Genomic DNA, 57,671 nt, shown 5'->3' with positions numbered 1-57,671 from the left:
CGACCCTTCGTCGATGGCGTCGGAGCTTGTTTCGTCGCCGAGGGGCAGATTGCCCAACGCCTCGAGAAGATCCTCGTCGACCTCCCGGTTGAAAAGCCGTGCAAGCAGACCGTAGGTAGCCCCGCGGTCTTCAAGGGCTTCGATTGGGTTCGTGTGCATGATGGTCCTTCCTCGGACTTTCGGGCGATGCGGTGTTGGCGCGAAGCCCCGAGTCGCGCAGGGCGCCGCTCGGGGCTCGGTCGTGTGCGGGTTAAACCTTCTCTATTTCGCAGAGCGCATCCTTGAACGTCGGAAACCCTGAGATCGGATCGAATACGCGGTCGATGAGCAGGCAAGAATTCGCCTGTTCCCATCCGTGGAGGATCTCGACGTTACCGGGATGCATCATGTTGGTGATGGCAACCTTGAACCGGACTTCTCCGAACTGGTTGTAGATTCGCACCGTATCGCCCTCCTCGAGGCCCCGCGCTTCGGCATCCTCGTGGCTCATGTTGACGATGGGTTCGGGCATGAATTGGCTGAGCCACGGCGTATGGCGGTACTTACTGTGCACGTACCACGGCACGCGGTTTCCGGTGGTGAGGATCAGAGGATACTGCTCCAGCAGTTCGGGTGTGGAAACCGGGCTGATGTGCGGTTCTTCGTAGACGGGCAGGCCCTCGAAGCCGAGCTGTTCGAGCAGGCCCGACTTGAACTCCGCCTTGCCCGACGGGGTGGAAAAACCGTTTTTCTCGTACTGCTTCGGCGACCATTCGCCCGCCATCGGCAGCTCGTAGACGCCGGGCAGCGCATTTTGGATATCGTCGACCGTCGCACCCGACCCGCCGGCGTCGAGGTAGGCCTGCATGGCCGCTTTGAGGTCGCCGTGGAAGCATTCCTCCTCAAACCCGAGCGCGCAGCCCAGATCGAGCAGGAACTGCCAATCCTCGCGCGCTTCGCCTGCGGGTTGCATGGCGGCTTGGCTCCCTATGATGCCGTTGGGCTGCGACTGGAAGGGGGCGACTCTCTCCCAGCAGACGGCGGCGGGAAGCACCATATCCATGTAGTCGTGCGTCCAGGGGTTGAGGTGCATGTCGACGGCAACGGCGAAGTCGAGCGTCGAGACGGCTTCTTGGACGAGCTGCGTTTGAGGGAAGTTCATGAGGTTGGTTCCCAGAAACACGCCGGCGTGGATGATGCCGTCGTTGATGTATTCCAGAAGCCCGTTGTTCTGGTAGTACGTCGACATGGCCGACCAGACCGGCCAGCGGTCGACGCCTGCGCGCTGATCGAGCAGCGGGCCGGAGAGGTCGGTGAGACGGAATTCGGCATCGGCCGTGCCGGTTACGCCCGGAGTGAGCTTGCGGCAGCCTTCGCGATCCCAATACCCCATGAGCGCGAGGAGCAGCGTGATTGCGCGGGTGCTCTGCACGCCGTTGGAATGATGCGTGGTCGAATGGGGACTCACCCACATGGTACCCTGCCCGGCTTCTGCCCACATGCGGGCGGCTTCCCGGATCTGATCGGCGGAAACCCAGGTGATCTCCTCGGCCTTCTCGGGGGTGAACTCCGCGACGTATTCTTTGTATTCGTCGAAGCCTTCGGTCCAGTTCTCGACGAACTCGTGGTCGTAGAGATCCTCCTCGATGATCACGTTCGCCATGGCGAGCGCGAGCGCCCCGTCCGAGCCGGGTCGGGGCTGCAGGTAGAGGTCGGCGAGCTGTACGGCGGTCGGGGTCATGCGGGTGTCGATGACGATGTACTTGCAGCCTGCCTTCTTCGCATCGAGCATGCCCTTGTAGGCGGTCGGCTGCGGGTAGAGCGACCAGGCGATGTTGGAACCCCATTGCAGGTGCACTTTGGTTTCGGGGCTCGGCATCGTGGTTACCGTCGCGCCGTAGCAGAGGATGCCCGACATGGCCAAGGCGAAAGCGCATTGCGCGCCGCCCCACGATACGTTGGGCGTGCCGAAGAGCGCCGCGACGCGCTGGAATAGGGGCAGGTGCTCCTTGGGATCGCCCGAATGGAAGGTTACCGACGGCGCCCCGTAGGTTTCTTTGGCCTTGTTGAATTCCGCCGCGATGGTCTCGAGCGCTTCGTCCCAGCCGATGCGCTCCCATTGGGGATCCTCTCCGATGCCCTTTGCGGGATTGGTCCTTTTGAGGGGATAGAGCAGGCGGTTCGGATCGTACAGATACTGTAGGCTCGTGAGGCCTTTGAGGCACGGCTTGGGCTTGGAATGCTGCTCGTTGCCCTCGACGCGTACGAGCTTGCCGTCTTGTACGGTGCCCTTCAGCCCGCAGAACACCGATTGGTTGCACATCGGGCAGGAGGTGTACACGTAGGTCTCGTCGCCGTCGCCCTCGGACGCAAGGGCCTTCTCGGGCGATACGGCTTCGAGTCCGCCCGCCATGACGGCGGCTGCCCCTAGGGCGGTTGCGCCGATGAAGGAGCGGCGCGATAGCGTACCGAGCGTGGAGTTGACTTTCGTTGCCATGTTATTCGCCGTCCTTTCCGGAAGCGCTCATCGGTGCCTTCTTCTTTCCATGGCTGTTGCCTGCGGCAAAGCCGATGCCGGCTGCCGCTGCGGCCACTGCGACGCCCGCAGCGCCCACCACGGCGATGTTGACGCCCTGCTGTTCGCCCTGCGGCTGTGCGGACGGTTCCTCGAGCATGATGGAAGGCACGTTCGAGACGTTGGTCATGAGCACCTCGCGAAGGCTGATGTCGCGGTCGCCCTTAACATAATACACGGATGTGCCGCGAGGCGCCTCGGCGCCGTTCTCCTCGATATAGGCGTTGATCTCGCTTTGCGGATCGTCGAGGTCGCCGAAGATGCGCGCCGCGTTAGGGCAGGCGCCGACGCAGTGGGGCATGAGGCCCTCGTCGACGCGTTCGGCGCAGAAGATGCATTTCTCGGCTGTGTCGGCATGGGGCGTTCCGTAGGACTCGTAGGGCGCGGGCTCTTCGGCACCGAAGTACCAATCGCTGCGGAAGCTGATGGTGCGCGCATCGTACGGGCAGACCATCAGGCATGCGCCGCAGGCCAGACAGGTGTCGTAGTCGACGGTTACAATGCCGTCTTCGCGCTGCGCGCTCGCGCCCGTTGGACATACGTGCACGCAGGGTGCGTTTTCGCAGTGCATGCAGGCGTGGGGAAGGGCGAAGCGATCGCCTTCGGGCCAGGTGCCCGTTTCGATCGTGTCGACCTTGCTCCAGGCTACGCCCGGCCTTTGGTTGTTGTTCATTTGACAGGTTATGACGCAGGTTTGGCATCCGGAACACCGCGTCATGTCGATTACCATGCCGTATCTCGACATAGTATCCCCCTTTCACTGAGCGGAAGGTTCTCATCGTCTTTTCATACGCCGCCTCGATCTACGGGATGGGTCGAGGCGCAACCGAATATCGAGTGCGAAGCGAACATCCCTTTCGCCCACCCCTAATATTCTATATTTATATTATTATAGAACTATAGAATAATCAAGACGAAATACGAAAGATTATGCAGCGTGCGATTCGGGTGATTCGGGTGAAAACGAAAACGCCCGCCAAGGAACGGCGGGCGTTGGATGCGAACGCGGTGTGCGTCTGGCGCATTATGGCGACGCGATCGGGGCGTTATCGATAGCAGGTGGCGGTCATCTTGGCGACGCATCTTCCGAGGTCGTCCTCGACGGTTACGGTGTAGAAGCCGAGCGAGCGACCCGATCTGTCGGCTGTGCAGGTGGCGATAAGCCGAGAGCCTTTCGCCGCCGAGATGAACTCGATGGAATTGCTGACCGAGACGGTGGGCGCTTCGCCGACGTTCGAGGCGATAGCCAGTGCGAAATCGGCGAGGGTGAAGATCGCGCCGCCCATGACGTTGCCCATGGCGTTGCGGTGGACCGTTTCGATCGGGCAGGCGCAGACGGCGTAGCCCTTGCGCGCTTCGACGATCTCGGCCTTGCATGCCTGCGTGGCGAACCGATCGTCGGCGAAGAACGCGCGCACCTCTTCGAGCGACGCGCCGTCGGGTACCATGGGTGCTTGTTCGGACATCGACTCGCTCACCGATCCTTACGAGGAAGCTTCGACGGGGGTGAGCGTCACGGCGTACGCTTCGACCCACTGTCCATCTTCCACGGTTATGGTGTGGCTTCCGCCTTTGGCGGCGTAGTATTCGTCGGTGATGCTGTCGTCGTCCCACTCGAGGTCTTTCATGATGTAGGCGGCCGCTTCCGCCGAGGCGTTGAGCGCCGCGTCCTGCTCGTAGGTTACGGTGTACGTGCCGGCGGGGATGTCGGTGCCCACCAGGTACAGGCCGCTCGAGTACGGGGCGGTCGGCGCGAACGTCGCATCGGCGACGGCCATCATGTGCTGGTCGGCTGCGGGAGAGAAGACGATGATGTCGCCCTTCTCGAGGTCGGCGTAGTAGTTGCCGAAGTACACGATCGATTCGTTCATTTCGTAGCTGTCGACCGCATCGTCGTTGGGCTCGTACAGGCCGTAGCGCCCCTCTGCGGTCGGATCGCCTTCGATGAAGTAGCGCCCGGGCTCGATATCGACACCCACCTCGTAGATGCCGTTCGAGATCATGCCGTTCTCTATCGTGTTGTCGTAGAGGTCCTTGTTTTCCATGATCTCGGAGTAGCTGTACGTGAACAGCGAGGAATAATCGTCGGGGTCGTATCCGTATTCGTCGCCGTAGTTGTAATTGTAATCATAGATGTCATCGTAGGGGTAGTTGTAGCTGTAGCTGTTCGATCTGCCCGAGTCGGCCATATAGGCCGTGCAGGCTACGCAGCCCACGCATCCGCCGAGTCCGAGCAGGCCGATGAGGATGCAGCCGACGAGCACCCACGGCCAGACCTTCCGCTTCGGCGGTTCCTGCCCCGAAACGCCATAGGGCTGGTATGGGGGCTGCGGGGGTTGCGGCGGTTGGTAGCCGGCTGACCCCCCGTAAGGGGGCTGCTGCGGCGGTTGGTACGGCTGGCCGTAGGGTTGGCCGTAGGGCGGTTGGCTGGGGGATTGGCCGTACGGCTGCTGGGCGTTCTGCTGCCCGTACGGTTGTTGCTGGTAGCCGTACGGGTTTTGCGCCGGGACTCCGTACTGCTGGGTCGGAGGCTGCGGTATGTGCTGCGTATAGCCCTGGGGCATGGCCTGTCCGACCGGAGCCGTTTGCTCTTGTGCGGCTACGGGTTGCTGGGGCGTAGCCTGTCCTTGGAACGTATCGTTTGCCGCCTGGGGCTCGGGCGGCATCGGCGGCGTGCCGTACGGGGAAGGCGGTGCGGCCGGAGGCGTCTGCTGCGCCCCGTCCGCAGTATCGCAATCCTGGGCAGCGATAGGCTCGGGGATCGGTGCTTGGGCGGGTTCTGCATTCGGGTTGGTCGGATCGGCGGGAATGCCGGTGCTTTCGGGCTCGGCGTTGTTGCCGTCGAGGTTCTGGTCGCTCATCGTATCTCCTTGCGTGTTCTGCATGGGCGGATCGAGTGCTTTTTTGACTGCCAAGCATGATATCACAGCACATTGCTGGACTTCCGACCGGCGAACAAGGCTGCTCATAAAGCGCATCGTCGACACAGGCATTAAGGAGATCTTAAGTCGGACGGCGGGCAAGCTCGTCGACATGCTGCGAGCGGGATTTCGCGTAGGGGGCATCGGTCCGCCTGCGTACGTGCGCCAATATGCCCGCGCGCGTACGCAGGCATGTTGGCGCACGGAGGATCGCCGGGCTTTGGGGTTCGGGGCTTACCCGAGGTTGACGGTTGCGAGCTTGTCGATGAGCTTGCGATAGATGCGCTCGGCTATCCACGGTTCGGTCGAAAGGCCGATCGCGTTGTCCAGCTCGACCCATTTCACGCCGCTGTTCTCGTCCGGCTTGATGCGCAGCGGTTCGTCGGGCGACGCGATTGCCAGGTACGTGACGTTCAAATGCAGGTGGGAGCTCACGTATTCTCCGCGCTTGACATGTCCGTCGACGGTGAGGACTTCAAGCGAGTAGATGCCGCAATCGGCGAGTCGCGCATTCGCTACACCCGTTTCCTCTTCGAGTTCGCGCAAGGCGACCGCCGCAAGGTCGTGTTCGCCGTCGGCGTGTCCGCCGATCCACGACCAGGAATCGTAGATGTTGTGATGGACCATGAGCGTTCGGGTCTTGCGGTGATCGATCGTCCATATCGAGCAAGCCATATGGGCAAGCGATGAACGGTCGAAGCAATCGGGATCCGAGGCAAGCTGCGCGAGGATGACCCGCTTGTCCGCTTCCTCCTGCTCATTGAACGGCTGATAGCCAAGGATGTCGTTATAAAGGGGTAGGACGCATGCGGCGATAGATGCTTGCGATCGCTTGAAGTGCCCCATGGAAACCCGGTCCTTTCCGTCCCTTTTACCGATGCTGCATTGCGGTAAGTATACGCTTTTCCCCGTCTGACGGAACCCTGTCCGGCATGCTGCGCAACCGATCGGAAGGTGCTTGCATGCGGCTGCCCGCACGGTCAAATGAGATGATTCTATCAAGATGCCCTCTTGCGGGATCGGATGTATTCTCGCATAAGATATACTGGTAATGCGATCAGGTACAGTGCCGATCGCCAGTGGGTTTTACTCTTGGGCGTTTTTCGCTCGGGCGCGCCGCCCGAGTTCATCTGTCCGCACGGTCGTGCGGTTTTGAAAGCCTTAAGTCAGGACAACCGTGCATCGATCCGGGAACCGGACGATTGCGTACGCTCGCACCTTGTGCGGGCGACGGTGGTGCGCGCGATTCCGAGGCGCGTTTGCCCGCTGATAAACCGTAGGGAAAGAGAGGATCAACGCAACCTATGAACCAAACGCAGCAGATACGCTACATGGATTGCATCACCGGGAAAGCGGGCGCCCCGCACGATAAGACGGGCAAGACGGTTTTTCAGATCATGATGGTTTTCTTCATGGTCACCGTTATGGTCACGTTCAATTGGAACCTTCACACCGACGACCATTCGCCCTTGCACTTCGCGCTCTCCCTGTACGAATACCCCGTCATTTTCATTCTTGCGCTCGCCGTGCGCTTGTTCGTTGCAAACCCGATCATCGGGCCCCTTATCGACAACGTGGTGGCGAAACGCCTCGAAGGAACCGTGCGATCGGTTGCCGTAACGCTTGTGAACGTGCTGTTCATGGGTTCGATTATGGGGCTGTTCGGACTGACGGTGACGGGCGGTTTGTCGAGCATCACCTGGGATCATTACGCTTCGCTGTACCCGGCTACATGGATCGCCGCATTCCTGTTCAACTTCTTTATCGTCGGGCCTCTGGTGAAGATGCTCTACAGCGGCTTCGTCGCTCCGGCGATGGAAGCGTACCGAAGCACGGCGAAGGAGAAGCGCGTTTCCGCAGCGCTGCGCGCGCTGGTGGGCAAGAAGGCGCTCGTTGACGGCAGCCAGGGAGAATCGATCTAAGGCGGCGCGCTCCTTTCGGCCGTCGCATCTCGACCTGTTCGCTCATGAAGCTCCGCAATCATCGACGCGGCCCCGAAACGATCGGGGCCGCGTTCGCTTTTTCTCTGCAAGAGACGGTTTGCCGTCCGTCGTGGCGGCCGGGCTATTCTTCCGCGGCGTCTTGGGCGCTCGCATCCGTGTGCTCGGCGGCAACGATAAGCACTTCGGCCGTGGCCTCGATCATGTCGATGGCGCCTTCGGGGCATGCTTCGACGCAGATACCGCAGCCGATGCAATAGCGTGCGTCCATGGCGAGGATCCCCGTTTCGGGATCGGGGAATCGCGCTCCGGTCGGACATGCCTTCGTGCATTCGAGCGCATTGGTGCACCGCTCGCAATCGGTTTCCGAGAGGTACACGGGAACGCGCGGTGCGATCGCGGGCTTGCGGTCGATCGCTTCGAGCAGCAGCTGCCGTTTGGGCGTCATGGTCTTCTTCGTGAGGCCCATGGGGACGAAGTCGTTGAACACGTCGTCTTCGGCAAGATTGAGCCGTGCGATGGCTCGCGCCCGCTCGCGGCGTTCGTAGAACTGCTGGAGCACCTCGGAGTTGCGCAGGCGGCGCTTGCCCGAGGCTATGTCGCCCACGTCGCCCACCAGATTGGTGAATGCGGCGCGGCGGTCGACGCCTGTCGGGTTTGCGAGGTTTTTCAGGAGCTGTTCCTTTTCGGGGATCTCCTTGGAGAACAGGACCTTCTCGCCCGTCCACGCCTCCGCCGATTCGATGGCGTGGGTGTAGAGCATCTCGGCCATTTCACCTGCCCGCTCGCAATCGGCGCAGTAGCTTAAGTCGCAGGCGACCTTGACCTTGATGTTCTCGGCAAGAACGAGCGTCCAGATTTCGGGGGAGAGGCACGCCAGACACGGCAGCACAACCACATTGGCGGCGGGTTCGAGGCCCGGGAAGATGTTCTCCTTGCAGGTGAGATACACGTCCTCGCCGCGCAGGGCGATCCGGCGGATGCGGGCGTGCAGGTCGATCATCGTGATGCGCGTCGAGGAGAGCGCATCGCAGATGCCGAAGCAGATGCCGCAGCGCGTGCAGAGCGACTCGTCGATCGTGGGCAGCTCCTCCTCGGAAAACCCGATGGCCCCTTTGGGGCACGCTATCTCGCAACGGTTGCATGCCGCGCCCTTGTGGCGGACGCAGTAGTCGCGTACGACGATCACTTTGCTCGGCGCTTTGCGCGGTTCTTCGCCTGTCTCCTCGCGTTCGAGCTCTTCGGCCATGGCCGCATCGAACGTTTCGTCGGACATCGCGCCGGATGCGTCTGCCCCCGCTGCGGCTTCGAGGGTTTCGTCGCGTTCGCTAGCCACCGAACACCTCCGCGATCGTCTTGTCGATGCGGGCGAGCACGTCTTCGCGATCCAGAAGCTCGATGCTTTCGAACAGCGGCGGCGATACCATGTTGCCGCACACGGCTACGCGCAAGGGCTGGAAGACGAGCTTCGCCTTCATGTCGAGGGTTTCGGTGAGCGCGCGGCACGCCTCCTGCAAAGGCTCGCATTCCCAGGGGATGCTCTCGTCGGCAAGGACGGCCCGGCAGCCGCGCAGCGCTTCCTCGGCGCGGGCGCCTTCTTTGGCAAGCACCTTGGAGACGCTTTTCTCGTCGAGCTGCACGTCGGCGCCCCAGAACATGTAGGCGAGCTTCTCCTGCGTTTCGTCGAGCCGCACGAGGCGTTCGGCCACGAGCGGGTAGAGCGCGAGATACCACTCGGGGCGGGCCTCGATGTCTTCAAGCGTGGCACCGGCCCTGAACAGCCACGGCAGCGACGCCTTGAACCACTCGTTGGGGCTCATCTCGCGGATGTACACGCCGTTCATCCAATCGAGCTTGGTCTCGTCGAACACCGCGTCCTTCTTGGTAACGCGGTCGAGCGAGAACTCGCGGGTGAGCACCTCGCGGGGGATGATGGTGGTTTCGCCGTCGAGCGACCAGCCCAAAAGCGCGAGGAAGTTCACGAGCGCATCGGGCAGGTAGCCGCGCTCGCAGTACTCTTCGACCGAGGTCGCCCCGTGGCGCTTCGAGAGCTTCTTGCCGTCGGGCCCAAGGATCATGGAGAGGTGCGCGAACACCGGGGTCTCAAAGCCGAGCGCCTCGTAGATGAGGATCTGGCGCGGGGTGTTGGACAGGTGGTCGTCGCCGCGGATGACGTGGCTGATCTGCATGTTGGCATCGTCGCATACGACGGCGAAGTTGTAGGTGGGAGTGCCGTCGGTGCGCACGAGGATCATGTCGTCCATGACGTCGGCGGGAAAGCTCATGGGTCCGTACACCGCGTCGGTGAACTCGATGGTGCCGCGATCGTCGGGAACCCTCAGACGCCACACGTGAGGCTCTCCCGCCTCGATGCGGCGCGCGGCCTCGGCTGGGTCGAGGTTGCGGCAGGTGCGGTCGTAGCCCGCGTAGCCGCCCTCGGTCTTCTCGGCGGCCTCGCGCTTGGCGTCGAGCTCTTCTTTGGTGCAGAAGCACGGGTAGGCGCTGCCGTTCGCCTTGAGCCGCTCCAGGGCCTCGGCGTAGGTGTCGGTGCGCTGCATCTGGAAGTAGGGGCCCAGGGCGCCGCCCGTTTCGGGGCCTTCGTCCCAGTCGAGTCCGAGCCACTTCATGGCGCGAAGGATGATCTGGGTGTTCTCCTCGGTGGAGCGTTCGGGGTCGGTGTCTTCGATGCGCAGGACGAACGTGCCTCCCGTCGCACGTGCAAACGCCCAGTTGTAGATTGCGGTCCGCGCACCGCCGATGTGCAGCATGCCGGTCGGGGAGGGCGCGAAGCGAACGCGTACGGGTCGGTTCGAAGGGGATTCGGTCATCGGGGGTCGTTTCCTTTTCTTCTGGGTTCTGTCTTCAGGGCTCTGCAGGTGAGTCGGTTCTCATCTTGGTTTCGCCTATTTTACTGCAAGAACGCCCTCCGAACCACAGCGCCCGCTCGTCTTCGCTTTTTCGGCACGCGTTAAGCGGCGGGAAGCGAGCGGGCGTGGCGGGATGCGCTTGGCAGTATGCGCCAGGGCATGCGTCAGGGCGTGCCCTGGCGTCCGCTCGTCTCTGCCCCTTTGCTTATCCGGGTTTTGATTTCGGCCACCTCGGGTTTCGTCGCCGAGGATTTCGATCCGCAGGTTTTTCTTCGATGTGTTGCGCTTGGCGATCGCTGGCGGAATGGTTGGCTTTCGTGCGCATCGAAACCGCCTGATCGTGGCTTTGCAGTCGTCAACGCATCATTGTGGTTCCTGCTGCGGGGCGCGAATCCTACTGCCGAGTGTGCAAAAATGCAGCATTTCGACGTTTTTCCTGCGACTTGGTTCATGCGAGGTGCTAGAATCTCCCGTACGCAGAGCCAGTGCAAGCGCCCTTCGCCATGCGAGGCGGCCCGTTGTGGAAGCGATGCCCTCGTTTTCTGTACCACGCTTGCAAGATCCTCTCAAGCCCAAGGGCGGGAGGAGGCTCTATGCCTGTTTCGGATTCTCATGCGGCGACGCCCGCTTCACCTTCGTGCACGACAACGGATCAGCGGGTTTATTTTGGGGGCAGAACGGCTCTGCAGATAATGAGGATGGCGAATCCTCGTGACCTTGCTCCGGCGATCGGCGCGGCACGCGCTCTGCCCGATCGGCCGCCGCGTAAACGTCAGATAGAAGATACGATCAGGTACGCGGAATCGGCCTATCCGGGCCTTTCCATAGAAAGGCCCGCGCATGTTTTGGTCGGCAGCTCATCGAGATGCGGGTCGTCGATCGCATGCAGTCAGCACGTGTGCTCATCGCGCCTTGCGGGCACGTCGTTTTACCGTTTCGGCAGCGGTGCCTACATCAGCACCCCAGCCCTTGCCTTTGTGCACGAGGCTCTGTGGGGAGACGGCATGATTTCCTTTCTCGAGCTTGGATACGAACTATGCGGGACATACGAGAGCCAGCGAACGGGGGTCGCGACGCGCTATCAGGTGGAGCCCCTCGTGTCGCTTCGCGCGCTGCACACCTACGTGTCCATGAACCCATCCGTAAAGGGAGCGAAGAAAGCAGGGCGCGCGATCCGCTATCTTGCCGATGGCTCGGCTTCGCCGCGTGAAACGAAGCAGGCCCTTGTTCTGGGCCTTCCCATGATGTACGGAGGTTATGGCCTGGGCATCCCCCGTATGAACTACGAAGTGCGCGCGAACGCAGCGGCGCGGGCGATATCGGGCAAGTCGAGTTTTCGCTGCGACCTGTGTTGGCCCGAGTGCAAGCTCGATGTGGAATACCAGAGCAAGGAATGCCATGAGGGGGAGGCCCGCAGGATTTCGGACTCGAGAAGAACGAATGCGCTGATGGCCATGGGTTGGACGGTGGTCTGCATCACCAACGACGAACTGGACAGCTTTGCTGCAACGGAGGCGATAGCGCAGACGATCCGCAGGCACCTCGGAAAGCGATCGGAGGTTTACGTTTCGGATTATCACGCAAGGAAGCTGAGGCTCAGACGGCAGTTGGGTCTTCCCGTCGACCGTTGGTGAAGTCTCGAGGGCTCCCGTTACGGGTTTTTCTTCTTTATGTTGCATTGGCCGCCCTGAATAGCTCTTCCAATCACCGTCTTCTTTTTCACCATCAGGGAAAACGTTATGCGTGACGCATGGAAGCAGAATCGGGTCGGAGGTTTTGCTTCCCAAACGCAGCACAACGAAGAAAAACCCGTAAAACGGAGCCGCTTATGCTCGGAAACGCGATCTCGGTTGAAGGTGCGCCCTGGAAGGTGCGCCCTGGGAGGTACGTTGCCGGAAGGTACGCTGCCGGAAGCTCCCGGCCCCGGAGGTTCGCTGCCGAAATCGCCCCCGGTCCCAGAATCGCCACTGGAAATGCGGCGGCGATAGGGGAGACGCGCCCGGAAGCGCCGGACTTGGAGGAATCCGGCGCTTCCGGGGCGGGACGGCTAAGTGTCGCTGCTACGATGCGAAGTTGGCGGCGTTTTCGCCGGCGATGCGGCCGAACGTGTAGATGTCGGCCATCGAGGTGGAGCCGAGGCGGTTCGTGCCCATCTTGTGGCCTGCGACCTCGCCCGCAGCGTAGAGCCCGGGGATCGGCTCGCCCGCCTCGTCGAGCACTTCGGCGTCGACGTTGATGTGCAGGCCGCCCATGGTGTAATGGACCGCCGGCTTGCACGTGAATATATAGTAGGGGCCCTCCTCGATCGGCACGAGGTCGGCACGGAAGTTGAAGTCCTCGTCCTTGCCTTCTTTGCAGAACCCGTTCCAACGCTCGATGGTCTTCTTGAGCTCTTCGGCGTCGATCCCGAACGGCTCGCACGCTTCCTCGATGGTGTCGGCGGTGGCGATCAGGTTGCGTGCCGTCAGGTTCTCGTACTCGTGGATATGGGTCTGGACGACGCCCGTCTCGTCGGCGGCGTCCTGCGTGAACAGCTCGTAGGCGACGCCGCCCGTTTGGGCCACGATGGCCTTCGAGATGACGTCGCGGCGGTCGAGCTCCTCGACGAAGCGGTCTCCCTCTTTGTTGAACATGATCGTGCGGCCCTCGAGGCGCAGGTCGTCGATGTAGATGAGCGCGCCCGTTTCGACATCGCACACGGGGTAGGTCTGGATGTATTCCATGTCGATGAGCTCGGCTCCGATCGCCGACGCCATATCGAGACCTTCGCCCATCGCGCCGACGCAGTCGGTCGAGCCGATTTCCTTGCCCATGTCGGCGTTGTACTGCGTGCGCTTCTCGACATTCGATCCGAATCCGCCCGTGGTGAGCACGACCGCCTTCGCTTTGAACTCGTACGGCTCGCCCGTGACGGTGCTTTCCGCCTTGACGCCAGCGACCGCGCCGTCCGAACCCTTGACGAGCTCGGTTGCCTTCATGTAGTCGACGAGCGTGATGTTGTCGAGCTTCTTGCAGCGCTCGGTCAGGGCCGTCGTCATGGCGTTTCCGATGTGCCCCTTGGGGATGATGCTGCGCCGCACGGAATGCCCGCCGAAGAACAGAAGGTTGTTCTCCCAGGAGACGCCGCCCTCGTAGGTGAGCCACTGCGTTGCGTCGAGCACGCCGTGGGCTATCACGTTTACGAGATCGGGGTCGCCGATGTAGTCGCCGCCTTTGAGCATGTCTTCGGCGAGAAGCTCGGGTGAGTCCTCGATGCCCTCGCGTTCCTGGATCCAGTGGTTCGGGGCGGCCATCTCGCCGCCGGAAAGGGCGGTCGAGCCTCCGCGCACGCCGAGCTTCTCCAGGAAGATGACTTTCTTATCGAGGCGTGCGGCGGTGATGGCGGCAGCGAACCCCGCTCCGCCCGATCCGACGACGATCACGTCGGCTTCCGTCGGCAGGTCGTCGGGCACTGCGGGCGTTGCATGGCCGTTCTTCTTGAAGTCGCTCGCCTTGGCTCCCGACGCGTCGATGGCATCGCTGACCGCCTGCATGAACGCCATGCTCGTGAGCGAAGCACCCGAAACGGCATCCACGTCGAGCGTTTGGTTCTCCACGATGAGGTTCGAGAGCGTTTCCATGGCGACGTCGCCGATGCCGAGCGTCTCGTTGGACGAGAGTACGGTGATGCGGTCGATCGCGCCGTCCTTCATAACGACTTCGATGTCGAAGTTCCCGTGCTTTCCCATGCCGCTGCCGACGTAGGCTCCGTTAGCGGCGGACGAGGATGCCGCCGACCCTTCCGAAGAAGGGGAGCAGCCCGCGAGAGCGAGCCCGCCGCAAGCTGCTGCCAGTGCCGAGCCGGTGAGAAAAGAACGTCGTGATAGTGCTTTCATGTGATTCCTCCTTTGTCTGGGTGCCTGCGCCGCATCTGCCTGGATCGGCGCGGGCTGGTGAAGCGGGCGGCCTCATCGCCTTCGATGCTTCCCTTGCCGCCGATCGCAACCTTATGCTCGGCGTCGGCAGTCGTCCATTGGCCCTGGGGGTTAAATGCATAACCCCCTTGTAACCCCTTGATAACAAGAAGCGTTTCGCTATGATTGAGGCTCGTGCGAGGCATGGGAGGACGGATGCGCAGGGTGATTGCTTCGGAGCAGAATCGGTCGGGAGAAAGCGGGGCGGGGTTTTCGGGCGAGGGCGTCGGCTCGGGAAGGGGAGACGCGCCGCACGACGACTCGCGCGAGCGCGAAGGCGGGCTGCTGTCTCAGTGGCGCACTATGCTCAAGATCGTCGGATCGATCCCGTTCGCCTTTCTCGGCGTGGGCATCTACCGGGCATGGCTCGCGACGTTTTTCAGATACGAGGCGTTTCCCACGATCGGCTTCGCGGATTACGCCGTGTTCGAAGGAGCCATCGCCGTGGTGTCCTTCGCCTTGGCGTTTTCCTCGCGGCGCGTGGTGCCTCTCTGGTCGAACCGTACCGCCTCGATCGCGACGGCCGTGTCGCTTGTGGGAGGCTCGGCTCTCATCGTGCTCGATTGCTTCGCGCTCCAGACCGGTGCGGTCAAACTCGCTGGCTTGGCGCTCGCGGGAGGCGGGCTCGGCTCGCTCATCCTCATGTGGGCGGAGTTCTACGGCTCGCTCAATCCGATGCGCGTGGCGCTCTACCATGCGCTCGCCATCATGGTGGGGTGTGCAATCAAATGGGTGTTCATGGGGCTGTCGGCGCCGTACCTCGCCTTTTTCGCCATCGTGCTGCCGCTCGTCTCGCTCGCGCAGGTCCGCTCGAGCATGAAAAGGCTGCCCGAAAGGGATTTGCCGCACAAATACGACAAGGCCGAAGGAGGCGCTGCGTTTCCCTGGAAACCCGTTCTGCTCATGTCGGCCTGCACGTTCGCCTGCGGCTTCGGCACGCTTCCCATGCAGACGCTCGGTCCGGGCAATACGCTCGGGGTTCTTCTGGTTACGGCACTTGTCGTGATCGGCGTGCTTTCGGAGTCGAAGTGGTTCAACTTCGATACGATCTACCAGCTTGCGTTTCCCTTGTCCATCATCGCGTTTCTGTTCGTGGCGCCTTCGGTAGGCGCGAACTCCGTGGTGATGGCCGCCTGCTACGATGCGGGCTACACCATGCTTTCGATGTTCATGATGCTCGTGCTGAGCAACATCACCTACCGGTTCGGCATCAGCGCCGTTTGGATCAACGGGATAGAGCGGGGGATACGCTATCTCGTCGAGATAGCCGGGTGGGCGCTGTCGGCCACGCTGCCCCTGCTTGCATCCTCGTCGGTGGTCTCGGGGATATACACGGGCATCGCGCTTGTGATGATCGTGGTGTTCGTGGTGGTGTTCTTCACGGAGCGGGGCCTTTCGGCCAAGTGGGGCGTGAGTCTGCACGGGGGCGGCTGTGTCGACGGCGCCATGTCGTCGAGCCGTCTTGCCATGCGAGTTTCGGACGTCTCGAAAGAACACAATCTGACGCCTCGCGAAGAGGAGGTGCTTCAGCTGTTGGCAAGGCGGGAATCGCCCTCGCAGATCGAGAAGAACCTCTACGTCGCCCACGGTACGCTCAAAGCCCACATCAGCCACATCTATCGCAAGCTCGGCGTCCACAGCCGCGAAGAGCTGTTCGAGATGCTCGAAGAGGATTCCCCTTCTCGCGAGGACGACGGGGGCGTTTCTGCGGTGCTGCCGCGCGGTTAGGCCTTCGCGCTTCGCCTGCCTTTGACCGCCATGCCGACGGCTATCGCCACCGCGCTTGCAACGAGCGTGGCGGCGAGCCAAACCGCTCCCATGCCGATCCAGAAATCGGGCGGATACATGCAGATGAGAAGAGAATCGGCTGAAAACGTCCAGGTGCCGTTCGCGAAGAAGAGCGAGTGGAACGCGGCGAAGAACCCGTTGAAGTCGACGATCACCCATGCGGCAAGCAGGGCGAATGCGACCACGACGACGATTGGCGCGGCGACGAGCGTGAGTCCCGCGCGCCGTCTTCCGCCGACGAACCCGAGTGCGGTCAAGCTGGCGAGCGCTACAATGGCACATCCGACGAGAACGGGTACCGCCGTCGAGATGACGGCGTACACGTCGTCGAGATGCGAGAGCGCGTCTGCGGGCAGGGTATAGCGCTCGGAAGCGCCTGCGAGCGCTATCGAGGGGTCGTCGGAGTCGGCGAGCACATCGGGCGCTTCGAGCTCGGCAGCGGCCATGATCTGCTTGAGCACGTCTTCGCGCGGGATGCCGTCGACCGTGTAATCGCGTGTGGCGACCGCCAGATCGATGAGCGTGCCCTTCGAGTACGGCGAGACGTCGCTTGCGCTCGTTGCCTGCGAGAGCATCGCGGTCGTGGGGCGTGCGCAGCAGGCGGCGAGCCCTACGGCGACGAGCGTGACGGCGAGTGTGACGGCGGCGACGACGGATAGGACGGCGGCAAGGGCTCCGCCTCGACGCGGCGATTTCGATGATGCCATCCGAGCTTACCGGCCTTCCGTGTCAGACGGGTCGTTTTCGGCGGTTTTTTCGGCATCGACCCAGATGGTCGCCGCCGTAATGCCCGCCATGTCCTTCGAGATGGTGGGGCGCGGCCCCAGGCGCGAGAACACGCCCTGGAACGTGCCGTTGTACAGATAGAGACCCGAGAGGTTGTTGTACGGCGCGCTACTCGTTCGCTCGCGCACCTGCTCGTCGGTCATTTCGGCGATGTGCGTGTCGGGCGGCAGCGTCGCGGTCTTGTACGGTGTGATGTAGCGCTGCACGAGGAAGGGCTCTCCTGCGGCGCCGTTGGCGAACCGGTCGATGAGGCGGTTCCATTCTTCCTCGTCGACGTAGGCGCCCGCATATACGTCGTCGGCGCCGTAGTGGTCGGTGGGCTTGATGATCCACTCGTTTTTATTGGCGCGAATTTGGTCGAGATTGGCATGTTCGTCGTCGAGAAACGACGTTGTCGGAATCGTCTGCTCGATGAAGTCGATCTCGTCGGCGTCGAGCATCTCGACGGTTTTGGGATGGAACAGCGCCTCGAATATCTGCTTGTCGTGTACGATGTGGCCGGCGAAGCTGCCGATGAGGGCAACCTTTTCGGCGCGAACGGCTTCGATGAGGCCTTGGGATTCGTCCCAATGCTCGATGACGTCGTTGGTGACGCTGCGCCGCCAGATGGCGTCGACGCGTTTTCCATCCGAGCCCACGAGGGCACTCCCGTCGAAAGAGAGTTCGCGCACATCGTAGATGCTGCATTCGACGCCGCGCGCCTCGAAGAGGCCTGCAAACACTTTGAACTCGTCGATGACGGCGTTTTCAAGGTAGTCGCAGATGGCTACATGCGGGTTGTCGACGCGGTGCTCGTAGGTTGCGTATATGGCGAGGAATTCGTCTACCCACGATTCGAACAGCTCGCAGGGTTTGACGGCATGGTTCTGCGAAAAGCGCTTGAAGCTCTCCGAGCCGAGCAGGGAGTTCGTGATCTCGCGATTCTCGTTCATGCCCGACGAGCCGTCGGCGTTGAACTCGCAAAAGCCGATACGGTAATCGTCCTCGTCGAGGAACACGTCGACGCGGGCGAACGGGAGCAGTGCATCGTAGCCGCGCGGGAGCAAGATGAGCTCTTCGAGACGCGGGTCGAATGAGAAGATCGTGCGGTATTCGGGGTCGTCGAGGTAGCGCTGCATGACTTTGACGAGGATGCGGTGCGCGGTTTCGGCCGTCTGCTTGAACACGTCGTAGGTTCTCGCGTTGAAGAGCCTCGGCACAAACGAGCAGGCGACGACTTCGTGGTGCACGATGGCCGTGGACGACTCCATGTAGGAGTATGCGGCGCGACGGCTTTCCACATCGCCCTCGAGTCCGTCGAGGATATCGAAGTATTCGCTGGTGTAGTCTGCATTGGTGGACATGGGCAGATCCTTCGTATGCGGGTGGTTTCTTTTCCGAAAAGTGTACCATGCCCGATCGCGCCCCATGGGGTTTCGCGCACGACAATCACAGTTCGGTTGCTCGAATGTTTATTGCGTCCGCTTGGCTTTCGCGGGCTTTCCCGAGCCTTGCGTCCCCTGTGCTTTTGGGTTACCATCGATTGGCTTGCGGCCGAGTCCGCGAGCACTTCGTACGTACCCGTTTTATCAAGAGCCGGGGAAGAGAGTTGGCTCGAAGATCCCGGCACCAACCTGGCGCATGAGCCAAGGTGGTCCTGCCGACACCGATAGGAGAGGAATTCATGGCAAACCAGCAATCATCGTATTTGTTCACATCCGAATCCGTAACCGAGGGTCATCCCGACAAGGTATGCGATCAGATATCGGACGCGATCCTCGACGCGATCCTCGAGAAGGAGATCGAGCTTGCCGATGCGGGTTACGTGGCTCCGGGCGGCATGCCCGCCGATCCGGCGGGTGTGCGCTGCGCGTGCGAAACGCTTGCGACGACAGGGCTCGTCATGGTGACCGGAGAGATCCGCACCCAGGCCTACATCGACATCCCCTCGATCGTGCGCGGCGTCATCGCCGACATCGGCTACAATCGTGCGAAGTTCGGCTTCGACAGCGAGACCTGCGGAATCATGAACGCCATCCACGAGCAGTCGCCCGACATCGCGCTCGGAGTCGATACGTCGTGGGAGGCGCAGAGGGGCGTTGCGGGCGACGAGTACGACAAGGTGGGCGCGGGCGATCAGGGCATGGTGTTCGGCTACGCCTGCAACGAGACCAAGACGCTCATGCCGCTGCCGATCTATCTGGCCCACCGCCTCGCCGAGGAACTTGCCCGCGTGCGCAAAGAGGGCGTGATGCCGTATCTGCGCCCCGATGGGAAAACGCAGGTGAGCGTGCGCTACATCGACAACAGGCCCACCCAGGTGGAGAAGATCGTCGTGTCGACCCAGCATGCCGAAGACGTCGAGCACGAGGCTTTGCGCCGAGAGCTTATCGACAACGTCATCATGCCGGTTTGCGAGCGCGAGGGCGTAACGCTTGCCGAGGATGTGGAGATACACGTGAACCCCACCGGTCGTTTCGTTATCGGCGGCCCCATGGGCGATGCGGGTCTCACCGGACGCAAGATAATCGTCGACACCTACGGCGGCATGGGCCGCCACGGCGGCGGCGCGTTTTCGGGCAAGGATTGCACGAAAGTCGACCGCTCTGCCGCCTATGCCGCCCGGTGGGTGGCTAAAAACGTCGTGGCCGCCGGTCTTGCCGACCGATGCGAGATCCAGATCGCCTACGCCATCGGCATGGCGAAGCCCGTCTCGGTCATGGTCGAGACGTTCGGCACGAACCACGTTTCCGAGGATGCGATCGTCGAGGCCGTCGGCAAGGTGTTCGACCTGCGGCCCGGCGCCATCGTCGACGCGCTCGACCTGCGCAGGCCGATCTATCGCAAGACCGCCGCATACGGGCATTTCGGCCGCGAGATTCCCGAGTTCACGTGGGAGCGGACCGATCGCGCAGCCGAGCTTAAGGATGCTTGCGGGGTCTCGTGAGGCTCGCGCAGATCATACTCGACATTCCGACGCAGTCACTCGATTCGGCCTATACCTATGCAGTGCCCGACGAGCTTGTCGACGCCGAGGTGGGCTGCGCGGTGCTTGTGCCCTTCGGCAACCGCCAAGCTATAGGCTACATCGTCGGCCTCGAGGAGGTCGACGAGGCCGATCCGTCGGCGTTTGCCGCCCTCGGGCTCGATCCCGATCGGATCCGCGCGGTCCAGCGGGTGCTCTCCCGTTCGTATTTCGACGAGCTGGGTGCCGCGTGCGCCCAGCATATGAGCGAGGAGTACATCGCGCCGCTCTGCTCGTGCGTGCGCCTGTTCACGCCGCCGGGCGGCGTGCCGCGTATGGTGCGCTCCGGAAAGTACTGGCGGCTCGAGGAGCCGCAGATCGGCCCGGTCGACGATNTTGGAAGGATGGTATTCATCGATGAGAAGGCTTGCGGCCGTTGCTTTGGCGGCGATCCTTGCCGTTGCCGCGCTTCCCTGTTCGGCGTTTGCCGCGGGGGAGGCTGCGATATCCGATGCGAGCGCGTACGGCTCCCGATCGTCGAGCTCCGATGCGGCATCCGGCGCCGATACCACGCGGGACTCGTCCGCCCGAGCCGATCTTCCCGACGTCGACATGCACGCCGATTCGGGCCGCACGCTCAAAGTTGCGTTCCCTCAGGCCAGGGGAATCAGCGAGACCGACCAGAACGGCATCCACACGGGAAGCTTCTACGATTGGCTCGTCGAGATATCGAAGTATACGGGTTGGAACTACGAGTTCGTAACCGGTGATATCGAAGAACTGCTGCCCGGCATGCTGGCGGGAGAATACGACCTGATGGGAGGTATGTTCTATCGGGAAGAGCTCGCCGAGGACATCATCTACCCCGATTACATCATGGGCTCGAACTACTCGGTGCTGCTGTACAAGAAGACCAACACCGACATCAAGAGCTTCGATCTGAACACCCTGAACGGCAAGACCGTCGGCGTGCTCGGCAAGGCGTCCGACAAGATCGACCGCCTTACGAACTTCTTGGAGTTCAATAGCATCGAATGCGGTATCCGCTACTACGACGACGAGGAATCCTACCTGCGCTGCCTCGATAACGGCGAGGCGGATATCATGCTGAGCAGCGATATCGAGATGCGCGACGATTGCGATGTGGCCGCCCGCTTCAAGGCGGAACCCTGCTACATCGTGGCGGCGGGCGACGAGCCGGAGATCGCATCCGAGCTGAACCAGGCGATGACCAACATCTATTCCGCCGATCCGAGCTTCGCCGACGAGCTCTACGACAAGTACTTCTCCGATGTCCACGTGAACTCGATCAGCTTCACCGAAGAGGACCGCGCCTTCGTGGAGCAGGCGCCGACCATCCGCGTTGCCGTGGTGGGCGATCTGTACCCGGTGTACTACGAACGCAACGGGGCGTACCGCGGCATCGTCAAGGGCGTGTTCGACCTCATCGGCGAGCGCACGGGCCTCGCCTTCGAATACGTGAAGGCCGAGAACTACCAGGCGGCGCTCGATATGGTACTCGCGGGCGAGGCCGACGTCATGGGCGGCTTCATGGACGACGAGTACTACGCAAACGACATGGGGCTCGCGCTCACCAAGACCTATACGACGCTCGATGTGGTCGTGCTGCGCAACAAGTCGTCGGAATACCCTTCGGACGGCCTCGTGCTCGCGTTGCCGCAGGGCAGGGATAAGCCCGCGGGGATCAAGGCGGCCCGCGTCGAATACTATCCGTCCTACGAGCTGTGCCTCGAAGCCCTCAACAAGGGCAAAGTCGATCTCACCTGCCTTCCGGCGTCGTATGCGGAAGGCCTCTACACCGATCACTACTACGCCAACATCACGCCGGTCGCCGTCGACCATATCGAATCGAACTTCTCGATCGCGTTTCCGCAGCCGGTCGATTCGGAGCTGTATTCCGTCGTGAACAAGGCTGTCAACAGCTTTTCTGCCGAAGAGGTCGAGACGGTGCTCTCGAAGAACGTCATCTCGCTGACCAACCGCCAGGTGTCCATCCAGTCGGTGCTCTACGACAATCCCGTGGCAACGCTTGCGGCCGCGCTCGTCGTTCTGCTGCTCATCGTGGGGGTGATCCTGCTCATCGCGCGTTCGAAGATACGCACGCGCATCCTTGCGCTCAAGCTTGAGAAGGCCGAGGAAACGGGTCGTGCGAAGTCGGATTTCCTCTCGCGCATGTCGCATGAGATCAGGACTCCCATGAACGCGATCATCGGCCTTTCGACCATCGCCTCGCAGTCGGGGGAGGCCACGCCGGGCATCAAATCGAGCCTCGAGAAGATCAACACCTCGGCGCAGTTTCTGCTCGCGCTCGTCAACGACATCCTCGACATGTCGAAGATCGACAACAACAAGATGCAGCTCGAATGCGCGCCGTTCGCCGTGCGGGCCCTCGCCGAGCAGATGCAGAGCATGGTGGGCATCCAGGCCGAGGAGAAGGGCCTTGCCATGGTGACCGAGTGCGTTGCCGAGGACGGGTGCGTGGTAGGCGATCACATCCGTCTGCAGCAGGTGCTTGCGAACCTCCTCTCGAACGCGTTCAAATTCACCGACCCCGGCGGCACGGTCACCTTGTCCATCAGAGAAGTCGCGCGCGACAGCAAGACGGCGCGCATCCGCTTCGGCGTGCGCGATACGGGCATCGGCATCGCACCCGAGGACGTCGAGCGCGTATTCGAGTCGTTCGAGCAGGCCGCCGAGAACCGCACGAACGTGCAGGGAACGGGCCTCGGGCTCGCCATCAGCAGCAACCTCGTGAGGATGATGGGCGGCACGCTCAAAGTGGATAGCGCGGTGGGCAAGGGATCGGAGTTCTACTTCTCGATCGAGTTGCCCATTTCGGACGAGTGCGCGACCTGTGCGGGGGAGGAAGACGATTACGCGAGCGTGTCGCTCGAGGGATCGAAGCTCCTGCTCGCCGAAGACAACGATTTGAACGCCGAGATAGCCATTGCGCTGCTCGAGATGGAGGGCATCGAGGTCGAGCGCGCCGCCGACGGGCGCGAGGCCGTTGATCTGTTCGAGGCGAGCGGCATAGGCGGATTCGACTTCGTGCTCATGGACGTGAAAATGCCCGTCATGGACGGCCTTTCCGCTGCGCGGGCGATCCGCGGCCTCGAGAGGGCCGATGCGAAAACGATCCCCATCATCGCCATCACCGCCAACACCTTCCAGGAGGATCGTGACAGCGCCAAGGAGGCCGGCATGGACGGGTTCGTGCCCAAGCCCTTCGACGCCGAGCAGCTCTACGACGTGCTGCGCGAATTCAAGGGGCGGGCAAGCGGCGGCGAAAGCCGTACTGCGCTGGTTTAGGCCGCTCGGTCGGTTCTGGCTGGATCCGGGTGCCGTCGGCGTGTCTCGGAAGCGCAGAGCGTTTTGGACGATCGAACACCGCGCTGTTGACTCGCATATTATAATGTGAACCGAAGCGGGGATATCCTCTGGGATGCCTCGCAATTCCTCTTTTGCCGCGCTTTGGGTCTTGCCGGGCGATTGCGTGCGGAGGTACATGGCGGTGCGTACGACACGGGGGCGCTATGCAGATCGAATACATGAGGGAGTTTTTGGCCGTTGCCGACGAGGGCAGCGTTTCGGCTGCCGCTTCGAAGCTGCACATCGCGCAACCGGTACTGAGCAAGCACATTCGCGCCATGGAGGAAGCCTTGCACGTGCAGCTGTTCCTCCGCTCTCCCAAGGGGCTCACCATGACGCCCCGGGGAAAGCAGGCCTACCATACCTTTCGGGAAATCGTCGGCAAGTACGACGACATCCTGTGCTTGTTCCAGTCCGAGAACAACGTGCTGTGCGGGCAGCTGCGCATGGGCATCCTCACCATGGGGTTCGACAGCTACATCGCGCCGGTTGCGGAGCGGTTCAACCAACGCTACCCCAACATCGCGCTGTCATACGCGACCGAGAACCCCCTCGCCATCATAGAGGGCGTTATCGACGGCTCGCTCGACATCGGCTTTTTGGGACAGACCCGCTTCGACGACCGGGGGCAGATCGCCTATCGCTGCATCGGACAAGACGAGCTTCACGCCGTCGTGCCCAAGGGCGGTGCGATCGCAGAGCGGGGCTACATAACCCCCGCGGACGCTGCGGAGGCGACGCTTGTGTGCCTGAAGACCAAAGAGACGACCGATGTGCTGAACGATCTGGTCGTATCGGCGGGGTTCCGGCCGAGGCGCATAGTCGAGGTCGACGAGGTTGAGGTCTCTTCCTCGTCGGTTGTCTCGCTGAACGGCTTCTTCGTCATCCCCGATTTCATGTGCAGCGTGTTCAAGGCATCACGAAACGTCGATATCGTCGAGTTCGACACGCCGCTGTACCTTCCGGTGTACTTCGCCTATCGCAAGACCGTCAGAAACCAGTTCGTTTCGCTGTTCCTCGATAGCATACCGTTCGATGAGGAGCAGCGTCGTCTCGACGGTGCGGGCTGCGCTGACGAGTAGCAAAACGGCTCTCGCGTACCGAAACGTGTGTTTTTGATCGAAGTGTCGCAAGTTTTGGCGCTCGGAGGGCGATTGTCGGTTCCGGCGACGGCGCGGACGGCGTCGGGCAGAGCAACGCGAAGCCACGATCTGGCATAACGATCCGAGCGAAGAACCGGGACCCTTCGAGCCCGCCCGACAGCGCAACCCTTCGCGCAAAAACAGGTATTCCGGCGTGCATCCGTCGGTTGGCGAACCGCCGCGCCCTCGCCGAACTTTCGGGGGGAGGCGACTTCGCGCGATGCGGTCGCGCATGAGCGCGCTCGGCATCCGCTCAGGTGGGATGCGGCCATCGAAACCCGCGCCGCCACAACGCTGGAGACGTATGGACGCCTCCGCTTCGGCATGCCTTCTAGCAGCCCAAACGCGGTATTCCATTTCGGCATACGACGTATGAAAACAAGTTGTCTACCCAGAAGCAGCCCCCGCTTTTACGATGCAAGTGCATGTCAAGACGGGTTCGACGAAGCAGCCGTATCGAAACCAGCAGGGAACCACGGATGAAAGGGGAAGTGCGGTTTCGGTGTTTCGGCGGCATTCGAAACGTAAAGTAAAGGGGGTTTGGCTTATGCCGGAAAAGACAGTCTACAAATCGACTGGCATGAATTCCTTCGGCATCGGCGCGAATGTGGCCGAGGTCGACGTGAAGGACGACAAGATCGTACGCGTGCGTCCCATGCGCTACGACAAGGAGTATTCAGCCGAGTATCTGAAGCCGTGGACCATCAAGGCCCGCGGCAGCGAGTTTCATTCCACGATGAAATCGCTTCTTCCGCCGTACGCGTACGCCTATAAAAAGCGCGTGTACTCGAAGAACAGGATCCTCCATCCGTACAAGCGTGCCGATTGGGATCCGCGGGGCGAGCGCAACACCGAGAACCGCGGCAAGAGCAAGTTCGTCCGTATTTCCTGGGACGAGGCGACCGATCTCATCGCCGAAGAAATAAACCGCATTATCGACGAATACGGCTTGCCCTCCATCTTCATTCAGGGCGACGGCCACGGGGAAACTAAAGTCGTGCACGCCTCTCACGGCTGCGCTACGCGCCTCATGAACGTCCTCGGCGACGATTGGACGTACCAGGCGCGCCAGCCCGACAGCTGGGAGGGTTGGTATTGGGGTGCCAAGCACATGTGGGGCCAAGATCCGCTCGGTCAGTTCGACATGGGCAATCTCTTGCTCGATATCGCCGAGAACACCGATATGCTTATCTTCTGCGGGTGCGACATGGAAACCACCACCTGGGGCTGGCAGGGCCAGCTGCCGAGCCAGTATTGCTTCTGGTTGACCGAAATCGGCGTCAAGCAGGTATACGTGTGCCCCGATTTGAACTACGGAGCTGCAGCGCATGCTGACAAGTGGATTCCGGTGCTTCCCAATACCGATGCCGCTCTCATGGCGGCCATTGCCTACGTGTGGATGACCGAGGGGCTCTTCGACAAGGATTACGTCGATACGCACTCGATCGGCTACGATTGGTTCGAATACTACATCCTCGGCAACGAGGACGGCGAGCCGAAGACCCCCGAATGGGCGGCGCCCATCTGCGGTGTCCCGTCGCGCCAGATCAAAGCGCTCGCGCACGAATGGGCGAAGAAGCGCACGAGCATGGCGCACGGCAACGGCGGTTCGTTCATCCGCTCCTGCTACTCCCATGAGCCCGCCCGCTTCGAAGTTGCGCTCATGACCATGCAGGGCCTGGGCAAGCCGGGGCGCAACGTGGTCAAGTTCATCGAATGGTACATGTACGGCCTTCCGTCGCAGCAGCCGGCCCCGTGCTATTCCAGCAACATGACCGTGGGGGCCGCGTACCGCGGATGGGACTTCGTGCAGACCAAGTCGTTTATCCCCAAGACGCTCGTGCCCAAGGCCATCATGGGCGATTACACGCCCGAGGATCCGCTGACCTGGCAGGGCTACACCGTCGCCGGCTGGCCGCGCGAGGATCAGTACAACACGTACCAGTATCCCATCCCCGGAGCCCAGGGCATCCACATGATCTGGACCGACACGCCATGCTGGACCACGTGCTGGAACGGCGGGAACTCCATGATCGAGGCGATCCGCAGCCCGAAGATCGAATGCGTGGTCGCCCAGCATATCTGGATGGAGAACGACTGCCTGTTCGCCGACATCCTCCTGCCCATCAACACCAAGTACGAGGAGGAGGACATCGGTCAGGACAACGGCGCTGCGCCCTTCGGCCTCATCTACTACGAGGAGAAGGCCGTCGAGCCGATCGGCGAATCAAAGAGCGACTGGGAGGCCGTGGGCGAGGTTGCCAAGAAGCTCGGAGTGTACGACGAGTTCGTCGAGGGCAAGAGCGTCGACGAGTGGATCAAGATCGGCTTCGACGGAGCCGAGAAGCCGAGCGATATATCGTTCGAGGAGTTCAAGGATAAAGGCTACTTCATCGCCCCCACGCTCGACGATTGGGAGGAGCTGCCCCGTGGATTCGGACCGTTCTGCGAAGATCCGGAAGCGCATCCGCTTTCCACGCCGACCGGCAAGGTCGAGTTCTACGCGACCGCTCTGGCCGAGCATTTCCCCGATGACGACGAGCGTCCGCCCGTACCCCACTTCATCCCGTACGGAGAGCGCCATCAGGAAAGCCTTTTGCACCCCCGCTCCGAGAAGTACCCGTTTTTGATCGTGTCGAACCATCCTCGGTGGCGAATCCATGCGAACATGGACGACATCCCCTGGTTCCGCGAGATCCCGACCTGCAAGGTGGTAGGCCCCGACGGTTACAAGTACGAGCCGGTGTGGATCAACCCCAAGGACGCCGAGAAGCGCGGAATCGAGAGCGGCGACATCGTCAAGATCCTCAACGATCGCGGATGGGTGCTCGGCGGCGCGTACGTGACCGAGCGAATCCGGGAATCGGTGGTGTACCAGGACCATGGCGCACGTCTCGATCCGATCGAGTCGGGCGTATCCGATCGCGGCGGCGCCAACAACCTCATCGCGCCGACGAAGACCACGTCGAAGAACGCCCCGGGCGAAGTGACGAGCGGATTTCTGGTGGATATCGAGAAGGTCGACGTGTTCGAGCTGGCCGAGCGGTACCCCGAAGCGTTCAACCGTCCCTACGATCCGGACGAGGGCGTTGGCATCACGAGTTGGATCGAGGAGGCGTAAACCATGAAAACATTTGTTGTCGATTTGGGAAAATGCAACGGCTGCTACGGCTGCCAGATTGCCTGTAAAGACGAAACCGTCGAAAACGACTGGATGCCCTATTCGAAACCGCAGCCGAACACGGGCCACTTCTGGCTGAAGATGCACGAGAAGATCCACGGCCAGGTGCCGAAGGTGCTTGCCGAGTACCGTCCTACGCTGTGCAACCATTGCGACAATGCCCCTTGCATCGAAGCCGCTCCCGAGGCGGTGTACAAGCGAGCCGACGGCCTCGTCATCGTCGATCCCGAGAAAGCCAAGGACAACAAGGCCCTCGTGGACGCGTGCCCTTACGGCGCGATCTATTGGAACGAGGAGCTTTCGATTCCGCAGAAGTGCACGGGCTGCGCGCATCTGGTCGACGAGGGCAAGCTTCCGCATTGCGTGGACGCCTGCGCGACCGGGGCTCTCATGTTCGGCGAAGAAGAAGATCTCGCCGATCTTATCGCCCAGTCGACGCATCGGTGGGATATCGAAGGTACGGCGCCGCGCGTCCACTATCTCAACCCGTTCGGCTTGTTCGTTTCGGGCGAGGTATGGGATCCGGCGGCCGACCTCATCATCGAGGGCGCTGCTGTGAGGCTGACCAATGAGGCTGGCGAGGTTCGCGAAACCGTAACCGACGGATTCGGCGACTTCTGGTTCAAGCACCTTGACGCGGGCACCTACACGCTCGAAATCGCAGCGGCGGGCTTTATGGGCGTGCGGCAGACCATCGAGCTTACCGATAGTTTGAACATAGGGGATTTCCCGCTTGACGGGGAATAGCGATATCGATTGTGTTTCGGAAAGGGGAACAATGAGCGCTACGGATATTAAGCTGAACAGCGGTAAGAGCTGGCTGCAATTCTTCATCGTATTTCTCACGGGCGTCACCATCGCCTTCGGCATGTTCAAAGTACCCGTCAACATGCCCAATATCATGAACTTCTACGGAGTCGAGATGAGCCAGGTTGGTTTGCTCATGTCGGTTGTCGGCCTCACCTGCATCTTCACCGCCATTCCCGCAGGCGCGATCATGCAGAAGATAGGCGCCAAGAAGTTCGGCCTTATCGTCATCGCGGCAGCCATCATCGAGAATGTGATCGGAGCCTTTGCACCGACCTTCGAGGTGCTGCTCGCCACCCGCTTCCTCGAAGGCATCTCGTACGGCTGCATGACCATGGTCAGCGTCGCCATCATCACAGCGAACTTCTCCGCCGATAAGCGCGGTTTGCCCAACGGCATCTGGGTCATTTGGGTGTCCCTTGCAAACCTGCTCGTCGCTCAGCTGGCTAACGTGCTCGTACCTTCGTTCGGCTGGCAGGGCGAATGGATCGCCGCGGCGGTCATGCAGGCTGTCATGCTCGTTTTGTTTATCCTGTTCATAAAGGATCCCGCGATAGAAGAGCCCGAGCCCGTTGCCGGCGGGAAGAAGCCGTCGGTTCTCGAAGGTTTGAAGGAACCGGCGGTGGCGCTGATGTCGCTTGCCCTCGGTTTGCTCGCCGTCGGCTGCGGCTGCTACACCGGCCTGTACCCGACCTTCCTGCAAACCGGCCTCGGCTTCGATCCCATGACTGCCAACAACATCATTTCCATCTCTACGTTCGGCGGCATGGTGGGCTCGCTGCTCGTCGGCTGGGTCATCAACAAAACGGCTATTCGCAATCGCGGTATCCTGTTGGTCGTCATTGCCGTCATCAGCGCCGTCGCTTTCGCGTTGCAGTTCAGGATTCCCTCGTCCTTCGTGATCGTAACGGTGTTCGCCGTGGTCCTCTCCGCAGTGACCCAGTTCAACATGCCCGTCGGTTTTGCGATGGCACCCGACGCCATGAAGCGCCCTGAGTTTTTGGCCATGGGCCTCGGGCTCGTCATGATCGGCGCGAACGTGGGCGGCGCTCTTTCCACCTTCCTGCCCGCCAAACTCGTCGAGGATGCCGGCGGTGTATGGACCGCGTGCGATTTCCTCGTGGTCGGGTTTGCCGTGCTGGCGGCGCTGTGCGCTCTTGGAGCGACCCTGTACCAGCGCAAATACGTTCTTAAGAACAAAGACGAGTCTTCTGCGGCATAGCGGCCGTCGCTCGCGGGTGCTGAAAATAAGGTAAGCTGTTTCGCTCAACGCATCGCCGGCTTTGGTTCTGGCCGACGGCCGGCGATGCGCATGCGGACGGGTGGGGGTCAAAGCCTCACGCGGGGCCTTGGGCTTTCATTCGCGAGCGCGTATTTCTTTGGGGGAATTGTGAAAAAGGATTTCACGGAAATGAATCCGTACGTGTTGGCTATTCCTGTTTTGGCCATCGGGCTGCAGGATTCCGCCTCCGCGTGCATATCTCCGGCAATCGCCTCGATCTGCGCTACGTATCCCGAGATACCGGTCTCGATCGTGCAATTGCTGGTTACGTTGCCGAGCATCGCGTGCTGCATCGTTTCGATTCTGTACGGCTGGCTTTCGGTGCGGGTGAACCCGCGAACGTTGGTTATCGGCGGACTTGTCCTGTTCGTCGTGGGAGGCATGGCGCCGATGTTCCTCACGTCGTTCGAGGCTATTCTCGCGTGCCGTGTGGTTTTGGGTATGGGCGCCGGGTTGACGCTTCCCGCATGCGACTCAATTATTCCCCGCCTTTACAAGGGCCGTCTGCGCGAGAATATGATGGGATGGAACATGACCGTCGGCGCGATCGGCTGTACGGTGATGATCTTCATAGGCGGCCAGTTTGCCGTTCAAGATTGGCATCTGAGCTTTCTGGGCTACGGCGTCGGCCTGATATCGCTTGCGCTGGTGTTGCTGCTCTTGCCGCGCATTCCGATGGTCAAAGACGACAAAGGGGGAAAGCCGACGTTGTCGGTGGTCATGTCGGGAATCAAATGGCTCGCTTGGGCCGAGATCGCCGTGTACTTCATCGGCAATATGTTTGCCACGCTGGTGACGTCCAACCTGTCGCTGTACGTTGAGGGCGCGGGGATCGGCACGGCGGCGGACACGGGATTGGCCCTGTCGATCCAGATGATCGGTGCCGCGTTCGGTGCGTTCTTCTACGGATGGCTCAAGCAGCGGCTCAGGTATTTCGTGATTCCTGCGTCGTGGCTGCTTATGGCTGCCGGGTTCTTCGCGGTATCGCATGCGGACTCGCTTTTGGGCGTGTATGCGGGCATGGTGGTTGCGGGCATGGGAGTGGGCATCGTGTGGCCCGCGTACTGCATTCGCATCACCGAGCTGTGCAAGCCGGCCTCGCAGGCTATGGCGATTGCGGCGGCGGGTGCGTTGCAGGGCTTCGGGAACTTCTTCAACCCTATCGTCGGGGCTTGGTGCGTAGCTCTTCTCGGTATAGGCTACGGCGCCGATCTGATCGTGGTTTCGGCCGTAGCGCTTACGGCGATAGGGGTGCTCGTGCTTGCGGCGTCGATCGTCCTTCGACGACGAGTTCGCGTCGGGGGATAGGAGAGGCGCTGCGGGCGAAGCGCGCTCGGCCCGTTTGCCCGTTGGGGTCGCATGCTCGCTTTCGGCTCACGGTTTTGTTCGACTTTGTTCAACTATGCGCTGCCACTGCGCTTGAAGTGGCTCTAACGAGAAAGGAAAGAATCATGTGCTTTAGACCGCCTACTGCCCAAATGGATGAAAATGCAACGGCGGGCGCTCCCGGTGCGCCCGCTGCACCGGGAGTCCCTGGTGTTCCCGCTGCCCCAGGTGCACCCGGCGCGCCGTCGGCACCCGCTGCGCCTGGCAGCCCGAAGGTGCCCTCTGCGCCAAGTGCGGCCAAACCCGATGACGGCGAGGGCAGCAGCGCCGACTTCATGGGCGATGCCCCCGGTGCCAAGGTGCAGTCGTGCGTTCCCACGCTGAAGGTGCAGTCTTCCGGAACGAAGAAGAAGCCCTTCGTTCCGCCGGTGCCCGGCAAATAAAAACGCATATCGGCACGTTCGTGCGAAGCGATGGCACGCTGGTCCGCCCCGTTGGACATGGGTTCCGGGGCGGGCTGTTTTTTGGCCGCGAATCGGCTGGCGGGCGTTATGCTGAGCGATCAGCCGGGCCGATTCGGGATCGGGCCGGCTCAGGGCATCGACGCGCGTTCTGCGTGCGTAGCAAATCGGGAACAGATGCGCTTTCGGAGTGCGCGAACCGACGCGTGCGTTTACCATGGCAAGGTCGGCAATCGGTGAGGCGGTGCGCTATGCGGCAATCCAAAGGCGCAATACAATTCCCTTACAGCGAGCCTGTCGACTACGATTTGATCGCGGACATCACGGCGTGGCGCATCGCGACCATCGAAGGCAGCGTTCGGGCGGGGGACTGACGGCGGATTTCCTTCCGTTCGGCGAAAGAGCAAGGGAGTTCGGAATATGGCAAGCGCAAAACCGCGGATCTACACCATGATCTTCGCAAGCGTGTATCCGCTCTACGTCCGGAAGGCCGAAAGAAAGGGTCGTACCCGCGAAGAGGTCGACGAGATCATACGGTGGCTTACCGGTTACGACGAAGCGGGGCTGCGAGCGTGCATCGACAGCGGTGTCGATTTCGAGACGTTCTTCGCCGGCGCCCCGCGCATCAACCCGAACGCCTCGAAAATCACCGGAACCGTATGCGGCGTGCGTGTCGAAGATATCGAGGATGAGCTCACGCAGCGGATTCGCTGGCTCGATAAGCTGGTTGACGAGCTGGCGAGGGGCAAGGCGATGGATAAGATCTTGAGGGGTTGATCGGGGCAACTTTTCTTTGGGCATCTCGCTTTGAGGCGACGGGCTGAGGCTCGCGGAGATTTTCGGACAAGCTCTCTCCGCTTGATTTTGCAATTTGCGCTCTTTTCAACGAACGAGAATAGCTCTTCTAGCCTGGCAATTTTTGTGGTATATTAATTCGCTGAATCTTTGCGCCCAAAAACAGGTTACTTCCGTTTGGGCAACACGTTGATCGGAAAGGAAGACTACGTGGCTCCAGCCTCTAAGAACATCTCCTCTGCAGAAGACCCCATCAGCGAGAATACCGAAATCGAAGAAGATATGATCGAGGACGACGACCTCGACGTCGAACCCGACGCCGATTCGGTCATCGACGATTCGTCGGTCTCCGATTCTCTCGACGACGATAAGATCGATACGAACTTCACCGACGACGAGCTGCTCGAGGACATCCCCGAAGACGAGCTCAAAGCAACGGTTGAGATACCGCTTCCGAAAGTGGGCGGCAAGAGCAAGGTAAAATCGCGCAAGCGCTCCACCGATACATCGGTGACCATGCTGACGGGCGATCCCGTGCGCATGTACCTCAAGGAAATCGGCAAAGTGCCGCTTCTGACCGCCGCCGAGGAGATCGACCTCGCCATGAAGATGGAGGCCGGCATCGAGGCGACCGAGCAGCTCGAAAAAGCCGAGGACGAGGGCATCGAGCTCGAACGCCGCGAACGCCGCCGCCTGACCCGCATCGAGCAGGTCGGCCTCGACGCGAAGCAGCAGATCGTCGAAGCGAACCTTCGCCTCGTCGTTTCCATCGCGAAGCGCTACGTGGGCCGCGGTATGCTGTTCTTGGATCTCATCCAGGAAGGCAATCTCGGCCTCATCCGCGCGGTCGAGAAGTTCGACTACACCAAGGGTTTCAAGTTCTCCACCTACGCTACCTGGTGGATTCGCCAGGCCATCACGCGTGCAATCGCCGATCAGGCCCGCACGATCCGCATTCCGGTGCATATGGTCGAGACCATCAACAAGCTTGTCCGCATCCAGCGCCAGCTTCTCCAGGAGCTCGGTCGCGAACCCACCCCCGAGGAAATCGGCAAGGAGATGGGTCTTCCCGCCGAACGCGTTCGCGAGATCCAGAAGATCTCGCAGGAGCCGGTATCGCTCGAGACGCCCATCGGCGAAGAGGAAGACAGCCAGCTCGGCGATTTCATCGAAGACGATGCCGCCGTGGTGCCGCCCGATGCCGCCAGCTTCTCGATGCTGCAAGAGCAGCTTTCCAAGGTGCTCGACGGATTGGCGGAGCGCGAGCGCAAGGTGATCTCTCTGCGCTTCGGCCTCGAGGACGGGCATCCGCGCACACTCGAGGAAGTGGGCCGCGAATTCGGCGTCACCCGCGAGCGTATCCGTCAGATCGAGAGCAAGACGCTTGCGAAGCTGCGCCATCCGTCCCGCTCGTCCAAACTGAAAGACTACCTGGAAGACTAGAACGGATAACGTGGAAACCTACGAGTTTTTCGCACGGTGCGCGAGTGGCTTCGAATCGCTGCTCGCATCCGAACTGAAGAATCTGAAAGCACAGCGCGTACGTCCCCTTAAAGGGGGCGTTGCGTTTTTCGGCACGGTATGCGACGCGTATCGCGCCTGCCTGTGGTCGCGCGTCGCATCGCGCGTTCTGCTCGTGCTCGCCCGTGTCGATGCACGCGACGCCGATGCGCTCTACGCAGGCGTGAAGGATATCGATTGGGCGGCGCATGTGGGAGAGANGTTGCGGCAAACGGCGAGGGGACCGCGCACGGCGTTGCGGACGCCTCGGATGCCGATCCCCTTGTCGCGCTTGCGCGGGCGACCGTCGAGCAGTACGTGCGCACTAAAAGCGTGCCGACGGCGCCGACGCTGCCGAGTAGCTTGCCCGAGCGGGCGGCGTGCTTCGTTTCCATCCACACAGCGAGCACCGGCGAGCTGCGCGGGTGCATCGGCACCATCGAGCCTGTGCAACCGACGCTTGCCGACGAGGTGATCGAGAACGCCGTCTCGGCCTCGACGCGCGACCCGCGTTTTCCCGCCATAGCGCCCTGCGAGCTCGACGATCTCTCCATCAGCGTCGATGTGCTCTTTCCGCCCGAGCCCGCCACGGTGGCCGATCTCAACGCAAAGCGCTACGGCGTCATCGTCACGCAGGGGTTCAAGCGCGGGCTTCTGCTTCCCGATCTCGAGGGGGTCGATACGGTCGAGGAGCAACTTCGAATTGCGTGCATGAAGGCGGGCATCGATCCGCGCGGCGGGTTCGATCGTATCGACATCGAGCGGTTCGAGGTCGTGCGCCATGAGTGAGCGAAGCGGCATGTCGCATNCATCGACGTTGCCGTGCGCAGCGAAAAGGCGACGATCGCGCTCGATCTGTCGGGCGAGCCGCTCCATCGGCGCGGCTACCGCAAGGAAAGCGTGCAGACCGACGCTCCGCTCAAGGAGACGCTGGCGGCGGGCATCGTGCTCGCTGCGGGATGGAGAAAGATCGCCCGGGGCGGCGGGATGTTCATCGACCCCATGTGCGGATCGGGCACGCTCGCCATCGAAGCCGCTATGATCGCCGCCGACATGGCACCGGGCATCATGCGCGACTACTGGGGGTTTTCCGGTTGGCAGGGCCATGACGAAGCGGTGTGGAACGCGCTTCTCGACGAGGCCGACGAACGGTTGGCGACGGGGCTTGGGAGCATGCCGCGCATCGTCGGNGGCATGCGGGCACGAGCTCGCGCGGGATGCGCAGGTCCTCGGTGCGCGCGGCCATGGCGCGCATGAGCCTCTCGTCGGGATAGAGCGCGTCGTGGCAGCCCTTCGCGCACTGGATGAAGCCGTAGTTTCCCTGCACCTCGAAGATGCGCGTGGTGGGGAAGCCCGATTTTTCGAACTGACTTTCCACGTTGGTGGTGATGACGAAGAAATCCCTGCCCTCGATGAGGCGGAGCAGGTCGGCGTAGAGGGCAAGGGGCGGCTCGTCGAAGTGGTTCGCGAGGACGTGCTTGGCCCAGTACGCCCNTCCCGCGTGGCCTGGACGGGGGAGTCGGGCTACGTCTTCGAAATCGATCTCGGCGGCTACCTCGACACGGGCATCTTTCTCGATCATCGCATGACGCGCGAGCTCGTAGGCTCGATGGCCGAGGGCGCGCGGTTTCTCAACCTGTTCGCCTACACGGGAACCGCCACGGTCCATGCGGCGGGCGGCGGTGCGGCGAGCACCGTAACGGTCGACCTCTCGCAAACCTACCTTTCGTGGGCTGAGCGCAACATGAAACTCAACGGGTTTTCGGGGCGCAACCATCGGTTTGTGCGCTCTGACGTGGTGCGGTGGATAACGGAGGAGCGGGCGAGCAAGCGGCGCTACGACCTCATCTTCGTCGATCCGCCGACGTTCTCGAACTCGAAGGCGATGGGCAAGGATACCTGGTCGGTGCAGCGCGACCACGCCGAACTGCTCATCGGGGTTTCGCGACTGCTCGCCCGAGGCGGCAAAGCCGTGTTCTCATGCAACCTCCGCTCGTTTAAACCCGATACCGAGACACTCGAGCGCTACGGCGCGCGGCTCACCGACATCACGGCCGATACGATCCCCGAGGACTTCGCGCGCAATCCTAAGATCCACAGGTGCTACCTCGTGGAGCGCATCGAGACTTCGTAGCGACGCGGGAGGCCTTCTCTCGTTCGCTGCGCCGGGTGCGCCAACCGTTCTTGTCCGTCTTCGTTTGCTGTGCGCCGTCTTGCCTCCGTTCACCACGCGCCCTGTCCGCCAACCGCCTTCGTCCCGCTAGCACCCGCCCTGTCCGCCAACCGCCTCTGTGCGAGGATTTTCGGAATACCGACAAAGCATGGATTCTTGCGACCTGCGGATATGCGAGCAAGTTGCCTTCGTCATGCGTCTGATCCCTCGCACGAAGACGGTTGGCGGACAGGGTTTGCGCCCGTATGCTCGGCCGTTGCCGAGGCGATGCTGTACGTGCTGCGGGCATGCGCGGTACAATCGAAGCGACACAGCATCGGACGAAGGAGGCCGTCATGTCGCTTGTAGCCGCGTACGTCGTTCCGCATCCCCCGCTTGCCGTTCCCGAAGTGGGCAGGGGGAGCGAGTCGGGGATCGCTGCTACCTTGGCTGGGTATCGTGAGGTCGCGCGCCGCATCGAAGCGATTGCTCCCGAAACGATCCTGATCGTAAGCCCCCATAGCGCCTACTACGCCGATTGGATCTACCTCGGCGCGGGCGACGGCGCTACGGGATCCTTTTCTCAATTCGGGGCACCTGAGGTCTCCTTCGCGTTGCAATACGACGAGGCGTTTCGCGACCGTCTCGAGAGCTGCGCTTGCGACAAGGGGCTTTGCGCGGGATGCGTTTCAGAACGCGCCCGCGAGCTCGACCACGGAGTGCTCGTTCCCCTGTACTACCTCGAACAGCGTTATCCGTCCGAGAACTACCGTGCGGTCTCGATCGGCGGCTCGGGCATTGCCCGCGAAGAGCTGCTCGCGTTCGGCCGGTGCATGGCGAAGACGGCGGCCGACCTCGATCGCAAGGCGGTTCTGCTCGTGAGCGGCGACTTGTCCCATAAGCTCAAGGCCGACGGCCCCTACGGGTTCGATCCGGCCGGCCCGCGCTTCGACGAGGCGTTTGCGGCCGTGGTCGAATCGGGCGATCCAGCCGGATTCGCCGATCTCGATCCTTCGATGTGCGAAGACGCCGCCGAGTGCGGGCTTTCGGGATTCATCATGCTGGCCGGTGCGCTTGGCGAAGCGCAAGCCGGGGGCGCGGCGTTCTCGTCCGAGCTGCNCGCCGATGGGCGACGGCAGAGCGCTCGGCCTCGTGGCGGTCAATCCGCCCTACGGCGAGCGGCTTTCGTCAGAGGTCCAGCTGCCTGCTGTGTACGCCGCCCTTTCCGAGGGTGTGAGCGCGGTACCCGACGGCTGGACGCTCGCCGTCATCACGCCCGACGCTTCCATCGATACGGCGCTCGGGCTTGCGCCTACCGAGGCTGCGCCACTCTACAACGGCCGCATCGAAACCTCGTTGCGCATCTACGAAACGGCTCCCTCGACGCGCATCGAGCTTCCCGTCGTCTCGCTTGCCGGCGGCGAGCGGTCGGTTACCGTGGCCGAAAAGAACAGCGATCAGTTCGCAGCGCGGTTTCGCAAAGTCGCGAAGGAGCGCATGAAGTGGGCCCGCAGAAACGACGTGCTCTGTTTCAGGCTCTACGACGCCGACCTGCNGAGGAGCAACTTCGAATTGCGTGCATGAAGGCGGGCATCGATCCGCGCGGCGGGTTCGATCGTATCGACATCGAGCGGTTCGAGGTCGTGCGCCATGAGTGAGCGAAGCGGCATGTCGCATTGCGGCCGGTTCGCCGGCGCACCCGAATGCGGCAGCGAGACGCGGGGGACGGATGCTTTCGGCACGGCCCTCGTTCCCGAAACGCTGCTCGAAGCGCAGGGCGCGCGCGACCGGGCGGTGTGCGCCGTATGCCCCCACGAATGCCGGTTGCGCGAAGGATCGTTCGGCGTGTGCGGCACGAGAACCGTATCGGCGGGGCGCATCGTTTCTTTGAGCTACGGGCAGGCTACGGCTCTCGCGCTCGATCCGATAGAGAAAAAGCCCCTGGCGCGCTTTCATCCGGGTTCGCTCGTCCTCTCGTATGGAAGCTTCGGGTGCAACCTGCGCTGCCCGTTTTGCCAGAACAGCGATATTTCGATGGCCGATGCCGAGGGCAGGGCCGCAAGCGGCACCCGCTTCGTGCCTCCCGAAGCACTCGTGGCGCATGCGCTCGATCTTCGCGACCGCGGCAACATCGGCATCGCCTACACGTACAACGAGCCCTTGATCGCGCCCGAGTACCTTTTTGATTGCGTCGCGCTTGCCCGCGAGGCGGGGCTCGCGAACGTTGCGGTGACGAACGGGTACGTGTCGGCGGATGCGTGGGATGCCGCCCTGCGCTGCCTCGATGCGGTCAACATCGATCTGAAGTGCTACTCCGAGGAGGGCTATCGTTCGCTCGGTGCGCCCGGGGGGCTCGCCGTCGTCAAGCGCTCGATCGAGGCCGCTGTTGCAGCCGGTGCGCACGTGGAGGTCACGACGCTCGTGGTTCCCGGCTTGTCCGACGACGAAGGGCTGTTCGAACAGGAATGCGCATGGCTCGCCTCGATCGACCCGTCCATTCCACTGCACCTCTCGCGGTTCTTCCCGGCGTATCGCATGGCCGAAGCGCAGCCGACGTCGCGCGAGCTGCTCGAGCGGTTCCGCCGCATCGCGGAAGCGTCGCTTGCGCATGTGTATCTTGGAAACGTGTAGCCGGGATCCGGGCTGTTCGCAGCCCCAAAGCTCGTTGGAAACCGAGGGTATCGACTTCCGGATGGTCGGGTTGCCTTACTTCTCGATCAGCTTCTTCAGCTGGTCGATGGCGAGCAGGTTCACGGATTCGAACTCGCCCCGGTAAAACGTGGCCCAGTTGTTGAAGACGCAGGGGAGCTCCTTCGCCTTCTGCAGCGTATCCACCTGGATCAGGGTGACGGCGACGCCGTTCTCTTCGCAGTACTGTCGTATCGATTCGACGTACTGGGGCACGAAGGGGCACTGCATGTCGTAGTAGATCGTCAGATCCTGGTTCTCGATGCGCTCGCTTTTGGCGTTTTGCGTGAACTGCGGCATCGTTGTATCGAACGAGAGCGCGAGCAGCTCGTAGCCGCTGTCGGTCGTGTCGACGACTTCGAAGCCGTGCTTTTTCGCGAACGCTTGGTTGGATAGCCAGTTCTTCTGCCTCTTCGACCCGAGCATGCAGATGCCCGATTTGCCCTGTTGCCGAGCGTCGGCGATGCAGTATTCCAGCAGCTGCTTTCCGTATCCGTGCCCTTTGCAGTTGCCGGTGACCCAGAGGCAGTACAGGTACACGTAGTTGTCGCCGACTATGGGAACCCAGGCCGTTTCGAGGGGCGCGTACTCGATGAAGACCGTGGCCTTCGCATCGAGCTTCCTGAAAACGTGGCCTTCGCCCAGCCGGTCTGCGAGCCATTGCCGCTTCGCTTCGACGCCGGGGTGCGGTTTCCTGCTGCGGATGATGCAGCACAGATGCTCGGTCGCTATGTTCTCGGGCGTCAGGTTGATGAACTCAGCGTCCATGGGCTCCCTCGTTTCGGGTCGGGTTCGATGCTTGCCTCAGTATGAACCCATCGTACCCCTGCGATGCCGCGTGCGTCTCCACGAGCGGCACATTGCTTAAAACAAACAAATGTTCTCCCCGAGGCGCTTGCTCGATGGGTTTTCGGCAAGCGCCTCGCTTTCATGGGGTTGCAGGCGTTACTGGGGGGAGGTGGTTTCCGATGCCGGCTTCTTGCAGGGGGTCGCCATCGGCTCGGCGCCGGTACCTGCGCCGGTACCGAATTCCTTGCGGAACGTTTTCGCCGCAAATACCGAGATGACGAGCATGACGAGTACGACGCATACGGCGAGCACCGGCACGGAAACGGCATCGAAGCCGACGCCGTAGACGAGCTGACCTACAGGAAGGGCGACGTTCGCCGCCGACATGGTGAGGGCGATCACCTTGCCGATGAGGTCGGACGGCGTTTCCATCTGCAGGAACGATATGCCTATGATGGAGAACATCGAGCACATCGCCATGATCCAGGTGAGGCTGACGAGTAGGATCGCATACGTTGCCATCGGGCCTATGCCTGCGGCCATGACCACGGCGATGGGTACGAAGCCGAGCGCTGCCCCGAAGAGAAACCGGGGAGCTCTGGTGATGGGGAAGAGGCCGGGCTTCACGGATATGAGGATGCCGCCGATGAGTCCGCCGAGGGCGAGCGACGCTTCGGCGAACCCCATGAGCTGGTTGGAGAGCCCGAGCACCTCGGTGATCATGTAGGGGGTGCCCACCATGATGAAGGCCGAGGACACGAAGTTGATGACGGTGGCGAGCAGGATCGTCTTTCCCATGATCGGATTCTGCTTGAGGAATGCCGCCGCTTCTTTGATGTCGCTTTTCAGGATGCCGAGCGGGCTTCCGGTCGATTCGTGCTTGACGGGGGGAATCTTGACGAACAGGATAATGAGGATCGACGAGACGAAAAACGCAGCGATCGACACGATGACGATGGGCATGACGCCGAAGAATCCGAACACGAGTCCGCCGACAACGGGCCCTACGAGCCCCGTGAGCGCGCTTACCTGCGTGACGATGGCGGTAGCCGAGGGAATGCGGTCGTGCGCGACCACCGAGGGAACCGACGATTGGACTGTTGGCTGGTAGACGCTTTGCGCCGCGTACAGAAGCATGAGGATGACGATGGTCAGCACGACGAGATCGGCTGTTTGGGAAAGCAGGACATAGGCGAGCGCCGAGACGGCCATGACGAGGTCGAGTGCGGCCATGACGTACTTCTTGTTCACGCGATCGGCGAGCGCACCTCCGATGGGCGTGAGGAAGATGTAGGGGAGAAACGCGCACGCGACGACGATGCCGTAGAGGGTGGCCGACCCTGAGAGGTTCAAGAGGTAGAGCGGCAGCACGAACTTGAGGATGGCCTCCCCGAGCAGTGAGAACAGCTGGGCGGAGGCGACGGCTGCGAAGGGGGGCGTGAAGAGGCGATTGCGCGTTGCGTTCTGGCTTGACATTGCGGTCCTTTCAATTAAACATACATACGGTCGGTATGTATAAAGAGTAAAAAAGAATGCTGCGTGAGCAGCGGTTGTGCGCTTATGCGGCAGGGGTCGGGTTTGGCGCGTGCGCGGAGCAGCGCGTTGTTCGGTCAAGCGGTCACGATACGCCTTCCTTCCCTTCGCTGAAGAGGTCTGCACGCTCTTCGAATACGACACGGTAGCGCTTGAGGGCTTCGGTCATGCCCGAATCGGCGAGCTCGACCCCGAGGGCGCTGGCGAGTTCGATGTAGAAGGCGATGCGCCCGCCCAGCTCCTCGGGCGTCGATGTGCGAAACATCGGACCGGCCCAGAGGTTGGCGAGGAGCACGAGCACTTCGCTCAGCTCCCTCGGATGGTTTGTCTTAATGCTCCCGTCGCGTACCCCTTGCTCGACGATCGGCAGGACGTAGTAGGGTACCGTTTCCTCGAGCACGGATTGGTACTGCAGGCCGAGCAGCCGGGAGTTCTTAACCGGATCGGTTGCCGGTGCGATCGTGGACCAGATTTCGAGCTGCGAGCCGTTGACGGAAGTTTCGAACAGCGCTTGGAGCTTCTGCGCCCCGGTCATGTGCGCGTCGTCGCGGATGCGTTTCAGCTCGTGGTACAAAGCTTCGTTCTCGCGATCGAGCGCGGCGGAGAGGATCTCGTCCTTCGACTTGAAATGGTGGTAGACCGCTCCTTTGGTGAGGCCTCCCAGGTTGTCGATGATGTCCTGGATGCTCGTGTTGTCGTAGCCTTTGGTGAAGAACAGCTCGAGCGCAACGTCGAGGATCTTGGCAACGGTCTCTTCGGGGTGTTTGTTGCGGGCCATCGATCCTCCTATCCTTCTGTGCCTGCGGGCGAGCGTTAAACATACCGTTGGTATGTATAGTAAAGATGCGGAAGGAAAAAGGCAAGGGCTATTTCGGCTCGGATTGGTTTTTCTTCGCGCGAAGGATGAATTTCTGCTCGGGGTAGTCCTGGTCGACGCAGAGTTCCCCCTCTTCGAATCCAAGGTTTCTGTATAGGGCCCTTGGGGCCTCGCCCTTCTCATCCTCTTCGCGAAACGTGAGCACGACGACATCCTTGGACCGATCGAGGTGCTCGAGCATGAGTTCGATCATGCGTGTTGCTATTCCTTTGCGCCGGTAGTCGGGATGCACCGCCATATGGCAGAGCATGTTGTACTTGGTCGAGAACAGCAGCAGTCCCACCACCGCTCCTTGGTCGCGCGCGCATACGGCGCTGCCCCGTTTGATGTTCTTGATCGTGGTCATGCGGTATCCGTCGACCTTTTCCGGGGTTTCGAGACCAGGGAAATTCCATTGCACGAGATCGATCAGATCCATCCAAGATCCGAGGTCGTCTAGGGTGGCAAATCCGACTTCGATCGATGCATCCATGGGCTACTCGCCTTCGTTCCATAAGGGCTGCTGACCCGAGGCCGCCGGTTTAATCGGCCTCGCGGCGATCACGGGCATGTTCGTCGCATCGGGCCCCTGCGCGGTGGCGGCAAGCGCGATGCCCGTGCGGTCGAACAGGTGCTCGAAATCGGGCGAAAACCACAGGGGCAGTTCGTGTTCGAGCAGTACGACAGGCATGCGGTCGTGCACGGGTTCGACCGCTGCGTTCGGGGCCGTGGTCATGATGGAGAAGCGGTCGTTTCGGTAGATGCCCGCCAAGAACAGCAGGCGGCGCGGACCGTCGAAGCGGTACTGCCGCTTGATCGGTTTGCCGGTCCGTTCGCTTATCGACGTCTCGGTTTTGTGCGGCTCGAAGAATCCGAATGCGGGCACCGCGCAACGGCGGTTCAGAAGGGAATCGCGCCACATGCTCGTTTCCGAAAGCGCGGTTTCCGAACGGGCGTTGAACACGACGCCGCTTTTGCCGGAAACGGTGTACCCCCAGGTCATATCCGCCACGCGGAGGCCTTCGGTGCACGGCACCACGAGCGGAACGGTCGAGCCGGGGTAGGCGTCGGTTGCCCGCGCCGGCCAATCGGGCATGACGTTGACGTGGTTCTCTATCTCGATGTCGCGGACGATCAGCTCGATGACGTCGCGCGGAACCATGATGAAATGCCCGCACATGCCCGGTCTCCTTTCCTTGCCGCCTCAGGCGATCATAGCACGAGCAAACGCTCGTAGGCGATGCGATCCTCATCGGTAAACACGTTGAAAACCACGGTTTCGAGGGTCGTGTCGCGTGCGAGGAACTCTTCGACGGTGCGCAGCGCGATCTCGGCCGCCCGTTCGCGCGGGAAGCGGAACTCGCCCGTCGAGATGCAGCAGAACGCGATGCTTTCGAGCTTCTCTTCCGCCGCGGCCTCAAGGCACGAGGTGTAGCACGATGCGAGCTCGCGTTCTTGGCTCGCGCTCGGCGTGCCGAAGGTGACGGGGCCGACCGTATGCATCACGCGTTCGGCGGGCAGGTTGAAAGCGGGCGTGAGGGTTGCGGTGCCGGTGGGCTCGTCGCGTCTGCGGACTTGCATGATGTCGTTGCAGGCGAGGCGCAGCTGCATGCCGGCGAAGGTGTGGATCGCGTTGTCGATGCAGCGGTGGTTGGGAACGAAGCACCCGAGGAGCCTGCTGTTCGCGGCGTTGACGACGGCGTCGGCGGCGAGCGTGGTTATATCGCCTTGCCAAAGCGCCGTTCGCCCGCTGCGGCCGAGCGGCGCGATGCTCGATGCTTCGGTTGTGCCGCGGGCGTCGCGGATGCGCGCGAGCACGCCGTCCTGCAGCTCGAGCAGGGCGCCGGCGGCGGGCACGGGCTCCCGCGTGTTCATAAGCGCCCGTACGAGGCGCCAGCGTTCGAGCGGGTCGTCGGGTACCGGGAGCCCGTGCAGATCCGGGCGCTCGGCAAGCAGCATTCCTGCGAGTTCGGCCGTGTCTGCGGGTTCGAAGAGGTCCGATGCGGGTGCTTTTGCGGGACCCGTGCGCTCGGGACGGAGGTTTTCGGTCACGGGCGGTCTCCTTCCCGGGTAAGGTCTGCGATCACCTGGGACATCTCTTCGGCGAAGGTTACAGTGCATTCCCCGTTTTCCGCCCATCCCCTCGGCTGGTCGCGGTTCAGCCTGACGAGCGTGACGTTTTCGGGATCGTTTAAGGCCATGTTCTCGAACGGGTAGCGGATGATGCCGGGCGTGTTGAACCCCACGCCGAGCTCGAGCAGCACGGTGCGGGCGCTCGCACATGATCGGACGAAGGCGCCGTAGCGCTCGCTCGCTTCGCGCCAGGTCCCGTCCTCGACGAAAAAGGCGTCTTTGCGCACGTGGATATCCATGGGGCCGCCGCATACGGGGCATGCGGGCACGAGCTCGCGCGGGATGCGCAGGTCCTCGGTGCGCGCGGCCATGGCGCGCATGAGCCTCTCGTCGGGATAGAGCGCGTCGTGGCAGCCCTTCGCGCACTGGATGAAGCCGTAGTTTCCCTGCACCTCGAAGATGCGCGTGGTGGGGAAGCCCGATTTTTCGAACTGACTTTCCACGTTGGTGGTGATGACGAAGAAATCCCTGCCCTCGATGAGGCGGAGCAGGTCGGCGTAGAGGGCAAGGGGCGGCTCGTCGAAGTGGTTCGCGAGGACGTGCTTGGCCCAGTACGCCCATCGCTCCTCCTCGGTGGGGTAGGGGTAGAAGCCTCCCGCGTACATGTCGGGGATGCCGTAGCGCTCGATCCACGGAGCGAACAGCTCCCCGAAGCGCGCGCCGCCGTACGTGAGGCCCGCCGCGTCCGAAAGCCCGGCTCCGCCTCCGACGATGATCTTGTCGGCACTCGCAAGCGCCCGGCGAGCCGCTTCGATGCTGGTCCGGTAGTCGTGTGCGGCCATCACGCGCTCCTCCCGATTGCGTCGTGCGGGCAGGTTTCGGCGCAGGCTCCGCAGCCGGTGCATGCGTCCGTGACGCGGTAGGGGCCTGCGAACGCGCATTCGCGGATGTCCTCGTGCAGGAAGCGGAGGTAGCGTTCTGCGTCCATGTCTTGCCCCTTTGTTCGTCAAGTTGGTATCATATATACGCCAACAGCCTTTGAGAAACCAGTCCGGAAGGACCGCCATGCCCGACGAGACCAAACCGCATCTGCCCGCCTGCCCGGTGGAGACCACCCTCACGCTCATCAGCAACCGATGGAGGGTGCTGATCCTGCGCGACCTCATGGACGGCCCGCGCCGCTTCGGCGAGCTCAAGCGGAGCATCGGCGCCATCACGCAGAAGGTGCTCACGGCGAACCTGCGCGCCATGGAGGAGTGCGGCCTTGTCACGCGCACCGTGTTTCCCGAAGTGCCGCCCCATGTCGAGTACGAGCTGACCGAGCTCGGGCACAGCCTCAAGCCCGTCCTCGACAGCATGCAGGAGTGGGGTGCGGGCTACAAGCGGGCGATCGGCTGATTCTGCCGCGCCTGCCTTGCGCGCGTTTTGCTCTTACGACCCTAGCATACAAGCGCGCCGCCCGATTGGTAAGTAAGCACTTCGAAGTGCGCTAGGTTCCTTTGAGATACTATAGGAGAAGAGCGCAGAGATGAGCTCTGCGGGCACGGAGGTGCACGCGGGAGTCGGGTGCGACCTTTGACGTAAGCGCTATTTCGTACCTTCGACAAGCTCTTTGATAGATGAAAATCCCATCGCGTTCAAGAGGGGGGCGGAAACAAAGGAAGGCGTATCCCGAGTGACTCCCAGTATGAGACGAGATACCTCTGTTTTCATTTCCACAATCTCATCGACTTGCATTATCTCCGAAAGGTCATCGATAACGTCGGAGAAGCGGATATCTTTCGAGGGAGAAACTCGAGCGCAATAAAACCGCTCGTCATGCCCGCATATGTTCCGGAAGTCCTTGATGTGGTCGTAGATGAGGCGCAGATTTTCGGGGTCAAATCGTTTTTTCGTCCCATGGGTGGCTTCGAAGAGACGCGAGAAATATCGGGCTATTTCGTTTCTCGTGGACTCCTTTTGAAACGTATAAAACTTGAAAATGGCACCAAGACTGATGTAATTCGATAAAACCCAAAGCGGAACCTCATCATGGTTTTTTTATGTAGTGCTCGATGTAAGGGCGCTCGTAGGCTTGCTGCTCATTCGGGTTTTTGCCGAGTGTCTTCTCGAAATTTCTTATAAGCTTCTCGATATTGCGGCGATAGCCGCTTTCTCTCCTGTACAGTTCTTCGTTCAGATAAGGTTCGCACTCGTCTTGATATCGACTTGTGAAGCAGTATGAGCAAGCTGTTTTGAGAGTCGCTTCGACTCGTGCGAAATATTTGAACATTCTCAGTCTGAGATCTCTATCGAACTCAAAGAGGCGATAGACGTGATCAAACGTGACGCCTTTATAGAACCTGTCATCTCCAGAAGCTGCTGATTTTGCTTCTTTGTCGATGAATAAAACTGTGTATCCGTTTATTACGCAATAGTATCCCTCGCGAGCTAAAATATGCTTCGTGCGTTCGTCGGTGATCAGCCCGCGAGCATTCAGTATCTCTATTTGCTCGTCGATCGTCTTAAATGGGGCTTGTCCATAGTCCCTCATCCCTAGATACGCAAAAACCGCCCGAAGGCGGTTCGTGCGGATTGTGACGGACGTACCGGCTCACAACCTCTTCACGTCAACAATAATAGCAGCGCAGCGTTCTTTCGCAAGGCCTTCACAATATCGGTACGCAGAATCAGTACACCAAGGTGGAACATATTTTGCGTCAAGATCTTGTTCAGTCATCAGGTGGAAAAGAGTGCCAGCCTCTTATGCTGAAGCAAGTTTTCGCGTCAACGGGCTTCTCCTGCGCGCACTTTCTCCTCCACGAACCAGCGGGGGTTCTCGTAGAAGAGAAACGTATCCCTGTCCCGGATGCGCACGAGGAAGCGCACGCCGGTGCCGCCCACTTTGAGCGATGCGGCGCGGCGCGTGTCGAGGATCCGATCCACCTTGAACCGGCGGCCGTCTTCCCAGACGATCGAGAGCGGCCGCACCGACCCGTCTTCGCGGTGAAGCGCCACGACGTCCACGTAGCGCTTCTTCCTGCTTTCGATTCCCTTCATGGCGCATGCCTCACGAATGCAGGTATCCGACCGGGTGGACCGTGTTCTCGCCCTTGATGTCCACGCCGAGGAGCGCCTCGTCGACAAGCTCGGCGCCGCGCTGGATGCAGAGGTTGCCGAACCGCCGCCTCAACTCGTCGATCGTGAAATCGAGGCGCAGGGCGATGTCGCGTTTGCTCTCGAAGAGCGAGAGCTGCTCGGGCTCGCTTGCGGCTACGAGGTCGGTCGCGCGCACGTGGAGCCCGCGGATGGGCCGCGTGCCGTCGAACCGCTCGTTTGCGAGCACGAGCGTCCAAGCCGTCCGCGCCACGTCGCGCGTGGCCGCCGTCGCGTACGGCAGCTTGGTCTGGCGCGTGTAGCTCGTGAGGTCCTCGCCGTCGCGCACGCCGATCGCGATGGTGCGGGCGCGCATGCCGTCTTCGCGCAGGCGCTGCGCCACCGATTCGGAGAGCAGGTAGATGAGGGCCTTGGCATCGCTTGCGGTGAATATGTCGTGCGGGGCGGTGAGCCCGTTGCCGTAGCTCTTCACCGTACGCTCGACGTCCTTGCGCGCGGGGTCGTAGGCCTTCACCGGCGTCGCGTCCTCGCCGCGTGCGAAGGTGCGCAGCATCAGTCCGATCGTGCCGAAGCGCCGCTTCAGATAGGCGTCCGAGGCGTGGGCCAGATCCCCAATGGTTCTCACGTTGTAGGCGGCGAGTTTCCGCTCGGTGGCGTGCCCCACGTAGAGCAGCTCGCCGACAGGGGAGTTCCAGACGATGTCCTGGTAGTTCTCGCGCGTGATCTCGGTGATGGCATCGGGCTTTTCGAAATCGCTGCCGAACTTCGCGAAGATCTTGTTCCACGAGATGCCGATGGACACGGTCACGCCGAGCTCGGCGCGGATGCGCTCGCTGATCTCCTCGGCCACAACGCGCGGCTGCCCGCCGTGCAGATGGATAGAGCCCGTGAGGTCGAGCCAGTTCTCGTCGAGGCCGAACGGTTCGACGAGGTCGGTGTACTGGTAGTAGATGTCGCGCGCCAGGGCGGAGTACTTCTTGTAAAGCGGGTAGTCTGGCGGCAGCACGACGAGGCCGGGGCACTTCGCCCGCGCCTCCCAGAGCGCCTCGGCCGTCTTGATGCCGTAGGCCTTCGCCTCCTGGCTCTTGGTGAGCACGATGCCGTGGCGCAGCTCCTCTTTGCCCGCCACCACGACGGGTTTGCCCCGAAGCTTCGGGTGCTCGGCCTGCTCGACCGACGCGTAGAAGGTGTTCATGTCGACGTGCATGATGATTCTCTCGTCCATAGCTCGCCCCGTTTCGATGTCGGCTGCCCCACGCAACCGGTAACTTCTTCAATAGAGTACAGATGTTCGCATCATTGAACGGGGAGCGCAAGCGAACAAACCGTGGAGATTGCGGGGCGAGGATTGGAAAAGGGAAAAGAAAAATGTCTTCTGTAGCGCAACGGTTTTCAGGTCTAGCGCAACAGAGCAGCGTTAAGTCTGAAAACGACTCAATAATCCAAATTGTTGTATACTATTGCCGCAATCAAATAGACTGGTGATGTAGGTCATGGTGCTGCGTATCACTTCCTATGAAAGTATGTGATGCAAGGTAACACCTTCCACTTGAGGCACAAGGTGTTTATATCCGAATAGTGTAGATGCTCGAACCGTGATAGAAGACATGATAGGGGAATAAAAGACATGATAGGGGAATAAAAGACATGATAGGGGAATAAAAGACATGATAGGGGAATAAAAGACATGATCAAAACGATGCAGCCCTCTCAAAACAAAACGACCTTGTCTGCGCGCATCCTCAGTGTTGTGCTTGCAGCTTTTCTCGTGCTCACGCTTGCTCCCTTTGTGCCGAACACCTCGCACACCGCAGAGGCAGCAGTGGGGATTCAGCCGGGCATCAACATACAGAACACCAATACCGCTACTGCCACCACTATCGCTTTCGGAGGTATGGAGTGGGTCGTAATAGGGTATGACGGTGCCGGTGTGGCAGGTGCCGGTGGCGCTCTCAGTCCAGATGACACTACGGCGACACTTCTTTTGAGAGACGCTTCACTCTTTCCCGATTCTTACGATGTGTTTAGCAATAGTGGCTCGGCGGACTATGCGAACAGCGGGCTTCGTTTTAAAATGACAGCAGCCTATGATGCCCTTGGCACAGGCGAGCAGTCCTTGGTGGATGAGCGTGTGCTTGCCGCAAGCACGGCGGTGAACTCAACAGTGACAACTGATTTCGATACGATCTATGGGGAAACGATATCAATGCATACTTCTGGTCTTTGAGCACCAAAGAGGCGTCTACTGTCAATTCAACCCTGCGACAGTATGACTTCGGCTGGTGGCTGCGCTCGCCCGGTGACGCTCCGGAGTTCGCCGCTACCGTCATCGGCGACAGCGGCGACGTGTTCCAGAGCGGTAGTCGCGTGGGTGACGCCCGCTCCCTTCGCCCCGCTTTCAAGTTAGATCTGTCCTCTGTTTTCTTCACCTCTTCCGCGACCGTAACAGACAGTAAAAGTTCGGTAGGCGTTGGTGGCGGCCTGGTTGCGGCAGCTGCCCCGACCGGCACTGTCAAACTTACGGTTGAAGATGACGCACAAGAGATGGAGTTGCAAGCAACACTCGCACAAAGTACCCAAAGTGTCGCAACGAGCGAATCTCTTAAGTTCAGCTACGTAGATGCCACTTCCGGTACCAACCAATACGTGTCCTGTGTTTGGACTGACGACAACGACAGCAATGCCCCTACATACTACGGCAAGCTTGCCGATAGTTCATCTACCGCATCAGGCACCCTATCTATCCCGCTTGGCGGTGTAGCTGACGGCATCTATACCGTAAGCGTATTCAGCGAACAGGCAAACGGTGACACCTACACCGATTTCGCCTCCACCCCGACCACCATGACCGTTACGGTCGCAAGCGGTACCGCTACCGTAAGTAACTTCGGCGGCACCATTCTTTCTGACGATGCCACACTTCAAAGCCTCAACGTAAGCGCGGGGACACTTGATCCTGTATTCTCATTTACCACCACAAGCTATACCGTGGATGTGGACAATACACAAGACAGCATCGACATCACCGGTACAGCGAACCATGCCAGTGCCACGGTCTCAGGTACCGGCACTAAAAGCCTTAGCGTCGGTGCAAACAACTTCACCATCACCGTCACAGCCGAAGACGGTGTGACGACAAAAGACTACACCATCACCGTGACCCGTGCAGCCGCTCCCACCAAAGCCGATGCAACCAAGAACACCTTCTCTGTCACTGGCGGCCTTTCTCAAACCACCAATACCGACTTCACTATCACCGCACAAGGTGACTTACAAGACGCTACCGGAGCCGTTGTCGGAGACACCCGCTACCTACCCAAACAGGCTTCTGCCAACCCTACGATATCGTTTCCCGCTAGTGCTCCTTATACCGCAACCATGAAGATCACCAAAGCGGGCTCCTATACCTTGTCCGTTACCTTCGAAGAGCAGGAGTGGACAGGCAGTGCCTGGGTTGCAACCGGTGTTACCGATACCAAATCCCAGCCTCTTACCGTGGCCGATGCGAAATCGAACCCCAAGCCCCTTCCCGATGACGGAAAGAACAAGCTTGCTCCTACCGGTGACGGCATACCATATCTGCCGATAGCTATCTCTTTCGTTATTTTCTTGGGACTGATCGTTATTGCGGCGAAACGGAAGAGTACAAACAACACGAAGTAGCAGCTATTGCGTGTATTGAGCACGAGAACATAAGGACGAATACCGCCTGTAGCGATAAGTCTGAAAACTCTTGTTGGGGTGCTGGATTAGTGTGTCCTGAACCCAAATACCGAACAGTTTATGGGTAAACGCAACGGCTTCTTCTGCTCGTAAATAGGTCTGCATATCAACAATCCATCCTTATGGTACCTATTCATACTGTTGCAATGACCTCAGAAACCCACATTTCCCGCAAACCGTTGCAGTAAAGATGATAATCAACCTGGAAAAGGGAAAAGAGAAATGTCTTCTGTAGCGCAACGGTTTTCAGGGCTAACGCACCACCAGCGCATTAAGTCTGAAAATAGCTTCTTTTATTAAGACTTCGAAGAGTTAGCAGCTACTTTTAAGAGTCCCTTGATGGAATAATAATTGTAAACGTGATTCTCGTATGACCCATATTGATGATCTATAGCTTCGTATCCCAGATTTTTGGTTGTCTGCAATATATGTTGCGAGATAGACTTTTTCGGCAAGCTTTTTTGCCTTAAAGTTTTGAATCTCTATTTTCTTTTGATCTTCGCAAATGAGTTTTCTATAGCTTCCTTCCTTGAATACACTTCTTCCGAACTTCCATATTCAACAAAGTCAGCTGCTAGGATATCCTCTAAGTTCTTGATGTCTTTACAAAAGTTCATATCAAGAAGTTTCTTTTCCAAAGCAAGAATCGTGTCTTCCATAATTTATGCCCTTGAACGGTTTTTCGTTACAGGTGCTATTCTGATCCCTGTTCACTGCGCTCTCTACTGATCTTTCTTTAGCTCCGGTTTTCGATCTAGCATTCTTTCTACAGAAAAAGAAAGGATGGAATTATGCCACGAAAGAAAAGAAGAAACTATGCAAGGCTTTCCAGCATGGATAGGATCGCCATCCAGCACGGCCTTGATGATGGTATGGGTTTCAGGGAGATCGCAAAGGCGACCCACCGAGACCCATCAACAGTCTCAAGGGAAGTAAAGCGCAATCGTACCTTATGGAGAGGCGGTCTTTGAGGAGGGCCAGTGGAAGAAGTCCCCCTTGCAGCCTGCTATAAGCTGAAGGAAGCTCCCTGGGCGTGCAACGGGTGTAGGAAAATCTCAACATGCGGCAGAGTGTGGCAGTGCAAATACTCTTCATCCCACGCATCCAGGCTTTCGTATGTCCGTAGAAGCGAATCGAGAAAGGGAATCGATAGGACGAGCGAGCAAATGGAATGGGCGATGGGACTTATCAGGGATGACCTTGCTCGTGGTCTGTCGCCTTGCCAGATAGCGCAAGGTAGGGCGAGAGAGCTTCGCACTTCTCCTTCGACGATATACCGCTGGATGGACAAAGGGTACAGAAAAATGTCTTCTGTAGCGCAACGGTTTCGCTATCGGCGCAGCGGATCTGCACTGAGCTCGAAAGACGGGACTCTGCGCCTGCCTATTCGCTCTTGATGAGCGAAAGAGCGATCCCGTCCTCGGGCCAAGCCAAGTACTTGGTGTAATTCGAGAGCAGCACAACGGCCCGTTCTCTCTTTTTGCTGAACGCCAGAAAAGCATGGAACGAACCCGTTCTTCCGTTGTGCCAAACGGTATCGTCATCTTTTTCGATCATCCAGCCGAGGCCCACGTCGAGATGCTTGTCGGAAACTCGCTTCTGGTGGCTGTAGGCGAGGTGGCTTCTCTCGCCGTAAAGGTTCATTTTGGCAAACGCGAGCATGTCGGATGCGTTCGAGCAGATGCATCCGGCGGGAGCGTAGGCCGAATCGTCGGACCATGTCCAGTTTCCCAGGTCGGCCTCTTTCTTGAAGCCGTGAACCATGCAAAGCTCATTCGAGTTGCACGAGGTCGCTGCCAGTCCAAGGTCTTCTTTGATGTAGGTGGCGATGCAGTCGAAATACCTTTTGCCCATCGCTTGGCCGAGCGCGTGCCCCAGCACCGAATACCCGAAGTTCGAGTACTGAAACTTCCCTTCCTTTCGCGGTTTGCGGGAAGCCTCGAGTATCGAGGCGATAAGCCAGTCCGACGTAAAGCTGTCGAAGGGGTTGCTCTGTTTTTTGCCCGAAAAGAAGACATAGGAAAGGGCATCGAGTTTGGAGTCGAAGAGGTCGGGATCAGCATAGCCCGACGTATGGGTGGCAAGCTGCAGAATGGTCGGGTAGGAAAGCCCGGCGGGCAGATCGATGTGACGATCGACGGTGTCGTCGAGGCGCAAGAGGCCTTCTTCCAGGCATTTCGCAAGCAGGGTCGCGAGGAACACCTTCGAGATGGAGCCCACTTCGTAGGAGCGGCTCTCGGGCGCGACGGGCACGCCGCCGCTCCCGAAGCTCCTGATATCGTCGACGCCTTTTTCGTGCGTCGCAACGGTTAGGACAACGTGCGGCTTGTTCTTGCAGTACTTCTGGATATCGCTTTCGTCGAGGTGCATGAGAAAACCGCCTGTTCCTTGTTTCGTCTTCGTGCTAAGCCGGGTGCGCCCGGTGCTTCGTTGGTTGGGTGCTTCGAGGAGCGCATACGCATTCTATCATGGGGCCTTCTCGGCTCAGGGGCCCTAGCGGTATCGGAAAAGACGAATCGCGGCCGCGCTCGCGTTCGCGCGGAAAGCCATTCGTTTGCGCAATGACGCCCAGGTAGTCCATGATCGCGTGGATGAAGATGGGGACAAAGAGCGATTTCGACTTGTAGAGCGCGAAGGCGAAGGTCGTGAACAGGAGGTAGGCTGCGCAGACAGCGAGAGCTCTGCAGACCTCGCGCCAGTCGTTTTTCGGCTTTTCGTCCAGGCTGGTTTGCACTCGGATCTCTCCTAGGTGGTTGCGTTCCGGTCCGATGGTATGCCCAAAACAGCGTTCCTCGGTGCGTTCGGCGGCGAAAAGGCGCCCGCGATTCCGACGAATCCTTCGCATTTCCGTGCCTCCGTTACAGCTTCGTTAGACTTGGCCCTCATGCTGGTACCAGTAACCGAGAACGACGTCCGCTGCGAGGCGGACCCAGACGAAGGGAGACGGCATGGATTGCATGCTCGAAACGCGGGGGCTCACCAAGCGCTTCGGCCGCGGCGACAACGCCCAGACGGCTGTGGCGGATGTGAGCCTGCATATAGGCAACGGCGAGGTGTACGGGCTTTTAGGCCCCAACGGCGCGGGTAAATCGACCACGCTCAAGATGATCTGCGGGATGCTGCGCCCCACGGAAGGCCAGATGATCTTCGACGGGCACCCGTGGCAGCGCGACGACCTCTACGCCATCGGTTCGCTCATCGAGGAGGCGCCGATCTATCCGAACCTCACCGCCCGCGAGAACCTCTGCGTGCGCGCCACGCTCTTGGGCCTGCCGAAGGAGCGCATCGACGAGGTGCTCCGCACGGTCGACCTCGAAAACACCGGCAAGAAGCGTGCGGGGCGGTTCTCGATGGGCATGAAGCAGCGGTTGGGCATCGCGCTCGCGCTCCTCGCTCATCCGCGCCTCCTCATCCTGGACGAACCCACCAACGGGCTCGACCCCATCGGCATCGAAGAGCTGCGCGACCTGATCCGATCGTTTCCGACGCACGGCATCACGGTGCTCGTGTCGAGCCATATCCTCACCGAGGTGCAGCAGATGGCCGATCGCATCGGCATCATCACGCAAGGACGCCTTTCCTACGAGGACGTGCTCCGTCCGGGCGAGGATCTCGAAAAGCTCTTCATGGACGTGTGCCGGAAGGGAGGGGCTGCATGATGGAAGCGCATCTTCAAACGACGCTCATCTCGGCGCTGCGAGCCGAGGCGCTCAAGTTCCACCATGCGGCTCCCGTGCGCCTGGCCATCGTCATGGCGCTGCCGTTCGCGCTTTTGGGCGCGATGACGGGCTTTGGCGGCATGCTCTCGTTCTCGCCATGGAACTACTGGTACGCCCTGCTCATGCCTGTGACGATCGCGCTTGTGACGGCGTGTGTGGCGAACGCAGACGCGCGGCTCAAAAACCGCTCGATCCTCGGGGTGGGAACGTCGCTTCGCACTTCGTGGTGGGCGAAAGTCCTGTACTGCCTCGGCCTCTCGCTTCTGTCCAACCTCGTTGTCTTCGCGATCTACCTGGTTGCGGCGGTCTTCGGTGCGGGAGGGCCTGCCCCAGACATGTTGTTCGCAGGCGCGCTTACGATGCTCTCGGCGGCGCTCGCCGTAGTGGTAACGAGCGCGTGGATGATTCCGGTCGGGTTGTTCCTCACGGCCCGCGCGGGCATGCTCGCGGGCATCTTCGTGCCTCTGGCNTCACGGCGGTGGCTTCGGGGCTGCTCGGCCTCGAGCCGTTCGCCCTGCCCGCGCGTTTGGGTTCGCTTGCCGTGGAGGGGGCCATAGCCGAAGCGCTCGGATCCGCGCAAGTCGCTTCGCAGGTATCCGCCGCCGCGACAGACGCGTCGCTTCTGTGCGCGGCCCTCACGCTCGTTGCGGTAGCGGCGCTTCTCGCATGGTTCGAACGGTTCGAAGAAGGGAAAACCTATGTCTAGCTCTGAAAGGCGGACGCACCGCTCCGTAGTTCTGCTTCTCGCGCTTGCGGCTGCGGCCGTCGCGCTGATCCTGCTGCTTCCAAACTGTTCCGGCGGTTGGGGCGCGGCGGCGCAATCGGTCCTCGACCGGCTTATGCCCGGTCCCGAGACGACGATGTGGGCGCCGGTGCCGCAGCCCGATTCCTACTCGGACAGCTACAGCGATGCGACGGGCGCGGGCACCAACTACGTGTACAAAATCGATGCGGCTACCGAGGGGGGCGACCGCCGCGAGCTCACGATCATATCCTTCGGAAACAAGGCGACGGGCGAGGGCTATCTCGAGATCGATGCCAAGGGCTCTTCGGGCGTCCATTACCGTGCCGTCGAAGAGGCCGAGGTGCCCGAGGGCGCCAAGGATGCCCTGTAGGGCATGCGGCCCGGCCTGAAAGTCCGCGAAGGCCGAGCGGAAAACCTGCGTGGCGGGCGGGGCTGGCGGATAGGGTTCGCTGTCGAACTGCGGACAATATCAGGTATCATGGCGAGAACACGACGGACAGGGAGGTGCGCAAGCGATGGCGCGCATACTGGCTATAGACGACGAGCAGGCGATACTTGCCGCGCTTGAGCGTGTGCTCAGGCGAGACGGGCACGAGATCGTATGCGTTACGGAGCCGGTGGAAGCGCTTTCCATGGATCTTGCGCGCTTCGACCTTGTTCTCTGCGACGTGATGATGCCCGAGCTCGACGGGTTCGACCTGGTGAGGCGGATCCGCCCGTGCTTCGACGGCCCTATCGTGTTCCTCACCGCCAAGGTTGCCGAGGAAGACGCCGTCGTGGGCTATGGCTTGGGAGCCGACGACTACGTGCGCAAGCCCTTCGGCGCCGCCGAGCTGCGCGCGAAGGTGTCGGCACACGTAAGGCGCGAGCAGCGCGAGCGCGTACACGTCCTGACCTTCGAAAACGTTCGCGTGAACCTCGGCACCAAAGAGGTTGCCGTAGACGACGAGCCCGTTTCGCTCACACCCACCGAGTACGAGATCTGCGAGCTTCTGGCACGTCGCCGCGGGCAGGTGCTCTCGCGCGAGCAGATTCGCGTATCGGCGTTGGGTTGGGACAGCGATGCGGACGATGCCGCCATCTCCATGCATGTGAGCCGCGCACGCAAGAAGCTCGCCAGCGCGGGCGTCGATCCCATCGCAACCGTGTGGGGAGTGGGGTACAAGTGGCAGCTGTGAGGCTTTCCGGGCGGGGCATTCCGCTTTCGCTCGTTATCGTGCGCTACTTCATCTACGTCATCGTCGCCGTCGCCGCTGTGTGGATGGTGTCGTTCATGGCCATCTCGATGGCGATCAACGCGGGCGCCGTGTATCCGGCAAGCTACGGGGCGGGGCACGTCGACGAGACGGTCGAGGCTCTGCGCTCCGCGCCCGAGTTCGACCCCGATGCGGTTCCGACCGCCTACCGCTATCTGCGCATAGACGATGCGGGCGCTGTGCTCGACGGCGACATGCCCGACGAGGACCTGGAATCCGCGCTGAGCATCGCCCGCGAGCATCTTGGCGACGGGGGGACCGCGAGCGAACAGGCGGCGGTAATCGGGAAAAACGGCATGACCTACACGGTGTTCGGGCTTCCCGATGGATCGACATGCCTGCTTGCGAGTGAGTTCATGCCGCAGTTCACCTCCCGCGAGCTTCGCGACGTGCTTCCCAACCCGCAGAACATCATGCTCGTCGTCGCCTGCGCGGGAAGCATCGCCTCCATTCTGCTCATCTCGCACCGTGCGAGCCGCGTCATAGCACGCAAGATGGCACCGCTCACGGGCGCGGCGGAGCGTATCGCGCAGGAGGATCTGGATTTCACGGTGGGCTCGAGCAACGTGCGGCAGGTGAACGAGGTGCTCGAAGCGATGGAACGCATGCGCTCTTCGCTCAAGGAATCGCTCGAAGCCCGCTGGCGGGCCGAGCAGGCGCAGCGCAACCAGGTGGCCGCGCTTGCCCACGACCTCAAGACACCCCTTACCGTGGTGCGCGCGAACGCCGACTACGTGGCGGAGGAAGCCTGCGGGTTAGCCGGTTCCGAAAGCGCTTCTGCGTCGGGAGAACTCGAGGACGTTGCCGCTGCGGCCCGCGACATCGCTGCGGCAGCGGAGCGGCTCGACGAATACGTGCGCCTGCTCATCGAGGCGTCGCGCGGCGAGGCTGCGGTCTGCGCCAAAGCGCCCGTTCCGCTCGACTCTTTCGCCGATGAGCTCAAAGCGGAGGCGGCGGCGCTTGCGCGAACGGCGGGCGTCGAACTCGGCGTCGCCTGCAGCCGATCGCTTGCAGGGGCCTGCATCGATGCGGATCGGGAGGCGCTCAGGCGGGCCGTCATGAACGTCGTCGCAAACGCGCTCGATCACGCATGCGGGCGCATCGACCTCTCTTTCGAACTCGACGAAGGCGGCACCTCCTTCGCGGTGGCGGTAGACGATGACGGACCGGGCTTTTCCGCGGAAGCGCTCGAACGGGGGTGCGAGCGGTTTTTCCGCGGCGATTCGTCGCGGAGCGCCGCCGCGTCCGTTGCGCACTACGGCATCGGGCTCTCTGCCGCATCCGAGGCAGCGCATGCGCACGGCGGGACGGTCGAGCTTTCCAACAGGACAGACGAGGCGGGGCGCATCGTCGGCGCGCGCGTTATCATGAGCATTCCCTGCTCAAGCGGGGGTCCGCTTCGGG

At 61.1% G+C, this 57,671-nt stretch carries 52 protein-coding genes and 4 pseudogenes (1 of these 56 cut by a window edge); 31 read left to right on the top strand and 25 right to left on the bottom strand.

What is annotated here, in order from left to right; all coding sequences use genetic code 11:
* The 6 genes from C1722_RS05645 to C1722_RS05620 form a co-directional block, all read right to left on the bottom strand.
* Positions 1–159 carry the 5' portion of a TorD/DmsD family molecular chaperone gene (locus C1722_RS05645; protein WP_102378378.1) on the bottom strand. The gene continues 498 nt to the left of window position 1, outside the view, so the window shows 159 of its 657 coding nt (coding positions 1–159); it begins with the start codon at positions 157–159; its stop codon lies beyond the left edge, outside the window.
* 91 nt (positions 160–250) lie between these two features.
* On the bottom strand, positions 251–2,476 hold the full coding sequence (locus tag C1722_RS05640) for a molybdopterin-containing oxidoreductase family protein (RefSeq protein WP_102378377.1): 2,226 nt from the start codon (positions 2,474–2,476) through the stop codon (positions 251–253).
* Position 2,477: 1 nt separating this feature from the next.
* Positions 2,478–3,299, bottom strand: a complete 822-nt coding sequence (locus C1722_RS05635) for a 4Fe-4S dicluster domain-containing protein (RefSeq protein WP_102378376.1) — start codon at positions 3,297–3,299, stop codon at positions 2,478–2,480.
* 301 nt (positions 3,300–3,600) lie between these two features.
* Positions 3,601–4,020 (bottom strand): PaaI family thioesterase, encoded by a 420-nt coding sequence (locus C1722_RS05630; protein ID WP_244412363.1) that lies wholly within the window; start codon positions 4,018–4,020, stop codon positions 3,601–3,603.
* Between the two features lie 18 nt (positions 4,021–4,038).
* On the bottom strand, positions 4,039–5,415 hold the full coding sequence (locus C1722_RS05625) for a hypothetical protein (RefSeq protein ID WP_146040610.1): 1,377 nt from the start codon (positions 5,413–5,415) through the stop codon (positions 4,039–4,041).
* A gap of 294 nt (positions 5,416–5,709) precedes the next feature.
* A complete protein-coding gene (locus tag C1722_RS05620; protein ID WP_102378373.1) occupies positions 5,710–6,321 on the bottom strand; it encodes an NUDIX hydrolase in 612 nt (203 codons plus the stop codon).
* 458 nt (positions 6,322–6,779) lie between these two features.
* On the opposite strand from C1722_RS05620, the gene C1722_RS05615 reads away from it, so the two are divergent.
* Positions 6,780–7,397: a hypothetical protein gene (locus C1722_RS05615; protein WP_102378372.1), complete on the top strand. Its 618-nt coding sequence runs from the start codon at positions 6,780–6,782 to the stop codon at positions 7,395–7,397.
* A 142-nt stretch (positions 7,398–7,539) separates the two neighbouring features.
* Here the strand turns inward: C1722_RS05615 and C1722_RS05610 are convergent, their stop codons facing one another.
* Positions 7,540–8,751, bottom strand: a complete 1,212-nt coding sequence (locus tag C1722_RS05610; RefSeq protein ID WP_244902455.1) for a 4Fe-4S dicluster domain-containing protein — start codon at positions 8,749–8,751, stop codon at positions 7,540–7,542.
* Positions 8,744–10,243: a glutamate--tRNA ligase gene (gene gltX, locus C1722_RS05605; RefSeq protein WP_102378371.1), complete on the bottom strand. Its 1,500-nt coding sequence runs from the start codon at positions 10,241–10,243 to the stop codon at positions 8,744–8,746. Before gltX ends, C1722_RS05610 begins: the two co-directional genes overlap by 8 nt.
* A gap of 935 nt (positions 10,244–11,178) precedes the next feature.
* Between gltX and C1722_RS05600 the strand changes: the two genes are divergently transcribed.
* Positions 11,179–11,916 carry a hypothetical protein gene (locus C1722_RS05600; RefSeq protein WP_244902454.1) on the top strand — a complete coding sequence of 246 codons (738 nt, stop codon included), beginning with the start codon at positions 11,179–11,181 and terminating at the stop codon, positions 11,914–11,916.
* Positions 11,917–12,342: 426 nt separating this feature from the next.
* On the opposite strand, the gene C1722_RS05595 is transcribed toward C1722_RS05600, so the two are convergent.
* Entirely contained in the window at positions 12,343–14,157 is a 1,815-nt protein-coding gene (locus tag C1722_RS05595) for a flavocytochrome c (RefSeq protein ID WP_102378369.1), read from the bottom strand.
* Between the two features lie 234 nt (positions 14,158–14,391).
* Here C1722_RS05595 and C1722_RS05585 point away from each other — a divergent pair, with 234 nt between their 5' ends.
* On the top strand, positions 14,392–15,963 hold the full coding sequence (locus tag C1722_RS05585) for a response regulator transcription factor (RefSeq protein ID WP_102378367.1): 1,572 nt from the start codon (positions 14,392–14,394) through the stop codon (positions 15,961–15,963).
* On the opposite strand, the gene C1722_RS05580 is transcribed toward C1722_RS05585, so the two are convergent.
* Entirely contained in the window at positions 15,960–16,730 is a 771-nt protein-coding gene (locus C1722_RS05580) for a lipoprotein intramolecular transacylase Lit (protein ID WP_102378366.1), read from the bottom strand. The two genes, C1722_RS05585 and C1722_RS05580, sit on opposite strands and share 4 nt — an antisense overlap.
* Before the next feature lie 6 nt (positions 16,731–16,736).
* Complete coding sequence (locus C1722_RS05575) at positions 16,737–18,152, bottom strand: ATP-grasp domain-containing protein (RefSeq protein WP_102378365.1); 1,416 nt, start codon at positions 18,150–18,152, stop codon at positions 16,737–16,739.
* 320 nt (positions 18,153–18,472) lie between these two features.
* On the opposite strand from C1722_RS05575, the gene metK reads away from it, so the two are divergent.
* The 19 genes and pseudogenes from metK (at position 18,473) to amrS (ending at position 38,420) form a co-directional block, all read left to right on the top strand.
* On the top strand, positions 18,473–19,735 hold the full coding sequence (gene metK, locus C1722_RS05570) for a methionine adenosyltransferase (protein WP_102378364.1): 1,263 nt from the start codon (positions 18,473–18,475) through the stop codon (positions 19,733–19,735).
* A pseudogene (locus tag C1722_RS17320) lies at positions 19,732–20,010 on the top strand (primosomal protein N' family DNA-binding protein); the annotation flags it as partial. The gene metK and the pseudogene C1722_RS17320, both read left to right, overlap by 4 nt.
* A 160-nt stretch (positions 20,011–20,170) precedes the next feature.
* Entirely contained in the window at positions 20,171–23,083 is a 2,913-nt protein-coding gene (locus tag C1722_RS05560; RefSeq protein ID WP_102378362.1) for an ATP-binding protein, read from the top strand.
* A 224-nt stretch (positions 23,084–23,307) separates the two neighbouring features.
* Positions 23,308–24,225 carry a LysR family transcriptional regulator gene (locus tag C1722_RS05555; RefSeq protein WP_102378361.1) on the top strand — a complete coding sequence of 306 codons (918 nt, stop codon included), beginning with the start codon at positions 23,308–23,310 and terminating at the stop codon, positions 24,223–24,225.
* 607 nt (positions 24,226–24,832) lie between these two features.
* Positions 24,833–27,406: a molybdopterin-dependent oxidoreductase gene (locus C1722_RS05550; RefSeq protein ID WP_102379550.1), complete on the top strand. Its 2,574-nt coding sequence runs from the start codon at positions 24,833–24,835 to the stop codon at positions 27,404–27,406.
* A gap of 3 nt (positions 27,407–27,409) precedes the next feature.
* The gene (locus C1722_RS05545) at positions 27,410–28,213 is read left to right on the top strand and encodes a 4Fe-4S dicluster domain-containing protein (protein ID WP_102378360.1); all 804 of its coding nucleotides are present in this window, start codon (positions 27,410–27,412) and stop codon (positions 28,211–28,213) included.
* Between the two features lie 31 nt (positions 28,214–28,244).
* Complete coding sequence (locus C1722_RS05540) at positions 28,245–29,495, top strand: MFS transporter (RefSeq protein ID WP_102378359.1); 1,251 nt, start codon at positions 28,245–28,247, stop codon at positions 29,493–29,495.
* A gap of 189 nt (positions 29,496–29,684) precedes the next feature.
* Complete coding sequence (locus C1722_RS05535) at positions 29,685–30,863, top strand: MFS transporter (RefSeq protein WP_180995052.1); 1,179 nt, start codon at positions 29,685–29,687, stop codon at positions 30,861–30,863.
* Between the two features lie 143 nt (positions 30,864–31,006).
* Positions 31,007–31,324: a hypothetical protein gene (locus C1722_RS17120; RefSeq protein ID WP_219724280.1), complete on the top strand. Its 318-nt coding sequence runs from the start codon at positions 31,007–31,009 to the stop codon at positions 31,322–31,324.
* 269 nt (positions 31,325–31,593) lie between these two features.
* Positions 31,594–31,716 (top strand): hypothetical protein, encoded by a 123-nt coding sequence (locus C1722_RS17560; RefSeq protein WP_280522932.1) that lies wholly within the window; start codon positions 31,594–31,596, stop codon positions 31,714–31,716.
* 46 nt (positions 31,717–31,762) lie between these two features.
* Positions 31,763–32,119: a DUF2200 domain-containing protein gene (locus C1722_RS05525; protein ID WP_102378357.1), complete on the top strand. Its 357-nt coding sequence runs from the start codon at positions 31,763–31,765 to the stop codon at positions 32,117–32,119.
* 300 nt (positions 32,120–32,419) lie between these two features.
* The gene (gene rpoD / locus C1722_RS05520) at positions 32,420–33,580 is read left to right on the top strand and encodes an RNA polymerase sigma factor RpoD (RefSeq protein WP_244412591.1); all 1,161 of its coding nucleotides are present in this window, start codon (positions 32,420–32,422) and stop codon (positions 33,578–33,580) included.
* A 10-nt stretch (positions 33,581–33,590) separates the two neighbouring features.
* Positions 33,591–33,710, top strand: a pseudogene (locus C1722_RS17820) (hypothetical protein); the annotation flags it as partial.
* Positions 33,711–33,718: 8 nt separating this feature from the next.
* Positions 33,719–34,426 (top strand): AmmeMemoRadiSam system protein A, encoded by a 708-nt coding sequence (gene amrA, locus C1722_RS05515; RefSeq protein WP_219724279.1) that lies wholly within the window; start codon positions 33,719–33,721, stop codon positions 34,424–34,426.
* A gap of 33 nt (positions 34,427–34,459) precedes the next feature.
* Complete coding sequence (locus tag C1722_RS17315; protein WP_244902453.1) at positions 34,460–34,894, top strand: hypothetical protein; 435 nt, start codon at positions 34,460–34,462, stop codon at positions 34,892–34,894.
* Between the two features lie 25 nt (positions 34,895–34,919).
* Positions 34,920–35,771, top strand: coding sequence for a class I SAM-dependent methyltransferase (locus tag C1722_RS05505; RefSeq protein ID WP_180995230.1), 852 nt, complete (start codon positions 34,920–34,922; stop codon positions 35,769–35,771).
* A gap of 284 nt (positions 35,772–36,055) precedes the next feature.
* Positions 36,056–36,880 (top strand): annotated as a pseudogene (locus C1722_RS17815) (DODA-type extradiol aromatic ring-opening family dioxygenase); the annotation flags it as partial.
* 34 nt (positions 36,881–36,914) lie between these two features.
* Positions 36,915–37,373 (top strand): hypothetical protein, encoded by a 459-nt coding sequence (locus tag C1722_RS05495; RefSeq protein ID WP_102378353.1) that lies wholly within the window; start codon positions 36,915–36,917, stop codon positions 37,371–37,373.
* A 66-nt stretch (positions 37,374–37,439) separates the two neighbouring features.
* The gene (amrS, locus tag C1722_RS05490) at positions 37,440–38,420 is read left to right on the top strand and encodes an AmmeMemoRadiSam system radical SAM enzyme (protein ID WP_219724278.1); all 981 of its coding nucleotides are present in this window, start codon (positions 37,440–37,442) and stop codon (positions 38,418–38,420) included.
* Positions 38,421–38,495: 75 nt separating this feature from the next.
* Here the strand turns inward: amrS and C1722_RS05485 are convergent, their stop codons facing one another.
* The 8 genes from C1722_RS05485 to C1722_RS05450 form a co-directional block, all read right to left on the bottom strand.
* Positions 38,496–39,245, bottom strand: coding sequence for a GNAT family N-acetyltransferase (locus C1722_RS05485; protein WP_102378351.1), 750 nt, complete (start codon positions 39,243–39,245; stop codon positions 38,496–38,498).
* 177 nt (positions 39,246–39,422) lie between these two features.
* Positions 39,423–40,742, bottom strand: a complete 1,320-nt coding sequence (locus C1722_RS05480) for an MFS transporter (RefSeq protein ID WP_102378350.1) — start codon at positions 40,740–40,742, stop codon at positions 39,423–39,425.
* A gap of 142 nt (positions 40,743–40,884) precedes the next feature.
* Entirely contained in the window at positions 40,885–41,577 is a 693-nt protein-coding gene (locus tag C1722_RS05475) for a TetR/AcrR family transcriptional regulator (RefSeq protein ID WP_102378349.1), read from the bottom strand.
* Between the two features lie 88 nt (positions 41,578–41,665).
* Positions 41,666–42,148 (bottom strand): GNAT family N-acetyltransferase, encoded by a 483-nt coding sequence (locus C1722_RS05470; RefSeq protein ID WP_102378348.1) that lies wholly within the window; start codon positions 42,146–42,148, stop codon positions 41,666–41,668.
* A 3-nt stretch (positions 42,149–42,151) separates the two neighbouring features.
* A complete protein-coding gene (locus C1722_RS05465; RefSeq protein ID WP_102378347.1) occupies positions 42,152–42,835 on the bottom strand; it encodes an SOS response-associated peptidase in 684 nt (227 codons plus the stop codon).
* A 32-nt stretch (positions 42,836–42,867) separates the two neighbouring features.
* Positions 42,868–43,707 (bottom strand): protein-ADP-ribose hydrolase, encoded by an 840-nt coding sequence (locus tag C1722_RS05460; protein ID WP_244902452.1) that lies wholly within the window; start codon positions 43,705–43,707, stop codon positions 42,868–42,870.
* Positions 43,704–44,570, bottom strand: coding sequence for an SIR2 family NAD-dependent protein deacylase (locus tag C1722_RS05455; protein WP_102378346.1), 867 nt, complete (start codon positions 44,568–44,570; stop codon positions 43,704–43,706). Before C1722_RS05455 ends, C1722_RS05460 begins: the two co-directional genes overlap by 4 nt.
* Entirely contained in the window at positions 44,570–44,716 is a 147-nt protein-coding gene (locus C1722_RS05450; protein WP_102378345.1) for a 4Fe-4S binding protein, read from the bottom strand. The genes C1722_RS05455 and C1722_RS05450 overlap by 1 nt, the downstream gene beginning before the upstream one ends.
* Positions 44,717–44,793: 77 nt before the next feature.
* Here C1722_RS05450 and C1722_RS05445 point away from each other — a divergent pair, with 77 nt between their 5' ends.
* Positions 44,794–45,126, top strand: a complete 333-nt coding sequence (locus C1722_RS05445; RefSeq protein ID WP_102378344.1) for a winged helix-turn-helix transcriptional regulator — start codon at positions 44,794–44,796, stop codon at positions 45,124–45,126.
* A 189-nt stretch (positions 45,127–45,315) separates the two neighbouring features.
* Here C1722_RS05445 and C1722_RS17810 read toward each other — a convergent pair.
* The 4 genes and pseudogenes from C1722_RS17810 to C1722_RS05425 form a co-directional block, all read right to left on the bottom strand.
* Positions 45,316–45,747 (bottom strand): annotated as a pseudogene (locus C1722_RS17810) (Abi family protein); the annotation flags it as partial.
* A 10-nt stretch (positions 45,748–45,757) separates the two neighbouring features.
* Positions 45,758–46,261, bottom strand: coding sequence for an Abi family protein (locus tag C1722_RS17555; protein WP_102378343.1), 504 nt, complete (start codon positions 46,259–46,261; stop codon positions 45,758–45,760).
* Between the two features lie 233 nt (positions 46,262–46,494).
* Positions 46,495–46,767, bottom strand: coding sequence for a hypothetical protein (locus tag C1722_RS05430; RefSeq protein WP_102378342.1), 273 nt, complete (start codon positions 46,765–46,767; stop codon positions 46,495–46,497).
* A gap of 10 nt (positions 46,768–46,777) precedes the next feature.
* Entirely contained in the window at positions 46,778–48,049 is a 1,272-nt protein-coding gene (locus C1722_RS05425; protein ID WP_102378341.1) for a DNA polymerase Y family protein, read from the bottom strand.
* A gap of 462 nt (positions 48,050–48,511) precedes the next feature.
* Here C1722_RS05425 and C1722_RS05420 point away from each other — a divergent pair, with 462 nt between their 5' ends.
* Both C1722_RS05420 and C1722_RS05415 read left to right on the top strand, forming a co-directional pair.
* Entirely contained in the window at positions 48,512–49,051 is a 540-nt protein-coding gene (locus C1722_RS05420) for a hypothetical protein (RefSeq protein WP_102378340.1), read from the top strand.
* Positions 49,048–50,487, top strand: coding sequence for a cadherin-like beta sandwich domain-containing protein (locus C1722_RS05415; protein WP_102378339.1), 1,440 nt, complete (start codon positions 49,048–49,050; stop codon positions 50,485–50,487). The genes C1722_RS05420 and C1722_RS05415 overlap by 4 nt, the downstream gene beginning before the upstream one ends.
* Positions 50,488–51,029: 542 nt before the next feature.
* Here the strand turns inward: C1722_RS05415 and C1722_RS16670 are convergent.
* A complete protein-coding gene (locus tag C1722_RS16670) occupies positions 51,030–51,206 on the bottom strand; it encodes a nuclear transport factor 2 family protein (RefSeq protein ID WP_146040609.1) in 177 nt (58 codons plus the stop codon).
* A 132-nt stretch (positions 51,207–51,338) separates the two neighbouring features.
* Between C1722_RS16670 and C1722_RS17805 the strand changes: the two genes are divergently transcribed.
* A complete protein-coding gene (locus C1722_RS17805) occupies positions 51,339–51,518 on the top strand; it encodes a helix-turn-helix domain-containing protein (RefSeq protein ID WP_102378338.1) in 180 nt (59 codons plus the stop codon).
* 412 nt (positions 51,519–51,930) lie between these two features.
* On the opposite strand, the gene C1722_RS05405 is transcribed toward C1722_RS17805, so the two are convergent.
* Positions 51,931–52,917 (bottom strand): serine hydrolase domain-containing protein, encoded by a 987-nt coding sequence (locus tag C1722_RS05405; RefSeq protein ID WP_102378337.1) that lies wholly within the window; start codon positions 52,915–52,917, stop codon positions 51,931–51,933.
* 578 nt (positions 52,918–53,495) lie between these two features.
* On the opposite strand from C1722_RS05405, the gene C1722_RS05395 reads away from it, so the two are divergent.
* From C1722_RS05395 to C1722_RS05375, 5 genes are all read left to right on the top strand, one after another.
* A complete protein-coding gene (locus C1722_RS05395; protein ID WP_102378335.1) occupies positions 53,496–54,206 on the top strand; it encodes a lantibiotic protection ABC transporter ATP-binding protein in 711 nt (236 codons plus the stop codon).
* A gap of 601 nt (positions 54,207–54,807) precedes the next feature.
* Entirely contained in the window at positions 54,808–54,972 is a 165-nt protein-coding gene (locus C1722_RS16880) for a hypothetical protein (protein ID WP_180995050.1), read from the top strand.
* Positions 54,965–55,381 (top strand): hypothetical protein, encoded by a 417-nt coding sequence (locus C1722_RS05385; protein WP_102378333.1) that lies wholly within the window; start codon positions 54,965–54,967, stop codon positions 55,379–55,381. The genes C1722_RS16880 and C1722_RS05385 overlap by 8 nt, the downstream gene beginning before the upstream one ends.
* 145 nt (positions 55,382–55,526) lie before the next feature.
* The gene (locus C1722_RS05380) at positions 55,527–56,189 is read left to right on the top strand and encodes a response regulator transcription factor (protein WP_102378332.1); all 663 of its coding nucleotides are present in this window, start codon (positions 55,527–55,529) and stop codon (positions 56,187–56,189) included.
* Positions 56,177–57,671, top strand: a 1,495-nt coding sequence (locus C1722_RS05375) for a sensor histidine kinase (RefSeq protein ID WP_102378331.1), incomplete at its 3' end; no start/stop codon positions are given. The genes C1722_RS05380 and C1722_RS05375, both read left to right, overlap by 13 nt.

It is taken from the genome of Raoultibacter timonensis, from assembly GCF_900240215.1.
GTDB lineage: Bacteria > Actinomycetota > Coriobacteriia > Coriobacteriales > Eggerthellaceae > Raoultibacter > Raoultibacter timonensis.
The sequence above is the reverse complement of the archived record's forward strand: the minus strand, read 5'-3'. Positions and strand labels throughout refer to the sequence as shown.

Bases quoted from the DNA above. Each gene is read 5' to 3' on its own strand.
- C1722_RS05540 (WP_102378359.1), top strand. From the start codon at position 28,245: ATGAGCGCTACGGATATTAAGCTGAACAGCGGTAAGAGCTGGCTGCAA.
- C1722_RS05630 (WP_244412363.1), bottom strand. From the start codon at position 4,020: ATGTCCGAACAAGCACCCATGGTACCCGACGGCGCGTCGCTCGAAGAG.
- C1722_RS17560 (WP_280522932.1), top strand. From the start codon at position 31,594: ATGCGGCAATCCAAAGGCGCAATACAATTCCCTTACAGCGAGCCTGTC.
- C1722_RS05575 (WP_102378365.1), bottom strand. From the start codon at position 18,152: ATGTCCACCAATGCAGACTACACCAGCGAATACTTCGATATCCTCGAC.
- C1722_RS05615 (WP_102378372.1), top strand. From the start codon at position 6,780: ATGAACCAAACGCAGCAGATACGCTACATGGATTGCATCACCGGGAAA.
- C1722_RS05450 (WP_102378345.1), bottom strand. From the start codon at position 44,716: ATGGACGCAGAACGCTACCTCCGCTTCCTGCACGAGGACATCCGCGAA.
- C1722_RS05585 (WP_102378367.1), top strand. From the start codon at position 14,392: ATGCGCAGGGTGATTGCTTCGGAGCAGAATCGGTCGGGAGAAAGCGGG.
- C1722_RS05635 (WP_102378376.1), bottom strand. From the start codon at position 3,299: ATGTCGAGATACGGCATGGTAATCGACATGACGCGGTGTTCCGGATGC.
- C1722_RS05625 (WP_146040610.1), bottom strand. From the start codon at position 5,415: ATGAGCGACCAGAACCTCGACGGCAACAACGCCGAGCCCGAAAGCACC.
- C1722_RS05485 (WP_102378351.1), bottom strand. From the start codon at position 39,245: ATGGACGCTGAGTTCATCAACCTGACGCCCGAGAACATAGCGACCGAG.
- rpoD (WP_244412591.1), top strand. From the start codon at position 32,420: ATGATCGAGGACGACGACCTCGACGTCGAACCCGACGCCGATTCGGTC.
- C1722_RS05405 (WP_102378337.1), bottom strand. From the start codon at position 52,917: ATGCACCTCGACGAAAGCGATATCCAGAAGTACTGCAAGAACAAGCCG.
- C1722_RS17555 (WP_102378343.1), bottom strand. From the start codon at position 46,261: ATGAGGGACTATGGACAAGCCCCATTTAAGACGATCGACGAGCAAATA.
- C1722_RS05430 (WP_102378342.1), bottom strand. From the start codon at position 46,767: ATGAAGGGAATCGAAAGCAGGAAGAAGCGCTACGTGGACGTCGTGGCG.
- C1722_RS05550 (WP_102379550.1), top strand. From the start codon at position 24,833: ATGCCGGAAAAGACAGTCTACAAATCGACTGGCATGAATTCCTTCGGC.
- C1722_RS05595 (WP_102378369.1), bottom strand. From the start codon at position 14,157: ATGAAAGCACTATCACGACGTTCTTTTCTCACCGGCTCGGCACTGGCA.
- C1722_RS05395 (WP_102378335.1), top strand. From the start codon at position 53,496: ATGGATTGCATGCTCGAAACGCGGGGGCTCACCAAGCGCTTCGGCCGC.
- C1722_RS05470 (WP_102378348.1), bottom strand. From the start codon at position 42,148: ATGGATGCATCGATCGAAGTCGGATTTGCCACCCTAGACGACCTCGGA.
- C1722_RS05525 (WP_102378357.1), top strand. From the start codon at position 31,763: ATGGCAAGCGCAAAACCGCGGATCTACACCATGATCTTCGCAAGCGTG.
- C1722_RS05475 (WP_102378349.1), bottom strand. From the start codon at position 41,577: ATGGCCCGCAACAAACACCCCGAAGAGACCGTTGCCAAGATCCTCGAC.
- C1722_RS17120 (WP_219724280.1), top strand. From the start codon at position 31,007: ATGTGCTTTAGACCGCCTACTGCCCAAATGGATGAAAATGCAACGGCG.
- C1722_RS05620 (WP_102378373.1), bottom strand. From the start codon at position 6,321: ATGGGGCACTTCAAGCGATCGCAAGCATCTATCGCCGCATGCGTCCTA.
- C1722_RS05580 (WP_102378366.1), bottom strand. From the start codon at position 16,730: ATGGCATCATCGAAATCGCCGCGTCGAGGCGGAGCCCTTGCCGCCGTC.
- C1722_RS05480 (WP_102378350.1), bottom strand. From the start codon at position 40,742: ATGTCAAGCCAGAACGCAACGCGCAATCGCCTCTTCACGCCCCCCTTC.
- metK (WP_102378364.1), top strand. From the start codon at position 18,473: ATGGCAAACCAGCAATCATCGTATTTGTTCACATCCGAATCCGTAACC.
- C1722_RS05385 (WP_102378333.1), top strand. From the start codon at position 54,965: ATGTCTAGCTCTGAAAGGCGGACGCACCGCTCCGTAGTTCTGCTTCTC.
- C1722_RS05420 (WP_102378340.1), top strand. From the start codon at position 48,512: ATGATCAAAACGATGCAGCCCTCTCAAAACAAAACGACCTTGTCTGCG.
- C1722_RS05560 (WP_102378362.1), top strand. From the start codon at position 20,171: ATGAGAAGGCTTGCGGCCGTTGCTTTGGCGGCGATCCTTGCCGTTGCC.
- C1722_RS05455 (WP_102378346.1), bottom strand. From the start codon at position 44,570: ATGGCCGCACACGACTACCGGACCAGCATCGAAGCGGCTCGCCGGGCG.
- C1722_RS05445 (WP_102378344.1), top strand. From the start codon at position 44,794: ATGCCCGACGAGACCAAACCGCATCTGCCCGCCTGCCCGGTGGAGACC.
- gltX (WP_102378371.1), bottom strand. From the start codon at position 10,243: ATGACCGAATCCCCTTCGAACCGACCCGTACGCGTTCGCTTCGCGCCC.
- amrS (WP_219724278.1), top strand. From the start codon at position 37,440: ATGAGTGAGCGAAGCGGCATGTCGCATTGCGGCCGGTTCGCCGGCGCA.
- C1722_RS05425 (WP_102378341.1), bottom strand. From the start codon at position 48,049: ATGGACGAGAGAATCATCATGCACGTCGACATGAACACCTTCTACGCG.
- C1722_RS05555 (WP_102378361.1), top strand. From the start codon at position 23,308: ATGCAGATCGAATACATGAGGGAGTTTTTGGCCGTTGCCGACGAGGGC.
- C1722_RS05535 (WP_180995052.1), top strand. From the start codon at position 29,685: ATGAATCCGTACGTGTTGGCTATTCCTGTTTTGGCCATCGGGCTGCAG.
- C1722_RS05545 (WP_102378360.1), top strand. From the start codon at position 27,410: ATGAAAACATTTGTTGTCGATTTGGGAAAATGCAACGGCTGCTACGGC.
- C1722_RS05640 (WP_102378377.1), bottom strand. From the start codon at position 2,476: ATGGCAACGAAAGTCAACTCCACGCTCGGTACGCTATCGCGCCGCTCC.
- C1722_RS05465 (WP_102378347.1), bottom strand. From the start codon at position 42,835: ATGTGCGGGCATTTCATCATGGTTCCGCGCGACGTCATCGAGCTGATC.
- C1722_RS17805 (WP_102378338.1), top strand. From the start codon at position 51,339: ATGCCACGAAAGAAAAGAAGAAACTATGCAAGGCTTTCCAGCATGGAT.
- C1722_RS16670 (WP_146040609.1), bottom strand. From the start codon at position 51,206: ATGGAAGACACGATTCTTGCTTTGGAAAAGAAACTTCTTGATATGAAC.
- C1722_RS05380 (WP_102378332.1), top strand. From the start codon at position 55,527: ATGGCGCGCATACTGGCTATAGACGACGAGCAGGCGATACTTGCCGCG.